Below are 57,671 nucleotides of genomic sequence, written 5' to 3' on the forward strand. Positions count from 1 at the left end.
GGTCTCACTTGAGGCTAGGCAATATCAATATTCAATTGCCGAGAACAACGTCGAAGACCTCTTCGCTTCCCTTCAACACCGCGCCTTTTCTGGCCAACTCTGAGGCAGCATGACGATCGGCACCTACAAGCTCACGCTGCCGCCCGAAATGCTCCGGCGCGGATTCTGGCTCTATGCCTGGCGCGTTGTCGGACCGTCCGGCGAAGAGTTCGTCTATGTCGGTCGCACAGGCGACAATTCGAGCCCGAACGCCTCGCCTGCCTATATCCGCATGGGACAGCATCTGGGCTCCGCCAAGACCCAGAACGCCCTTCGCAAACATCTGACGAACAAGGGCATCCCGCCCGAGCAGTGTCGCTCGTTCGAGCTCATCTCGCACGGCCCGATCTATCCCGAGGTTGAAAAACCCGGCGAATTCAATCATGAGGATAAGGTGCTGCGGAAACTACTGATGGTTGAGCACTTGCCGTTGCGCGATATCGTTGGCGCGATGGAAAAGCAGCTGGCCAGAGATCTCAAGGACGTTGGCTACGCCGTGCTCAACACTGTCAAATGGCGCCACGACGTCGCTCCGGAACTGTGGAAGCCGATCCGAGCGGCGTTCGCGGAACACTTCCCCAGATTGCAGGGCTGATGAATGTCCAACTTCGCCTTTCTCGCTGCCGAATTTCCCGAGATCTTCGACAACGCGAAGCGGGCGGAGGGCTATGTTTCCGGCGATCCGCGCACGGCAGCCTTCTATGCCCGGCGCACGGTCGAGCTCGCCGTGCAATGGGCCTACAAACACGATAGCGGGCTGCACTTTCCCTATGAAGACAAGATCTCGGCGCTGATCCACGAGCCGAGCTTTCAGGAGCGTGCGGGCCAGGCGGTCTTCACCAAGGCCAAGCTGATCATCCGCATCGGCAATCGCGCCGTGCACGAGACGCGCGACACCTCGGCTCAGGACGCCACCGATGCCGTGCGCGAACTCTTCCATCTCTGCTTCTGGCTGGCGCGCACCTATGGCAAGGCCCCGCCAGCGGACGGTCTCGCCTTCGACGCTGCGCAACTGATCCGCAAAGACGATCTGGTCAGGAAGGCCTTTGCCGAGCTGACGCGCCTGAAGGCGGAGTCTGAGGCGAAGGACAAGGCATTTGCCGAGCTGCTACGCGCCAAGGGCGATCTCGACGCAGAGCTGAAGGCGGCCCGCGCCGAGCGCGACCGGATCCGCCGCGAGAATCAGGCGCGGCCGGATACGCATGACTATTCCGAAGCCGAGACCCGAGACCGCTATATTGACCTGTTGCTCAAGGAAGCTGGCTGGAAGCTCGACCAGCCGCGCGACCGCGAATTCCCGGTCGACGGCATGCCCAACGCCGAGGGCAAGGGCTTTGTCGACTATGTGCTCTGGGGCGACGACAACAAGCCGCTGGCGCTGGTCGAGGCCAAGCGGACAAAGCGCGACCCACGCGCCGGCCAGCAGCAAGCCAAGCTCTATGCCGACTGCCTGGAAAAGCAGTTCGGCCAGCGGCCGCTCATCTTCTGCACCAATGGCTACGACCACTGGATCTGGGACGACGCAGCCTATCCTCAACGCAAGATCTCCGGCTTCTACAAGAAGAGCGAGCTGCAGCTGCTGATCCAGCGCCGAGTAAGCCGAAAGGCGATCGGGGGCCTTCCGGTCGACAAGAAGATCGTGGAACGCGACTACCAGCATCGCTCCATTCGGCGCGTGACCGAGGCCTTCGAGAAGAACAAGAGCCGCAAGACCCTACTCGTCATGGCCACGGGATCGGGCAAGACGCGCGTCTCGATTGCGCTGGTAGATCTGTTGATGCGCGCCGGCTGGGTCAAGCGCGTGCTTTTCCTTGCCGACCGCGTGGCGCTGGTCAACCAGGCTGCCCGAGCCTTCAAGGCCCAGCTGCCGGACGTGTCGCCGGTGAACCTCGTGACGGAAAAGTCGGGCGAAGGACGCGTGTTCCTGTCGACCTATCCGACGATGATGAACCTGATCGACGAGCGGCAAGGCGGCAGCGCGCGCTTTGGCGCCGGCCACTTCGACCTGATCATCATCGACGAGGCGCACCGGTCGGTCTACCAGCGCTATGGTGCCATCTTCGACTATTTCGACAGCCTGCTCGTCGGCCTCACCGCAACGCCGAAAGACGAGATCGACCGCAACACCTACGAGCTTTTCGACCTTGAGGACGGCGTCCCGACTGACGCCTATTCTCTCGATAAGGCGATTGCGGATGAGTGGCTGGTGCCGCCGCATTCCGTCTCCGTTCCGCTCAAATTCCAGCGCGAGGGCATTCGTTACGACGAGCTCTCCGACGCGGAAAAGGAAGAGTGGGACATGCTGGAGTGGGACGAGGAGGACGGCGACCCGCCCGACAGCGTCGATGCCGAAGCGATCAACAAATGGCTGTTCAATGCCGACACCGTCGACAAGGTGTTGGCCCATGTGATGACGGAAGGGTTGAAGGTCGCGGGCGGCGACCGCCTCGGCAAGACCATCATCTTCGCCAAGAACCAGGCACACGCCGAGTTCATCGAGAAGCGGTTCAACATCGCTTATCCGCAGCTCGCCGGCCATTTCGCCCGCATCATCACCTTCAAGACTGCCTATGCGCAGAGCCTGATTGACGACTTCTCGAAGAAGGACGGCAACCCGCACATCGCCATTTCCGTTGACATGCTCGACACCGGCATCGACGTGCCGGAGATCGTCAACCTCGTCCTCTTCAAGCTTATCCGTTCGAAGACGAAGTTCTGGCAGATCATCGGTCGCGGCACGCGCCTTTGCCCGGATCTCTTCGGCCCGGGCGAGGACAAGGAATTCTTCCGCGTTTTCGACTACTGCCAGAACCTAGAATTCTTCCGCCAGAATCTGCCCCCTGACGAAGGGCAGAACGCAAAATCCCTCACCGAACGCCTCTTTGCCGCGCGGTTCGATCTGGTGCAGGCCCTGGACGGGAAGGAGGCTTTGGAGAAGCCGCCAGGCGTCGCGGAAGCGGGTTCTGGCTTCGATGCGGGCCCCGACGTGCCGCCGGACGAAACAACGATCCGTGACGGCGCGCTCGCCTTCCTGAAGACCTATGTCGCCACGATGAACCTCGACAACTTCATCATTCGCGGCAAGCGTGCGCTGGTTGAGAAGTATCGGACGCCGGAAGCCTGGGGTTTGCTGAGCGAGGACGTGCGTAGGGAGCTCATCGACGAACTCGCTCCCTTGCCGAACGAGATGAAGAGCGAGCCGGAAGAGGCCAAGCGCTTCGACCTGTTGATGTTCAATCTGGAGATAGCGCTGCTGAAGGGATCGAAGCGTTTCGACAAGCTGAAGAAGCAGCTGGTGGATATCGCCTCGGCGCTGGACGAGCAGACGGCCATCCCCGCAATCGCCTCCCAGCATGCGCTGATCCTCGACGTGCTGTCCGATGTTTGGTGGGAAGGGATCACAGTGCCGCTGCTGGAGCTGGTCCGGCTCCGGCTGCGCAATCTGGTTCATCACATCGAGAAGCGGAAGAAGGCGATCGTCTACACGAACTTCGCCGACGAACTTGGCGAAGGCAAGGAGCTGGAATTGCCCCAGGTGGGAGAGATTGACTTTGCTCGCTTCAAGCGAAAGGCACGTCATTTCCTGCGCGCGCACGAGGACCATATCTCGATTGCAAAGCTGCGCCACGGCAGAGCGCTGACAGCGACCGATATGGACGAGTTGCAGGCCATGCTTCTCGCTGCAGGAATCGGCGACGCCAAGCACTTCGAGAAAGCGACCGAAGTCGCTCACGGCTTTGGAATCTTCGTTCGTTCGCTGGTAGGCTTGAATCGGGCTGCCGTGGCCGAGGCGTTTTCCAGCCTTCTGTCCGACACGACCGCGACATCGGATCAGATTGAATTCATTGACATGGTGATTGAGCACCTGACCGAGAAGGGCGTCATGGATCCCGGCCTCCTATACGAGAGCCCCTTTGTCGACGTTGCGCCAAGCGGTCCAGAGACGGTATTTCCGCTCGCCGACGTGAAGCAGCTGGTATCGGCTATCCGCACTCTCAACGACAGCGCACTGGTGAGCCACACTCCAGCGCCGAGCTTCGCCCAGGCGGGAAAGTAATCGTTCGGTCGCACACACCGCCCGCGACATCTGCACCAGCGCCAGAGCGCCACGTATCGATTACCGCTTCAGGGGAGCTCACTGGCAGACGCGGATGCCGCTGGAGCTAAAGAACAGAGCTCGGAATGCCGGGCCAGCCCTGAGTCGCCGCAGACGATTTCTGACGGCCAGGCAGGATCGGACGGTCGGCTTGGAGGGTGTGGGGTGAGCCCGCCAATGCCTGAGCGAATTCTTATGAACAGCCGCTGTTGGTAAGGTGCCCCGCAACGCCCAGCTTCCAATGAACAGGCCGAGTATGTAGCATCAGAGCAATCTCGCGCGCCCAAACCCCGGTCAATCGGCTTATGGATGTCCGAGAGGCTATTCCAAGTGACTTGCGGGGGCGCAGTGGGCACGTTTCTTTGGCGCGGAGCGTTCCGCTCAATCATTTTTTGGATCATCGTCGCGGCAACGGTGGCGGCGATCGACATCCTAACCCCATTGGATGTTCGTCTGATCGCTGGTCGCATCGGAGCCGCCTTGGCACCCGTGCTGCAGGGCGAGCATGTCCCATCCGAGGCTATGGAGAATCTAAGCAAGCCGGACTTCGCCTTTTCTCTAGCAGGGCTGCTAGTTTCATTTGGCGCGGGCCTATTCCTCGCTTTCGCGCTCCTTCACGCATTTGCAATACGATTTTCACTTCGGCGGGTGGGCCGAGCATTCGATGCCTATGGGGATCGCCCCTCCTTCGCAAGGGCGTATGAAACAAGCGTTTACCCGAGGTTGATCGCACATCCGTTGCTCGGCCATGCGTGGCGCGAGTTCGATGAAACGCTCCTCAAGGGTGACGTTGATAGTGGTGGCGTCATAGGCAACACCGTCCGCCCCCAAAGCTTCATCAACTACGGTCTTGTCCGGGAACGCCTAGCGGGTCTCAAGCTGATCACCAGCATCCCGGGTTACTTCGTCGGGGTCGGGCTGTTGCTGACCTTCACGGGAATTGTCTTGGCGCTGTCAAAGGCAGGCAATGCAACGACAGCGTCCCTGGTCAATAACGACACGCCTGCCATGATGAAGGCAATGTCGGATCTCCTCGAGGTCGCTTCGTTCAAGTTCGTTACGTCGATCGCCGGCCTCGGCATGTCGATTCTGCTGGCCCTTCTCTTCAAGGTCCTCGTGGTCGGCATCGAATCGAGCTTCGTTCGATTCTGCGATCGCGTCGAGAAGCAGCTTCGATATACCGCGCCTCAGTCGATCGCTGTTGAGATGAACGAGACCGCCAAGGAACAAGCCACCCAGCTCAAGGAAATCAACAGCGACCGCTTCTTTTCCCGCATGGGCGAGCAGTTGTCTCCCCAGATCGGCACGGCCTTCGCCGGAGCAATCGAGCCGATGACGCAGAGCATCAGCGATGCGATGCTAACCATGGCAAACCGCAGCGAGAGTGGCGTTGGCGAACTGCTCGATCGGTTCTCGTCATCCGTTCAGGGAAGTGCGGGAACCGAACTAAAGCAATTGGGCGAGACGCTGGCTCGCATGCAGTCCACTCTGGAAACGACTCAGAAGGGTTTGCACGGAACTGGCGAAGAATTCGCCATCCGCATGACAGAAGCCGCCAACGCGCTTCGCGAGACCTTCGATCGCGCCAATAGCAAGCTGGACTCAGATCTCAGCACGGCCGCCTCCGGAGCGTCGGCAAAGGTCGAGGACGCGATGGGCCGGGTCATGCAGCGCCTAGAAGGCCAAGTCGGTTCGCTCATGACCAGCATGGCAGACTTTGGCGCATCCAACGCAGCCAACCTGGACGAGACACGCAGTAAGGTCGCCGATGCACAGAACGCGGCGGTTGCAAGCATCTCGGCCGCATCAACAGAAGCCGCCAAGGCGCTAGAAACCGGCATTGCCGAGGCGCTCTCAAGAGTAGCCACGGAGGTGGAGCGATTTGCTGTCGCGATGCGCTCCGGCGAGGCAGCCCTATCCGGGCAGGCGCAAGCAATCAGTAATGCAGCCGAGCAGACCCGTCAGGTCGCCACCTCGTTTGGCCAGACGGCGACCGATGTTCGTGCAGCCAGCGGCCCGCTTCTGCAATCTAGCGATCGTATCGCGCGCGCGTCGGAGCAGATGGGAGTGTCCATCGATCGCGCCACCACCAGTCTGGAAAGTGGGAGCGCCGCAACAACTGCTCTCGCCGGTTCCCTGGCGAGCCAGTCGCAAGAACTGATGGCGATCTGGGAGAATTACCGATCCCAATTTGACAAGGTCGATGAAGCGTTGGGAAGCGCCGTCCGGGAGCTGGGCAGCGCGACCGAGGCACAAGCGGCCACACTGGGCCGATATGCGAAAGATATGAATGCCGACTTGGCCAAGGTGATGGATAGCCTTCGCCCGCTCCTTGATGGCCTTGAACAGAATACCGATGCCATAGCCGACAGCGTGGAAACGCTCGCTAAAACCATGACACGCGTCGCAGCGGAGTGATGCGATGGCGTTTATCGATGACAGCCCAGGACAAGATCACCATAGCGAAGAAGACGAGAACTATTTCGTCTCGATGACCGATATGATGGTCGGCATCCTGTTTATCTTCATCATCATGCTGATGGTGTTCGCGCTGAATTTCAAACAGAAGACCGACGTCTCTGTCGAACAAATCGAACGTCTCGAACAGGCTCGCCGGCAGGCCGAATTGGTGGCGGAACGTCTTGGCTCTCTCAAGGAACAAGTGCGCGCCGAACTGCAGCAGATCAACAAATCGGATCAGGTCCGATCTGCCTTACTTCAGCAGATCCGCGCGCGTCTCGCAGCCCAGGGCCTCGACGTTCAGATTGATCTTGCCAACGGCGTTCTGCGACTGACGGAGGACGCGGTTCGCTTCCCGGCAAGTAGCGCTGCGCTGACCGGTCCCGCGTCGGCAAATGTGCGCAAGATTGCCCTGGTGCTCCGGGAAGTGCTTCCCGCATACGCGTCATGCGTTCCGACCCAGAATGTCACCTGCGCAACAGATCCCGACGCAACTTCGGTCGAGACGGTATTTATCGAAGGGCACACTGATGTAACCGGCGCTGACGAAGCTAATTGGCAGCTTTCTACGGAGCGAGCCGTGAATACCTATCGCCAGATCACGGCCTCCGAGCCCGTGTTGCGCACGCTCACCAATCGCGCCCAACGCGAGATCATCTCAGTATCCGGCTACGCGTCGACCCGACCCGTAATCGACGAAACGAACACGGTTGCCTATGCCAGCAATCGCCGGATCGATCTGCGCTTTGTGATGGAGGTCGATGGCGGGAAACGGCTGCAAGAAGTTCTGGAGTTGACCGACGAGATGGAAGGACAGCTGCAGAATCTGCGCTCTGCTATCGATACCGCCGATGTCAAATAGCCTTCACAATGCTTGCAAGGGCCTTGTCCAATGGCTTGCCATATCGCCAAGCCCGACATCAGCCGTCACTCCACTGGCGCAGTTGGCCAGTCGTCTGGAGCAGAGCGGCAATAGCATTGAGCGACGTCCTGCGAACGACTATGACCAGATTGCCACCCATCTTCGGAGCGAACTTGCCACGGGCGCGTCGCTGACCAATCGGCAACTGAAACATGCCGCTTGGTGCCTATGGTCAACGACACCTGCCCTGACCGAGAATCCAGAACAGGTCTCTGCGCTCCTTCGTCAATTCAGCAATGCGGATAGTGACCGACCGTTCCGAACACTGGCGACCTCCTTCATGGCATCCTTTGCCAGCGATATGCCGAGCCGCCTTGAGACTGCCGACACGCTATCAACTCTCTCGCAGAAATGGGGAGGTCCGTGGGGCACACTGCATCAGAGATTCCGTCTTTTTGATCTTGAAGTCGGCCCGCAGCGCTTAGCCGATGCCGTGATCGCACAAGACAAGCCCGCACCCGAGATTCTCAAAGATGCCGGCCTCAGCGCGATCAACGCTCAGTCCGGTTATGCAAAGGCGGTTACACGAGCGCTGCTCGACCGGCTGTCGACAGAGCGGGATATCGACCATATGACGCGCCTGGCGCGTATTCAACGATACGCAATGACCAGCGAAGGCAAGTCGATCTATGATGACTTGCGGCCAAACCTCATCGAGGCCCTGCTGCGGCCGTTCCTGCAACAGAACATCAACAAGGCCATTCGCGACGCCTTTCTCAAAGTCGTTCTGACGCTTCTCGGCGATCCGCGTCTCAAACCGGGCAACTGGGCCTTCGTGCCGAACCCGTTGCGCGAAATCGTCCAGCGCTGGCTTACCGAGCTATCGCTTCGTCAGTTCTTCGACATTGTGGACCTTACTGCGAACGACCGAATGTGGCGGGATCGCCGAGCGTTCTGGGAAAGCGCATTCGAAAAGAACCTAGTCGACGGCGCCTGGGTCGCGTTCGGCCCCGAAGGAAGGCAACTGGCGCGAGAGGCTTTCGGAACAACCGCAGAATTTGCAACGCTCGCATCTGGACGACGCCAGATCGAATCTGGGCATGCGGTCCTTCTTCTGCGTATTGGCAACGGCGTGGTTGCCGATTGGAGCCACAACGGCAAGTGCAATATTTGGTCCGATGCATCAGACCCGAAAGCACCGAAACTATTCGAGCGTTCTTATGAAGCAGACCGTATTAGCATCCACAAAGGTCCGGGAAATTTCGAAACAGAATCGCTCCTGAGCCTTATGCACGTAGGCAAGTGGCAGGATAGAGTCGCCAAGCGGCTTCATGAAATGACTGGCATCAGGATCACACGATCAGACTACGGGAGACCTTGATGGCCCAAACCTTCGTCACGCAACCTACGTTGTCTGGTGCAACAATCAAGCTTTCGGAACGATCAATGTTTCGTAGCAGGCCGCTGCCTTTCGCTGAATGGCGCTCGACTGACGAAACGTCACTTTCTGCCATCCGCTATTTGAGGCGGCTCGTTGACGAGGGGCATGCACGGCCCGGAGACGCAGGACTGGCGGTAGATTCCGCGAGCATCGTCGCGATGCCGGCTTCGGTCGCTGATCATCTTGCTGTTCCTCCCTTGGCGTCATTGACCTTGATGCTAACCATCGAAGGCCGGGTCGAGAGCCCAGACGGCTTGATCCGTTTCGTCTGGCAAGATCGCAACATGCGTCGCACGACGCCAGACATCATCGGTCCGTTCGCCAACATCGGCGGCGAGACGGGGCGCCTGGCGGCGCCAATCTTCGCGCTCCTCGAGGCGGTCCAGCAATACAACGCAAGTCACGGCCAACCAGGAGAGGCAAGAATTGGCCCCTGGCTAGGCGTCCAGCATGTCCTTGAGACCGTCACCGGCCAGACGGTCACAACCGACAAGACATTGCAGAACCTTCGTATCTTTCAAGCCGGCGCCTTTGCGCTCGACGTGCGTGAGTCGGCAGGCGGCCCGCAGATCACGCCAGTGCTGATGGCGCGCGCAATGCGCCAGTCCCTCGCCGACGAAGCCGACTCGCCCGAATCCAACAATGGCGAACTGTCAGAGCCCTCAGATCGACGCCCCGACAACGAAGCCGATGCCTTGCTCGTGCCCGAGATGCAGCGCGCCTTCCTGGCCGAATTCAATCGCCAGCGCGGCAAGACGCGGCCAGCCATCCCTCTTGGCCGCAATGCGTTCGTTCTGATCGAGCCAGAATTGCAGGTCGCCCTGGATGTCGTGAAGGCGGCGCAAAACGCCCCTCCGGCCGAGCGGCGCAGCTTCATTGCCAATCCGCGCGCATTCCTGGATCGGGAGTTGGGGGAAGCGGCCGACCCAACAAGTTCGGTGTTCGTCGAGACGCAGCAATATTCCTCGCGTGTGATCGGCTTGGGTCGATGGGAGAAGCCGAGTCTAAGCTGGCTGACAAAGCACAGCACAGGATGGCTACCGGAGAGATTTGCGCTTGCGATCGGCGACCGCCAGTTCGATCTGACGCCTGACGATGTGGAGACGCTCAAGACGCGTGTCGAAGAGGCTACCTATCGATTCGCAGAAACCGTTGAATTCAAGGACCAGCCTATTCCCGTTGCGGAGGCTATCGACGCGCTTGAAAGCCTTCAAGGGTTCCACGAACCAAGTAAGCCCGCTGTGGAAGCTCTTCCCAATCCATCCGATTTGGCGGACTCGGATACGCCCAAGTCGAAGGACACAGACGTCCTTCTGATTGACGATCACATTGAAGGCTCCGGATTTTCTGCCACGATCACACCACGCAAAGTCCCCCTTTTCGAAAACCTTCCAACCGATCTGTTGCAGTCCAATCGGCCAAAACCACATCAGGAAGAAGGATTTGCCTGGCTAGTCCGCTCATGGGCTTCCGGGATGCCGGGCGTGCTTCTGGCCGACGACATGGGGCTCGGCAAGACCTTCCAGGCGCTCTGTTTCCTGGCCTGGTTCAGATCCAACCAGAAGGCTGCGGGCAGGCGCGGGCGTCCCTTTGAAGGCCCAGTCATCGTCGTTGCACCCACGGCCCTGCTGCTGAACTGGGAGGCAGAGGCCAACTTGCATCTCCTGGATGGGTGCCTCGGCGAGTGCCTCAAGGCATTCGGCCCCGGCCTCTCCCGCTTGAAGACCAAGGGTGGAGCAGATTGGACGCCGGAGGACGCGCTGGACATCGAGATCCTACGGGACGCCGACTGGATCCTGACAACCTACGAGACGTTGGCGACCTATCATCGCGTGTTCGCTCGCGTGCCCTATTCTATAGGGGTCTTCGACGAAATGCAGAAGGTGAAAGCACCCGACACACTTAATACCACCGCGATCAAGACGCTGAACGTCGACTTCGTGATTGGCATGACGGGCACGCCGATAGAAAATCGCCTCGAAGATCTGTGGTGCATATTGGATCGGGTCGGCCCCGGATATCTTGGGGGCCTGCGCGAGTTCTCCAAGACGTATGTTACGGAATCGGCAGAGCCTCTGAAGGCCTTGAAAGCCAAGCTGGACCAGCCGACCGCGTCCCATCCGCCTATCATGCTGCGACGGATGAAACAGGATATTCTCGAGGGGTTGCCGTCTAAGACCTTCAAGACCTATCCGGTCTCAATGCCACCAGAGCAATCCGCTGCCTATGCGCGTGCGGTCGCCTCGGCGAAGGATGGCGATCGCTCCATGGGCGCGATGCTCAAGGCCATTCATGCATTGCGCGGCATCTCCCTTCACCCGCACGGAAACGTCGGTGTCGACGTATATGATGCCCAGTCCAGAAAGCGATGGATCGGTCAGTCAGCGCGGGTTGGGATGACACTCGACATCCTCACTGAAATCCAGCGCTCGGGAGAAAAGTCGCTGGTATTTATCGAGGATCGTGCCGTCCAAGCTGCTTTTGCGTCGGTCGTAGCTGCCGAGCTCGGGCTGGACCGGGAACCCGACATCATCAATGGAGCCCTGGCCGGCGACAAACGTCAGGCTGTGGTTGAAAAATTTCAATCTCTACCGAAAGGCTTTGCGGTCCTGATTCTGTCGCCAAAAGCCGCTGGCGTCGGCCTGACGATCACAGCCGCCAATCACGTCATTCACCTGAGCCGGTGGTGGAACCCGGCGGTTGAGGATCAATGCAACGACCGCGTATATCGAATTGGGCAGTTCAGGCCGGTCACGATCCATGTCCCGATTGCTGTTCATCCGGCACTAGGGGATGCGTCCTTCGACAAAAAGCTCGACGCACTTCTCGATCGCAAGCGAACGCTCTCGCGGGACATGCTCGCCCCCCCGGTGGCGGATGGAGATGTAGCCGAGCTGTTCTCTGGTGCAATTGATTGAACGCTCCGAAGACGTCGGTCCTCCTAGCCCGCAACGATTGAGCTTCTCAAGCCACCACGGACAGCGCGCGAAACCCCATAGTCATTGCCAAGTCGGGGAAGCTCGCTGGCAAGCACCAGCTCTATTGCAGCTACGGAACGGCATCTGGGCCGCAGAGCCTGCACTGAACCACCGTAAGCGATGTCAGGCCGTTTCATATTCCGAGACACGGCTGAACTGCTTCAAGCCGACAACTGCCGATTGCTTCGTTGTGAGACAGCCTCTTAGAGTGACCTTCCTGATGGACCAGAGCGTTAGCTCCCAATGCGAATCGGCCCAAGATCTCGGCGATGCAGTTAAATTCTCAGTTTCTTCTCCGCTTACTGTCTCTTCAGATGGGGAGCAGCGCCCAAAGCTTCAGTTTAGATGCTACCGGGATCGCCGTAGACGGCCGCTTGAGCGAAGCCACTAAGTATCTCAATCTCCACAAACCTGCTGAGCTAAGGAAAGGCCTTCTGGCATCGACCGTTGTTATTTCGACGGATGGTTCGACGACAATCAAGCTGAAGGGAGCCCCAAAGGTTGAGGCCGCCCTGTTTAATCGAGCTGCAGCGACCGCCTGGCGTCGCCATCACCTTGATCAACTAGATCGAGAATGGCCGCAGATCGAGCGCCTTGTTGGAGAAGTCCGTGGCTGGCAGGCTCCGGCTATGTATCCCTCCGCTTGTCGCTTGGCCTCTGTGCTGGGGCGCGCGACCGCGCTTGAAGAGCGGCTTTCACGCACACTCTTGTCTTCGGTCATCGACGAAAACAGGGCAGCACAGATCGCGGCACTCCGTAGCTTTGTCGAGCAACCAGTGGCCTTTAGAAATTCGGCGATCTCTGCTTTCGTGCCAGCGGAACTGGAGCGCTGGAAAGAGTTCTTTGACACGATCGAGAGCAAGCCGCTGACGCCCGAGCAACGGCTGTCGATCGTCGTGGACGAGGATGCAACACTGGTCCTAGCCGGTGCAGGGTCGGGCAAAACCAGTGTAATCACGGCCAAGGCCGCCTATCTTCTGACGGCAGGAATTCGTCCTGCAGAAGAGATCCTCCTGCTGGCCTTTGCCAAAGCCGCAGCGGCAGAAATGTCCGAGCGTATCGAGGCCCGCTGCGGCATCCCGATCGAAGCCCGAACATTTCATGCGCTGGCCTATGAAATTATCGGAGCTGTCGAGGGCGCAAAGCCTGCCCTGGCGGGGCATGCGACGGATGACGTGGCTTTTCTTGACCTGATCCGGCAAATACTGCGCTATCTGGTTAAGCGGCTCTCCGAAGTCTCCCGGGCGATAATTCGATGGTTCACTGAGTTCTTGGTTGAGCCGAAGGACGAATGGGATTTCGCTACTAAGCATGCCTGGTATCAGCAGGTCGAGAAGCTAGACCTTCGCACCCTGCAAGGAGAGCAGGTCAAAAGCTATGAAGAGCTGACGATCGCGAATTGGCTGTTTCAGAACGGCATCGCTTATGAGTATGAACCCAGCTATGAGCATAAAGTTGAGACGGGTGGCCGCAGGATCTACACGCCGGATTTCCGGCTGATCGAAAGTGGCGTCTATCTTGAGCATTTCGGCGTGCGGCGCGATCGCGGTGCCGATGGGGTAGAGCGCCTCGTCACGGCGCCGTTCGTTGACCGAGATGAATACATCGCCGGCATGACGTGGAAGCGCCAGGTCCATGCCGAGAACCAGACCATTCTGATCGAGACCTACAGCTATGAGCGCCAAGAGGGGCGCCTACTCGAGGCCCTCGCAGAGAAGCTGGCGCCCTATGTGACCCTCAACCCGCGCCCGGGAGAGGAAATCTACGATCGCGTCGCCAGCCTTGGGCAGATCGATAGTTTCTCGCGTCTGCTGGGCACTTTTCTACGGCAGTTCAAGGGTGGCGGATACGATCTCGAAAGCTGCTCGCAAAAAGCCCAGAAGCTCAAACTCGGGGTCCGCGCTGAGGCCTTCCTGCACGTCTTCGATCCGGTCTATCGCGAATATCAAAGCCATATGAGGGACCGGATTGATTTTGAAGATATGATCCTACGAGCAGCGAGATACGCGGAGCAGGGCCAGTTCAAGAGTCCGTATCGGCACATACTCGTCGACGAGTTCCAGGATATCTCACAGAGCCGCGCGAAACTGATCAAGGCGCTTAAGTCTCAGCATGAGGATGCCCGGATATTTGCCGTTGGGGACGACTGGCAGTCGATCTATCGCTTCGCTGGATCGGACATTCACATAATGCGCAATTTCGGCGAGGAGTTCGGCGGCTGCTTTGGTCCAGAAACTGGTGTCCACCGAACCGTAGATTTGGGACGAACCTTCCGATCAGTCGACAAAATTGCTTTGGCGGCGCGGGCTTTTATCCTGAAGAATCCCGCTCAGATTACAAAGACTGTCGTGCCTGCCGGCACCGCAATGGAACCGGCTATTCGAGTGGTATGGACCCGGAAGGACACTGGAGACGCAAAGCTCCATGAGGCTTTAGTTGAACTTTCCGCACTTCCGGCGCCCAGAGATCGTCAGACCAGCGTTTTATTGCTTGGCCGCTATCGTCACGTTGACCCCGGCCTTCTTGCACTGAAGCAGCGGTTCCCTCAGTTGCGCCTGGATTTCAAAACGATCCATGCCTCCAAAGGGTTGGAGGCCGATCACGTCATCCTTCTGCGAACCGATGCAGGTCGCACCGGCTTTCCCTCCGAGATTGCCGATGATCCATTGCTGAGCCTAGTGTCGCCAGAGGCGGAGCCGTTTGAAAACGCTGAGGAGCGACGGGTTATGTATGTCGCGATGACCCGAGCGCGGTCGACGCTGACGATAATGGCCTCTGAAGCTCGGCCATCGGCCTTCGTTCAGGAACTCCTGGAGAACCCCGAATACGGGCTTTCCCCGGCAATATCGACCGAGGGACGACCCGAAATATGCCCGGAATGTAACGGGCGACTACTATCAGCGCGATCGCAGGCCGGGAAGGCGTTTTATCGATGCGAGCACGTCTCTCACTGCGGGAACATGCTTCCGACCTGTCCCCAATGCCAGGCCGGCCTCCCGGTCCGATCTGATGGCAAAAACCATTGCAGCTCGTGTTCGGGGGATCAGCCAGCCTGTCCCGCTTGCGAAAGTGGTTGGTTGGTGAAGAGAAACGGCCGCTATGGGGATTTCTACAGTTGTGTGCGTTTTCCAAAATGCGAGGGGAAGGCGCGGGAGATCCAGTAGATCGTCGCGCTATGAACCAACGTCCGGCACCACATGCCGATTGCCGAGTCAGGGAAGCTCAGTGGCGAGCACCAGCGCCATCGCAGCTATCGGACAGCACCCGGAACGCCGAACCAGCCATAACTCACCGTAGGCGATTTGATCCCTGCTCCGGACGCGGCGGCCATCGATCGAGAGGTGCGTGTCGTGGGGCTGCGCGCGATATAGATCAAAAATCGGCGGCCGCATCGAAGCCACCTGTGCGATTGACCGCAACGCTGGCGGCCTGCTCTACCAGTGATTGCGCATCTACGGGGCAGCTGAACGCCGCCGACACCTGCGCATAGGCTGATCCAGGTGATCAGTAGATCGAACGAGCGCGCTGCGGGGTAGTGAGACGTGTCCCAATCATACCTGTTCCATATCGGCGGCGACGGATCGCTCAGCGAAATGACGCCCCAGCCCTATGACAACGAGGACCACATCCAGCGGCTTCTCGCAGAGCATCCCGCCATCCTGGGCGGCCAATACCGGGACCAGGAGCCCCGTCGCTGGGCTTTGATCCAGAGAGAGGTGCCTGTCCCCGATGGCGCAGTCTCCGATCGGCGCTGGTCGCTCGATCATCTGTATGTCGATCAAGACGCCATACCGACGCTCGTCGAGGTGAAGCGCAGTCGCGATACGCGCAGCCGCCGCGAAGTGGTCGGCCAGATGTTCGACTATGCCGCTAACGGCCCGTCCTACTGGTCAATCGGCGAACTTCGGGACGCGTTCGCCAGAACGCATGCAAGCCTATCAGAGGATTCCGGCGAGGCACTCCGGATGGTGCTCGGCGAGGAGACTGATGCCGAGAGCTTCTGGTCACTGCTTGAAGAAAACCTCCGCTCGGGTCGAATCCGGATGATATTCCTCGTGGATGAAATGCCGCCGGAGCTTCTTCGGATCGTCGAGTTCCTCGCCAGGCAGCTGCGGACCGCTGAGGTCTATGCGGTTGAGGTGCGGCAGCACGTCGGCAAGAGCGGGCAGGTTCTCGCCACGAGCATTCTCGGCCAGCTCCAGAATGATGATCAGAAGGTCACCGCCGGCCGAAGTCTGGTCGCCCCCTCTCTAGACGAATGGTTCTCGACCTATCGGCAGCGGCATGGCGTGGCTTCAGAGGCCATAGCGGACACAATTCGAGCGTGGGCTGAAGCTCAGGGGCTGGAACTCTTCATCACGGCCGCGCAGACTCCATCAATCGGCTGGTCTGTCCTGGAAGGTGAAGCACGGCGCTATCCCCTCCTGCTGACCGGCAATGGCAAGGTTGCGACCTCGCTGGCGTATTTGGCCTCATCGCCTAAATACGCAGAGGAGGCCGATCGCCAGCATCTGGTAGACGCGCTCAGGGCGACCGGTCTCGAGTTTTCTCTTAGCTCGCTGAATGGCGACATCCGCATTCCGATCTCGGCGCTCGATGATCAAGGCAGACGCGAGCGCTACCTCAAGGAACTCCAGCGGGTCATCGAACGAATTCGAGCCTGATGCACGTCGCTCTGGCGGTCGGTGCTGCATCGGACAGCGATTGCCGACGCAGGGGTGCTCGCTAGCGAGCACCAGCGCCATCGGAGCCTGTCGCCACACCGGACGAGCGAGTTCCCGCTCGACTAAAGGATGGAATCGCCGACTCAGCAGAACTCACTGGCTGGCGTCGATGAATAGATACCAACGGAACAGCGTCCAGAACCGCGCTTGGTCGGCGACACCTCTGCGCGACCTGCCGTAGTTGGTGCGCACTATCGAGATCAATGACGCCCCCCCCCCCCCCGAGTCGCCGCTTACTTTGAACCAAATTCTTTCATCAGTTCATCAGGAAGCCCTATGCGATACACCTCCCAGCCTCCAGGGCTAAATCGCATCAGGACATTGAGGACGCCCTTATCTTTGTCACCAATCGACAGACGAAACCTAGTTGGCGAAGTGAAGAACGCATAGGTGATCGAATCGGTGTTCAGGCTGAGGTCCTTCTGAGGGAAGTGATCGTTCGCGAGCGTCTGATCTTCAACTTTGATATTAATCGTGGGCGCTGCGATCTTGCGCCTCTCGGCTCTGCGCTTCTCGTCGTCACGAATAAGTTGAACTAGGTTTTGCGAATTGACGTAGGTATCTATGGCGCGGTCGATTACGACAGGACCGGCGAGAGCCATTAGTCCTGCTGCGAATTGATCCTCCTTGGCATTCTTGACCGCCCCCGCGACCATGGCAGCTCCCAGCTGCTCCTTAAGACCCGCGCGAACTGTGAGCCAATCGATCTTTTCGTCGAGCGCCAGGGCATCGCCGGTGGTCGCGGAATGGTAGATCGACCATATCGCGAAATATGGCGACGCCACGTAGAGCAGCGCCGCAGCCACGGCACCGACAACAATCATCTTCTTCATAGAGAGCCCCCGCCCTGTAGCTTCAACATCCGGCTCCCAGCGAGCCCCGTATTCGTTCCAGAATTTTAGTTTCCAAATACTGTCAGTTTGGCACGCTCCATACCAACAGGCCAAAATGCCTCCGTCGTTGCTCTCTAGACTAGTTGGAATGTCGATTGCCGAGTCAGGGGAGCTCGCCGGCGAGCACCAGCGCCATTGCAGCTACCGGAACAGCATCTGGAGCACCGAGCCAGCCCTAAGTCACGGTAAGCGATCTCCGATCGTCGTGCTCGACGGAATAAACATCAGCTCTACCAATTGCTCCCGGATTCTTACGCATTCCGCACCGGGACGACGCCGACTGCGAATCATGTTATCCGCTGAAGGAGACTGAAAAATCACAACATAGGTTGCAGAAATTCAATGGCCGAGCCCGAAGGCTTCGTGAGATATGTCTTCGCCTACACGAATAGGCGTCCCAAATCGCCCGATGAGGTTTTTTCGCTGCCTGTCGTGCGCGCTCAACTGCTGGCAATCTCAAGATATCAACAGACTTCGTCGAGAGATCCAATTGGTAGCATTCAATTCGACTACGCCACCACACGAAAAAAGGCTTTCGACTTGCTTCCCAACTTCCGGAAGGCAGTCGGAATGGCTCAGCAATCGAACGGTGCGCTTGTTCTAGGCGGTATCGGCGAGCTATTGCGCCGGACTAATCCCGAGCTCATAGCTGACATCGCTTCAAGGCTCGATGGATTGTCAGTTCCGGTGATTGACGCCATGACGCTGAAGACCTGGAATGAGCTTTCGAACGCTGACCGGAGCCTGATCTACTTAGAGGCAAAATCAGCTGCGCTGCTTCGAACGGGCTCAATTCGTGCTGGCATCTCAGCGAGCACCAAGGAACGGCAATCGCCACCAACGCAGAATCAAAAACGCGCCGTGCGCGCAGTTGAGCTATACGCAGAAAAGAGAGCATCGGATCTCTCCGTCTTTGTTGAGTCGCTCCGCAGCACACTCTCTTCCAACGGCACAATGACACCCTCAGTTCTCGCCAAAGCGCTGAACGATGCCGGTGTTCCTTCCGCACGTGGCAAAACCTGGTCCTTCAATGCGGCGAAGAATCTGTTGAGGCGCCTCGACACATAGCATTCGTCTGAAGGACATATTTGCGAATGTAAGGATCCGATTTTCTTTCAAGCTTCCAGAGACGCTTTCTCCCCCGAGATTCATCAGCGTTATTGCTGACAACCTACAGGAGAGAAAAGCTTCCATCGAAGCTGGCGAAGAGCCTTACGAATGTCAGTTCGAAACAGGTGGTGTCCATTGACCTGCATGCGGCTCCGTTCTCGGCCCTCAAGGGCCACACGGTCGTCGAGACAAGCTCGACGCCTCACTGGTTTGCTTCGTGCCGACTACAAACCAGCGAGAGGAAGATGCGGCTTCGCAGAGCTTCCTTCTTTTTGCGCGTTCGCAGTCGACTGACTGCTGGTGCAACCCCCTCAAGGCGTCCTGCTCATCACAGGGGAGCGCTTGAAACGATATCCCGTTCGGGTGCGGACCCTCTTAGTCGACGTCTCGTTTTCGCCGGACCGTTTATCTCAATGCCGCTATGTGCTCCCGCAGGGGAGCGATGACGAGCATAGTATAGCAGACGACCCTGCAGGGGTCGGGTTCTATTCCCGAGGTCAACGGGATAGTCAGGAACCTGAGTGGCCCCTCCGGCCTGCATGCGCCCATGCGCATGTTGTCCAGGTGAGCGAGATCGTGATACTCGCCGGTTGAGCAGGGGAGCGCCAGGGCGCGCAATCACGCAATAAACGACGTCAGATCGCTCCCGTGGAAAGGATCGCGCCGGTGAGCTTCCCTGTGCTTCGACTCGTTCTGTCGGGGAAGTCGCCGCAAGTGGCCGAGCGCATGCTGCGCCAATGGTCCAGATAGTGAAAAATCACAACATACGTTGTCGGAATTCAATGCTGGAATGGAAGCGCTCTATCAGAGACCTATATGACCCGCTTTCGTCCGATGCTCCTTTCCGGTGACATTGAAGCGACCCATCCACTACGAGCTTCCGGAAGCCTTCATCCCAAATCTGCGTTCCCTGCCTTCCGGTGTCTCTTACTTACGTTCTTTCTTAAACATTTATTAAGAAAGTAAGTAAGAGACACCGAACGGACGGGAATGAACAAGGGAACTGAGATCCGGACGCGAAGCTACGTCTGTGTTCTCTGGCTCTGTTCCGGTCATAGGTGAAGCCACCCCGTTCCCTGAAGCCAAAATAAGGACGAGCCGGCTTGCGGTGAAGCCGGACATTCGCCCTTAGCAGGTTCGGTGCCATGTCTGCAGCCACAGAAATGCGACTGATGTGGAGCAGGAGCAACTTGGAAACGCAGTTGGACGGCAGGGCTATGGCAGCCTTGAAGCGCCGATGGATCTTGAAGGAGGTTTCAGGTGACCGTGGATGAGTTTGGATTTCCGCGACGCGGCCACCTACCTCCTTCCTCGATATTTCCCACTATCTCTCGCTATCCGTCTCTCTGCGTATTCCTCTCAGTGATAGGTTCATCTCCCCTGTCGGCTAACCCTTCCGGAACTGCTCGTCTCCGGTCTTTCTGGGAATAGCTATTGGCTCTGGCTGGGTCTGCGTTTGTGAGGGATGCATTCTAAGAGTCGCTGAGTGCGTTCTTCTTGTGAGACGTGCGTCGCTGCCCTGAGTGCTGCGGTTCGCGCTAGCAAGCTTCCCTGGCGATCCCTGAGCATTCCTCATAGAGGTGCTAAGGTTGACAGTTTTCGAAAAAACGCGAAATCGGCTCCGAAGTGTCAACAAAAGGTAAACTTGTTGTTACGTTTCAGGCAATTCTGGGCTGTTTAGTTGTCATCCGAGACTGATCCGGATGGTGATTTGGCCCTCGTGAGCCGCATTTCCGGCCGCTAAGTTTACATTATGTTGTCGCCACATCGGTTGAATGTAAACTTTCCATACTCGTTATAGGTGCGAGGTGTGCGACCTCGACATAGGAGGTTAGGACCGCCGGAGCTCGCGGCGCCCCGACGCATCCCCATCGAGTCCCTTGCAGCCTTCTAGGACTTCGCCTCCCTACCCCAGTCGCGCCACGAGGTTGTCGGCAGAGAGGTGCGAGTAACGGCGAAGCATCCGGAGCTCCTTATGACCGCTGATGGTCGAGACTTCGATGACGTTCAAACCGAGCTCGAACAACCTGCTGACGCCCTCGTGGCGAAGGTCATGGAAACGGAGTGCCTCGATCCCGGCCCTGACCAGCAGACGCCGCCATGCCTGCTCCAGCGATCCCGGCGACATCGGAAAGATGCGCGGCTCATCCGGACTGGCGCTGCCCTTCCATCTGACCAGCGCGTCGAACGCACGCTGGGACAGTGGAACCTCACGACTCTCACCGTTCTTGGTCACGTCCAGCGTGATGACGCGGCGATTGTGTGAGAGATCGCTCCAGGCGAGTCCCAGAAGCTCACCACGACGCATACCTGTCTCGATGGAAAGGATCAGCAGCGTCTTGAGATAGGGCGTCTTACCCCCATCGCAGGCGAGCAGCAGGCGCTGCTCTTCGTCGTTCTGCAGACGACGCTTGCGCTCGTTCTTGACGCTCGGTCGACGCACTAGCTTGGCGACGTTGCGACCGAGCGGATATCCCCAGTCCCGGATCGCGACCTCAATGACGTGTGAGAGGATCGCCATCTCCCGGAGGGTCGTCGCGGGACTGACCGAGGCAAGGCGCTCATCCCGGAACGACGAGATGTCAGACGGAGAGAGACCTACCAGCGTCCGATAGGCGATCTCATGGCGCTCCATGACGCCAATGCGCTGGATCTCCTGCGGCGCACCACGCTTGGTCGGAGAGACCTCTTCGCGGTAGCGCTTCAGCAGATCCCCGAGTGTGGTGGACTCGAGGATCTTCGTGTCTGGCGCTGTGCCGTGCTTGTCGACCTCGGCTTCCAGAGCTCGAGCCCAGGCTTCGGCCTCGGTCTTCGTGTCGAAGCTCTTGGCGCGGGGCTTGGTCCCACGCCTGCGCACCTGCGCCTGCCATCTGCCTCTGAGTTTCCGGATCGTCGCCACGCTGTGCTCCTGGTCATTGAGCACATTGCGTAGGACGCCCCTGGCTAGAGACCAAGGAGGTCGGCAGCGAAAATCGGCAACTCAACGCCCCAGATGGACTTGCAACCTCGGTTTGCACATTGTCCAATTGGCAACGCCTAAGCGGGGGGCCGATATGGAAATTGAGAAGCAGATTGAGCGGCTTGTATTAGAAGACAGCGACTTTCAGCAGCTTGAGGCTGAATTCAACTGCTTCTGCCCGTTCGAGGCGATGGGAATGGTAAGGGCGGAGATACGACACGGAAATCTGCTGGCCTATTTGCTGGATCCATTTCGTCCTCACGGGTTCGAGACCCGAATATTGAGATGTTTTTTGATGGCTGTTGCCCGTCACGCTACGATCCCAGCTCACACCGAGGCGCTGAGGCCGCTGGATGTCCATCTGCTGGACCTTCAAGATGCCGAGGTGCGGAGAGAATGGCGCAACATCGATCTGCTCATCATTCTCTCATCAGCAAAACTTGTTATTCCAATCGAGCTGAAGATCGACGCTTCGCAAGGCAATGAGCAACTGAAGCGCTATCGAAAAATCATCGAGGAAGCCTGGCCAAAAGACGAGGGCTGGAGACACATATCTGTCTTCCTGTCGAAACGGGATGAAGAGCCCGAGGACGGCGATCACTGGTCACCGCTAGCTCTGTCTGCTGTGGCGGCGGAACTAGAGGGATTGAACAAGAGCAGCGTCGGCGTCTCCACAGCTGCACCGCTCCTTGAATCATATCTCAGAATGCTCAGGAGGCATCACTTGGAAGACGACAGGTTGGACAATCTGGCTCGTAAGCTATGGTCTCGACACGGGGAAGCTCTGGCATTTTTAGCGGACAACCGACCGGATGCCGTGGGCAACTTATTCGCATCCCTGCGTGATCGGCGGCAGGACATTGCCGAGCGTATCAGCGGGCCTAATCGCGGCATGGCGCCCGACTTCGATCAGACTAACGTTCTTCGTTTTGGGTTCAAACCATGGGACGAACTGCCAGGATTTAGAAGCGCTCAGTGGACCGAAACCAAACGACTGATCCTGCTCGAACTCAAACGAGAAGGCACAAAACTGGTAGCCTATCTATATCTCGGACCGGGCCAGTCGAATGATCGAGAGAGATACTGGAGTGCAGTAGAGGGTGCACGCCTTCACAGGCCCACTTCGCGCCCTGGGAGGGAGTGGATGTGCTTGGCAAAAAGCGAAATTTTCAAAAGCAAAGAAAACGATGAAATCGATGTTGAGGTCTCCATCGAGTTAGTCATATCTGCCCTCAGCGCTTTCTCCGCCAACGTCTTTCAGCATTTCGATCCCATACTATCTCGCATGGACCGCACCACATCGGCGAGTGCGGAATCCGAGCTAACTAGCTGAGCCAACAAGACAACCCTCTTCAGAAAATGCTTCGGGAACCAACATGGATACCGGAGCCTCAGCACGTCTCAGTCGCCGATACCCTTTAGAACGGCGCCAGCGCTGAACTGGAGCGACTCCACTTTGTCGACATCGAGCGGGTAGCAGATCGTCGTGATCGACATGCCAGCTTCCATCGAATCTCGCTGCTCGGCACGCATCGCCTCACAGCGCTCGTTAGTCATCACGAACGGCATCATGACAACCTTGGGGGGCTTCTCGCCGAAAACAAATACGCTGAGCAGCAGGGCATACATTCTAGCACTCTCCGGTTGCGCACCGACTGCCGGTGCGCCTCCGATCGTGCTAGGACGGGGTTGGAGGGGTGCCAAGGACTGGTCCTCGCGGTCCACCTGCAGAACGAGAGCCATGAACTCCGACAAGCCGACCCTGACCCAGGTTCAGATCATCCAGTCCCTCGCTGAAGCCTTGTCGTGGTTCGAGAAGGAGATCAGCTGGGGTGTGAGTCCTGGCGAACTCAACCATCTGACCGGACGGATCGGCGAACTCTACGCCGCCATGATCACGCGCGGACAAATGGCGCTGGATACCAACCAACACGGATACGATGTCGTCTCGGCCGTCAACGAACGGATCTCGGTCAAGACCATCACGACCTCGACCCACGTCAGCTTCAATCAGAACACGTTCCACTACGTCGACCGGATCATGGTGCTGCGGGTGAATGTCGATGACGAGAAGGGTGTCTCGGTTGAGGAGTTGCTCGACACCTCAGTCCAGGACGCCAAGCCGCTCTTGCGCACACAGGGCGGTAAGCTCGTCTATCCGATCTCACGCGGCAAGCAGGAGCAGAGACCCGTCGAGGACCTGGAGATCACCGCTCAGGCATCCGTCGCCGATCTCGAAATCGTTCAATATGAAAGCGGTGCGATCCGGATCTATCGCCAGGGCAAGACCGTGCCGGAGGCAGTGAAGACATTGCTGAAACCGATCGCGACGGAGATTGGGGTGGATCTGTTCAACTCCAAGGGCGGACTGAAGAACACGCAGCAGCTCGGTGCGGACGTCATTCGCACGCTCAACGCACGAAGCAGCCTCTAACAGCTGGTTTTCTCGGCCGAGTGCCTAGGTCGTGGCCCTACTCGAAATCCGTCGAGCCGGACAAACTTCAACAGCCGCTCGGCCCGTCGGTGATCGACTAAAATCCCAGCGATTTCATGAAGTTAATGGCGGAGAGGGGGAGATTCGAACTCCCGATACCCTTGCGAGTATGCCGCATTTCGAGTGCGGTGCAATCGACCACTCTGCCACCTCTCCGCGGTGGCGCTGTCTAGCGCGATTGGCCTGATACATGGGTCCTCGGACGATGACAAGCCCCTTCGCTACCTTTCCAACGCCTTGTGGATCATTGCCCTCTCGGCACCCGGCCCCCGCCCAGCTTTGACACCGACCCCGGCAATCGCGGCCGGACAGAGGCACGTGGGCCGCCGGATGGAAACTCGGCGCCGGGACTTGGCCAGACGGCAAAGGCCCGGGAAAGGTGGCAGAAGCAGCTTGCGTGTAGTAGAAGCGGGTCGCAGGTAGCGAGGGACAGTCGGTCCGTGGGCTTGGCTTGGGCTTGGGCCTGGCTCGGAGAGCTAAAAGCAGGTGGCTGGCGGACGGCAGATGAGGGGGGGGCCGCAAACGGGAGAGCAAACGGACTGTCTGTGTGCCGCTGTGGGCAACCAAGCTGCCGCGGCAGACGGGGCCGGCATGGAATTGGGCTCGGGAGGGAAGACTCAGCCCCCCGACACCGCAAATCTGCCCAGCCCATCACCCGTGCCAGGGGCCCAGCCCCTATCCCGCGAAGTGGCCGGCTTCATCTCAAAACGGCAGCAGAACACCGGCGCACCCATCGACGAGGGCACACGCGTCCGGCGGGGCGGCCGTCGGTCGCGGAGGGAGTCGAACGCTCGTTGCCAAGCCCACCAGCATGGACGACTGAACTTGCAGCAGCCCGCGTCGCAACACCGCGAGGCATCAATTGGCCTGGCACGCTCCCCTGCCCCACCCCTCCCCCCCAGAACCCCCGTAGCCGTCGCAGGGGCGCGAGGCCTTGGCGGGGCTGGCTTTTGGGAGTCCGGGGCGGGCGGTTTCGCTTGACAGACGGGGGCTCGTCCCTATAAGTGCGCCCGGAATGGCGGCGTGGCTTTCGGCTGCGCCATTTCCATTTCAATGAACCCTGACTGAAGAAGCGGACCCTTCGAGGTCACGCTGAACAACTGGATAGAACAATGTTCGCAGTCATCAAAACGGGTGGCAAGCAGTACTCGGTTGCCGCCAATGACGAACTGGAAGTCGAGCTGCTCGAAGGAGCGCCCGGCGATATGGTTACCTTCGGCGAGATTCTCCTCGTCGGCGGCGAAGCCGGCGTCACCATCGGTGCCCCCTTCGTCGAAGGCGCCTCGGTCTCGGCCGAGATCATCGACCAGATGCGCACGCGCAAGATCCTGGTCTTCAAGAAGCGCCGCCGTCAGAATTCGAAGCGCAGCCGCGGCCATCGCCAGCACCTGACCATTGTCCGGATCACCGAGATCCTGACCAATGGCGCCCAGGCGTCCGGCAAGAAGGCCCCCAAGGCCAAGGTTGCCAAGGCTGCAGCACCCGCGACCGACACGGCTCCGGCCGCTCTCGTCAGCGGCGGGCTCGACAGCTCCAACCTCTCGCTGATCTCGGGCATCGGCCCGACCATCGAGAAGAAGCTGCGCGCCGCCGGCATCACGTCCTGGGAGCAGATTGCTGCCTGGACCGATGCCGACATCGCCAAGTATGATGAAGAGCTCGCCCTGCGTGGCCGGGTTGTTCGCGAAGAGTGGGTCCAGCAGGCCTCTGAGCTTCTCGCCGGCAAGCCGCCGCGCGCCAAGATCGACCAGGCAGAGCTGAAGTCTGGCGAAGATCGCTGAGCCGCGCTTTCTAGCGCGCCCCTAACAACGGATCGGGAGTTCGATCATGGCACACAAAAAGGCAGGCGGTTCCTCGCGCAACGGTCGCGATTCCGCGGGTCGACGCCTCGGCGTCAAGAAGTTCGGCGGCGAAGCCGTCATCTCGGGCAACATCATCCTGCGCCAGCGCGGGACGCAGTGGCATCCGGGCACCGGTGTTGGCCTCGGCAAGGATCACACGATCTTCGCTACCGAGGAGGGATTCGTATCCTTCCGTCGTAAAGCCAATGGCCGCACCTACGTCTCCGTCGTCGCTCCGGCGGCGCTGGAGGCTGCAGAATAACCGGCTTTCATTTGGGAACGCCGGCGTCGCATCGACCCGGCCGACCGTGACGGTCAGAAGACAGGGGAGATGGGACACCATCTCCCCTTTTCTTTTGGCCCGACCGGGAGGCACCAATGCGGGACCAGGATTCGGAAGACACGCTCGACGACGAAGAACGGACCGTCCTGACCGCGCGGCTCGCTCTGCGTCGGCCCAGGACGGAAGATGCGGCGGTTCTCGCCGCGGCGATCGACAACCCGCGCGTGGCGATGAACCTCGTCAGCGTGCCGCATCCCTTTCGCCGCGCCGATGCGGAGGCCTGGATCCAGCAGGGCCGCAATTCGGCCTTCGGCCACGCGCATATTGCGGTCTCGCAGGGCGATGGCAGCCTGCTCGGCGCCAGCTTCCACCGGCCGAGCGCGACGCGTCCCGACGGTCATGATCTGTCCTTCTGGGTGGCGGAGCGGTTCTGGGGCCAGGGTTTCGGCACCGAGATCGCGCACGCGACGATCGATCATGCCTTTGGCGCAGGCGGGGTCGAGCGGCTCTGGTGCGCAGTGCGGGTGACGAACGGCCCGGCCCGCCGCGTGGCGGAAAAGTGCGGCTTCCAGTTCCGCGATACCGGCATGGTGCGCTCGCTGTCGGCGCGCGGTTCCGTTCCGGTCGAGCATTTCGTGCTCGAACGCCGGGTCTGGCAGAGCCTGAAGGCCTGGGGTCGCCCGACCCATGGCGACGGCGCCGCGACCTTCCTGTGGCCCCGCCCCTTGCAGGAGGAGGGCGAGCGATGATGACGATACGAGCGATGCTGCCCGAGAAGACGATCCAGACCGCCAACCTGCTGCTGCGCCCGCTGCGGCCCGGCGATGCCGCGGCCATTGTCGCCGGCCTCGACGATTTCGAGGTCACGCGATGGCTGGCGCGGGTTCCCTATCCCTATACCGACGACGAGGCCGAGCGCTTCCTTGCCTGGGAACGGTCGCAGCGCCCGGTCAGCGCCGAGCAGGTCTACGCCATCGATCGCGATGGCATGATCGGACTGATCTCGCTGCGCGACGCCGGCCCGGAGCCGGTGCTCGGCTATTGGCTGGCGCAGGCCCATTGGGGCAAGCGTTATATGAGTGAGGCCGTGGCGGCCCTGGTCGACGACACCTTCGCCGATCCCGACGTCACGACGATCCAGTCCGGCGTGTTCGAGGGCAATGAGCGCTCGCTCGCCATCCAGAAGCGGCTCGGTTTCGAGATCGTCGGTCGCTCGATCCAGCATAACCTTGCGCTTGGCCGCGATCTTGCGCATATCGACACAGCCCTGACGCGCGCGCGTCACTACGAGTTGAAAAAATGAAATTTCTCGACGAAGCCAAGGTCTACATCCGCTCCGGCGACGGCGGCGCAGGCTGCGTGTCGTTTCGTCGGGAAAAGTTCATCGAGTTCGGCGGCCCGGATGGCGGCGACGGCGGCCGGGGCGGCGACGTCTGGGCCGAGTGCGTCGATGGTCTCAACACGCTGATCGACTATCGCTACCAGCAGCATTTCAAGGCCAAGGTCGGCGTGCATGGCATGGGCCGCAACCTTGCCGGCGGCAAGGGCGACGACGTCACCCTGAAGCTGCCCGTCGGCACGCAGATCTATGACGAGGATGGCGAAACGCTGATCGCCGACATGACACATGTCGGCCAGCGCGTGCAACTGGCCCGGGGCGGCAATGGCGGCTTCGGCAATGCCCATTTCAAGACCTCGACCAACCAGGCGCCCCGTCGCGCCAATCCCGGCCTCGAGGGCCTGGAGCGCTGGATCTGGCTGCGGCTGAAGCTGATCGCCGATGCCGGCCTCGTCGGCCTGCCCAATGCCGGAAAGTCGACCTTCCTGGCCGCCGTCACAGCCGCCAAGCCGAAGATCGCCGATTATCCCTTCACCACGCTGCATCCCAATCTCGGCGTCGTGCGCAGCGACGGCCGCGAATTCGTCATGGCCGATATTCCCGGCCTGATCGAAGGCGCGCATGAGGGTGTCGGCCTGGGCGTCCGTTTCCTCGGCCATGTCGAGCGCTGCCGCGTGCTGCTCCATCTCGTCGACGGCACGCAGGAAGATCCGGCCGAAGCCTATCGCATCGTCCGCGCCGAGCTCGACGCCTATGGCGACGTGCTGGCTGAGAAGCTCGAAGTGGTGGCGCTGTCCAAGGCCGACGCCATTCCCGAGGAAGAGCTCGAGAAGCGCAAGAAACAGTTGGCCAAGGCCTGCGGACATACGCCGCTAGTTCTCTCCGCCGCCACCCGTGTCGGCATGGAAGGGGCGCTGCGCGCCATCGGCCGCATCATCGACGAAGGCAAGCTGGAAGACCCGAACATGCATCCGAGCGCCAAGGGCGAACCCTGGCGACCGTGAAGCTCATGAGACTATGCCGGCGGACTTCTGCCCGCCGGCCTCCCTCCTGAGCCTTGCAACGGGGCGTCGCCCCATCGGATCGAAGAGCACAGACACCATGAGCCTGATCGTGGAACAGACCGCCGACATCGCGGTGAAGCTCAAGCCGGAGAATTTCCGCCGCATCGTCATCAAGATCGGTTCGGCGCTGCTGGTCGATCGCGCCACCGGCCGTTTGCGCGAGGACTGGCTGGCCGCTCTCGTCGACGACGTGGCGCAGCTCGCCGCCGGCGGCCGCGAGATCCTGCTCGTCTCATCCGGCGCCATCGCGCTGGGGCGCGGCGTTCTCGGCCTGCCCAAGGGTGCGCTGAAGCTGGAGGAAAGCCAGGCCGCCGCCGCCGTCGGCCAGATCGCGCTGGCGCGGGCCTATTCCGAAATGCTCGGCCGCCATGGCCGCACCGCGGGCCAGATCCTGCTGACGCTGGGCGATACCGAGGAGCGGCGGCGCTATCTGAACGCGCGCTCGACCATCGGCACGCTGCTGAGGCTCGGCGCCATTCCCGTCATCAACGAGAACGACACGGTCGCCACCAGCGAGATCCGCTATGGCGACAATGACCGCCTCGCCGCCCGCGTCGCCTCGATGATGGGGGCGGACCTGCTGGTGCTGCTCTCCGATATTGACGGGCTCTATACCGCCCCGCCGCAATCCGACCCCAACGCCACCTTCATTCCTGTGGTCGAGCGCATCACCGCCGAGATCGAGGCGATGGCCGGCGGCGCCGGCTCGGAATTCTCGCGCGGCGGCATGAAGACCAAGGTCGAGGCGGCCAAGATCGCCACCGTGGCCGGCGCCGCCATGCTGATCGCGCTCGGCAAGCCGCAGAACCCGCTGAAGAGGGTTTCGGATGGCGCCAAGGCGACCTGGTTCCTGCCGGAACTGAACCCCGTCACCGCGCGAAAGAAGTGGATCTCGGGCCATCTGGAGACGCGCGGCGTGCTGGTGATCGACGATGGCGCGGTCAAGGCGCTGCGCTCGGGCAAGAGCCTGCTGCCGGCCGGCGTCCGGCGCATCGAGGGCCGGTTCCAGCGCGGCGATGCGATCATCGTGCAGGGGCCGAATGGCGAGGAGATCGCGCGCGGCCTGGTCGCCTATGACGCGGCCGACGCCGAACGCATCGCCGGCCGCAATACCAAGGAAATCGAAACGATTCTCGGCTTTGCCGGCCGGGCTGCCATGGTCCATCGCGACGACATGGCGCTTCGCGGCGAATAGGAAGATCATCATGACCACCTCCCTCCTCCGCGAGACGACGAACGGCAACCAGGCCGAGACGGTCGAAGCCGTGATGCTCGATATAGGCCGCCGCGCCCGCGCCGCCGCCCGGCGCATGGCGCTGGCCTCGACCGACGCCAAGAACGCGGCGCTGAAGGCGATGGCCGCGGCGATCCGCACCCGCGCCGACATCATCCTCGAGGCCAATGGCCGCGATGTCGCCGGCATGAAGACGGAAGGCGCCGCGGCATCCTTCCTCGACCGGCTGACGCTGACCCCTTCCCGCATCGAGGGCATCGCCGCGGCGATCGACGAGATCGCCACCCTGCCCGATCCCGTCGGCACGGTGATTTCCGCCTGGGACCGGCCGAACGGCCTGCATCTCGAGCGCGTCCGCACGCCGCTCGGCGTCATCGGCGTCATCTATGAGAGCCGTCCCAATGTGACCGCCGACGCCGGTGCGCTCTGCCTCAAGGCCGGCAATGTCGTGATCCTGCGCGGCGGCTCAGACTCGTTCCATTCCTCCGCCGCCATCCATGCGGCGCTCGTCGAGGGCCTGGTCGCGGCCGGCCTGCCCGCCGACGCCATCCAGATCGTGCCGACCCGCGACCGCGCCGCCGTCGGCGCCATGCTCTCCGGCCTCGACGGCGCGATCGACGTGATCGTGCCGCGCGGCGGCAAGAGCCTGGTAGCGCGCGTGCAGGAAGAGGCGCGCGTGCCCGTCTTCGCCCATCTCGAGGCGATCGTGCATGTCTATGTCCACGCCAAGGCCGATCTCGACATGGCGAAGACGCTGTTGGTCAACGGCAAGATGCGCCGCACCGGCGTCTGCGGCGCGACCGAGACGATGCTGATCGACCGCGCCATCCTGGACACCCATCTGGTGCCGATCCTCGACGCCCTGGTCGCGGCCGGCTGCGCCATCCGGGGCGATGCAGAAGTCTGCGCGCGCTTCCCGGCCGCGACGCCTGCGACCGAGCAGGACTGGTCGACCGAATATCTCGACGCGATCATATCGGTGAAGGTCGTCGACGGCGTCGACGAGGCGATCGACCATGTCGAGACCTACAGCTCGCACCACACCGACGGCATCATTACGCAGGATGAGGCGGTCGCGGCCCGTTTCCTGGCCGAGGTCGATTCCGCCATCGTCGTGCACAATGCCTCGACCCAGTTCGCGGACGGCGGCGAGTTCGGCTTTGGCGGCGAGATCGGCATCGCCACCGGCCGGATGCATGCGCGCGGGCCTGTCGGGCTCGAGCAGCTGACTTCGTTCAAGTACCGCGTCAACGGCACCGGGCAGACGCGGCCGTGAGCCTCGGCGAGGCCGAGATCCAGACCGTGATGGTGGACCCGGCGCTGCGTTCGGCCCTGAAGCTGCCTTTCGCGGCGCCCGGCCAGCGCATCGGCCTGTTCGGCGGCTCGTTCGATCCGCCGCACCAGGGCCACCTGACCGTCAGCCTGATGGCGCTGCGCCGGCTGAAGCTCGACGCCGTCTGGTGGCTGGTGACTCCGGGCAATCCGCTCAAGGACCATGCCCCGGAACAGCTCGGCCGCCGCGTCGCGGCGGCGCGCGCCATGGCGCGCCACCCGAAGATCCATGTCACCGCCATCGAGGCGACGCTGAAGACCCGCTTCACCGCCGACACGCTGGCGATCCTGTCGCGGCGCCTGCCCGGCGTCGAGCTGGTCTGGCTGATGGGCGGCGACAATCTGCGCCAGTTCCATCGCTGGCGCGACTGGCGCCGGATCGCCCGGCTGATGCCGATCGCCGTCTATGACCGGCCGGGCAGCACCTTCACCGCCACCGCCGCGCCGGCCGCCTTCGCGCTCCGCCGGCGCCGTCTCCGCGAAATCGACGCGGCCCGGCTGCCGACGCGCCGGACTCCGGCCTGGATCTACCTGCACGGGCCCCGAATCGCGCTTTCTTCGACGGAACTGCGCGCCAAACGCAATAAGAGTGCCGCCGCGTCTTGAAAGCGCCACAGCGTCGTGCCTATGTGCTTTTTTGCACGATTTCCATCGCGTGGAGCGCATCCGCTCCTGGCCAGATCGAAGGCCCAGCGCGCCAATGGCGAAAGGACTGACCACTGACGACGGCAATGCAGCCTGAGGACGCCATCCAGCGCGCGCCTCACCGAGTGGCCGTTAGCCGGCAGATTGCGGCGGACGAAGCTCTCAAAGCGATCCTCACCACCCTCGAAGATTCGAAGGCTGAGGATATTGTTTCCATCGATATCGCCGGCAAATCCGCCTTGGCCGACTTCATGGTCGTTGCCACGGGCAGGTCGCAGCGACATGTCAGCTCGATCGCGGAGCATATCAGCCGCGACCTGACTTTGGCCGGCGGACGCGTCGCACGCGTCGAAGGCGTGCCCCATTGCGATTGGGTGCTGCTGGATGCGGGCGATGTCATCGTCCACATCTTCCGGCCCGAAGTCCGTTCCTTCTACAATCTCGAAAAGATGTGGTCGGCGGACGAGTCGCTTTCGGCGCCGACCCCTGCCCGGGAACAGCCCGGCAGCTAAGGCCGTTCGATGCGCATCCTGATCGCCGCCGTGGGTCGGCTGAAAGCCGGCCCCGACCGCGCGCTCATCGAGCGCTACATCGACAGGGCCTCGCAGGCCGGGCGCAGTCTCGGCCTGACCCTTTCTGTCCGCGAATTTGTCGAGAGCCGCGCCCAGCGGCCCGACGAGCGCATGGCCCAGGAAGCGGCGACGCTGCTTTCCGCCCTCCCCGACGGCGCCATTCTGGTCGCGCTCGACGAGCGCGGCGAGACGCCGTCCAGCCCCGCCTTCGCCAAGCGCGTCGGCGACTGGCGCGACCAGGGCATCCGCGACCTCGTCTTCGCCATTGGCGGTCCCGACGGCCATGGCGACGCCATCCGCAAGCGCGCCGACCTCAAGCTCGCCTTCGGCGCCATGACCTGGCCGCACCAGATCGTCCGCCTGCTGCTGGCCGAGCAGGTCTACCGCTCGATGACGATCCTTTCCGGCCACCCCTATCACCGCGAATAGGCCGCCCTATATCGTCTGGGGCCCGTCGCGCTTCGGCCGCAATCCGCCGTTACGCTCGGGTAGTTGGAGGGTTGACGAGGTGTTAACACTTCGCTGCCAAATCTCGTCGCTGTTAACTCAGCTTTAGCCGTCGGGCGCCTGCACTTGGTTCGCATTCGGGTCTCTTTGCTGCCTCGACAGATGGGTCCCGTCATCAGTCGGGCTGCCCTTGTCGCGGCGCTGGCCGCCGGCACCGCCCTGCCCTCGCACGCCGTCGATTCGCCCCAGCCCACGGCCCAGGCCCAGCCGGCACCGCAGGGCGGCATCAGCGAGACCGAGCAGCAGCGCGCCGCCCGCCGCGCCGAACTCGACGCCATTACTCACGATATCGAGGTCACCGCCGAGCGCCAGGCGGCGCTGCGCTCCGAAATGGACCAGCTCGACCAGGACCGCATGACGCTGAACAAGTCCCTGATCGAAACCGGCGAACGGGCCCGTGGCCTCGAGCGCCAGATCGACGAGGCCGAACAGCGCATGGGCGGCCTGCTCGACGAGGAGAAGACCGTCCACGCCTCGCTGAGCGCCCGCCGCGGCGTGCTCGCCAACGTGCTGGGCGCTCTGCAGCGCATGGGCCGCAAGCCGCCGCCGGCGATTGTCGTCCGCCCCGAGGACGCGCTCGCCTCGGTCCGCAGCGCCATGCTGCTCGGCTCCGTCGTGCCGGAACTGCGCGTCGAGGCCGAGGCGCTGGCGACCGACCTGCAGCACCTCGTGGCGCTCAAATCGGAACAGTCACGCGAACGTGACCGGATGCGCGCCGACGCCAGCGCGCTCGCCGAAGAGCGCACCCGCATCGAATATCTGGTCGATGACAAGCGCAAGGCGCGCGCCCGCTCGGAGCAGCAGCTCGCCGAGGAGCAGGCGAAGTCGGAACAGCTCGCCAAGAGCGCGACCAGTCTCAAGGGGCTGATCGCCGATCTCGAAGGCCAGATTTCCGCCGCCGCGGCGGCCGCCGAGGCCGCGAAGCAGTCGGAAGCGGCCAATCAGGCCGCCATGGACGATGGTCGCGCCTCGCGCCGGCCGGAAAACCTCGGCGCCGCCGACCGCATCGCGCCGGCCGTCGCCTTTGCCTCGACCAAGGGCCTGCTGCCCAAGCCGGTCAATGGCGTGCAGCTGAAGACGTTCGGCGACCCGGATGGGCTGGGCGGTACCAGCCAGGGCCTGTCGCTCGCTACCCGCGCCTCGGCACGGGTTTCCTCGCCGTCGGACGGCTGGGTGGTCTATGCAGGACCGTTCAGATCCTACGGACAACTCTTGATCATCAACGCCGGCGGCGGATATCATATCCTGCTGGCAGGTATGGAACGGATCGACGTCGAATTGGGACAGTTCGTTCTCGCAGGGGAACCTGTGGCGCTGATGGGATCGCGGTTGCTGGCAAGCAGCAGCACCGTAGGCATTGGCGCAACGCAGCCCGTGCTCTATGTCGAATTTCGAAAAGACGGTAACTCGATCGACCCGGCCCCATGGTGGGCCCGATCCAACGACGAAAAGGTTGGCGGATGATACGCAACGCTTCGCTCCTCCTGGCCGGCACCATCATCGGCGCAACGGCCGCTGTGACGCTCACCCAGGTTCCGAGCCTGATTCCGGGCGTCGCGCATGCCGCCGTCTCGGATACCTACCGGCAGCTCAATCTGTTCGGCGACGTGTTCGAGCGGATCCGCTCGGACTATGTCGAGCAGCCGGATGACAGCTCGCTCATCGAGGCGGCGGTCAATGGCATGCTGACCTCGCTCGATCCCCATTCGAGCTACATGAACCCCAAAGACTTCAAGGACATGCAGGTCCAGACCCGCGGCGAGTTCGGCGGGCTTGGCATCGAAGTGACCATGGAGGACGGCGTGGTCAAGGTCGTGTCGCCGATCGACGACACGCCCGCCGCCAAGGCCGGCATCCTGGCCGGCGACCTGATCGTGGCGCTGGACGGCGAAGCCATCCAGAACATGAATCTGAACCAGGCCGTCGACAAGATGCGCGGCGCGGTCAACACGCCGATCACCGTGACCATCCAGCGCAAGGGCACCGAGAAGCCCTTCGACGTGAAGATTGTCCGCGACGTCATCCGCGTCCAGTCGGTCAAGTCCCGCGCTGAGGGCGACATCGGCTACCTGCGCATCTCCTCGTTCAACGAGCAGACCTTCGACGGCCTCAAGGCCGCGATCGACAAGCTCAAGGCGGATATCGGCAAGGACAAGATCAAGGGCTACATCCTCGATCTGCGCAACAATCCGGGCGGTCTGCTCGACCAGGCCGAATATGTCAGCGACGCCTTCCTCGAAAAGGGCGAGATCGTCTCGACGCGCGGCCGCCATGCCGACCAGAACATGCGCTACGACGCCCATCCGGGCGACCTGACGGACGGCAAGCCGGTGATCGTGCTGATCAATGGCGGTTCGGCCTCGGCTTCGGAAATCGTCGCTGGCGCCCTGCAGGACCAGAAGCGCGCCACGATCCTCGGCACGCGTTCCTTCGGCAAGGGCTCGGTGCAGACGATCATCCCGCTCGGCTCCAACGGCGCGATCCGCCTCACCACGGCGCGCTACTACACGCCGTCGGGCAAGTCGATCCAGGCCAAGGGCATCGATCCGGACATCCAGGTCGTGCAGGACCTGCCGCCGGAGCTCAAGGACAAGATCACCGACACCAAGGGCGAGGCATCGCTCAAGGGCCACCTCACCAATGAGGGCGGCGGCGACGAGGGCACGGGCTCGCAGGCCTATGTCCCGCCGGAGGCGAAGGACGACAAGCAGCTGCAGCAGGCGATCGGCCTGCTCGACGGCAAGCAGGCCAATGCGGCCTTCCCGCCAAACGCCGCGGCCGCTGTGCCGAACTAATCCAAGACGGCGCCCCTCGGGGCGCCGTTTTTCTTTGCGCGGCGCCACGGCCTCGAGACCTACGCCAAGGCCGCTCCAGCGCCCTGCAGACGCCTGGGACGGCCGGCACCGTGCCGGCGGCCCCCATACTCCCGGCGAAGCGCAGCAGGGCCCCAGGCGCCCGCTCCCCGCCTTCGCACGCTTGGAAGCAGCGGTTGAGCTGGCCTGTGCACAGGCGACCCTGTCACGCTCGATCCCTTCGAGCCATGCTATCGTCGCGCCAACGCAATCCCCGCCCCATCGCTTCGAGGGGCAAATTCCGAATGGTCCATCATGTCCGCCAAGAAACCCGTCGATCCCACCTCGCTGCCCTACCGTCCCTGCGTCGGCACCGTCGTCTTCAATAGGGATGGCCTGGTGTTCATCGGCGAACGCTCGCCCAATGCCGAGCTGACTCCCGGCGATCCCGTCTGGCAACTGCCGCAGGGCGGCATCGACAAGGGCGAGGATCCCCTACCCGCCGCCCGCCGCGAGTTGTTCGAGGAAACGAGCATCCGGACGGTTTCGCTGCTCGCCGAGGCCGAAGGCTGGTTCGACTACGACCTGCCGCCGGAGCTGGTCGGCATCGCGCTCAAGGGCAAGTATCGCGGCCAGCGGCAGAAGTGGTTTGCCTTCCGCTTCGATGGCGACGAAAGCGAGATCAACGTGCTGGAACCTGGCGACGGCAGCGCCGAGGCGGAGTTCATCTCCTGGCGCTGGGAGCCGCTCGAGCACCTGCCGTCGCTGATCGTGCCGTTCAAGCGCAAGGTCTACGAGCAGGTCGTCTCGGCGTTCCGGCATCTGGCGCCCTGAAACCGGCGGGCCGGACAGATATCTGTATGCTTAACAGATGATAAGGCGGACGTTCATTCTGGGTTCAGCATGGGGCGGCTACAACCGGGTCACCAACAAAGAGGATGACCCAGATGAAGAGAATTCTTCTCGCCACCATCGCCCTGTCGATGTTCGCCACGCCCGCCGCCTTTGCCCAGCAATACCGCGGCGACCGGGACCAGGGCCGCGGCCATGGCGGCTACGAGCAGCAGCATCGCCAGCCGCAGATGAAGAAGCACGACTACCGCAAGCGGTGGTCGAAGGGTCAGCGCGTGCCGTCCCAGGCGCGTGGCAACCGGGTCGACTACAAGCGTCATCATCTCAAGGCGCCGCCGCGCGGCTACCAGTGGGTCGAGAATGACGGCCAATACCTGATGATCGGCATTGCCAGCGGCCTGATCGCGGCGATCGCCAACGCCGGCCGGTAAGGCCATCGATCCCGGCGACGGCCTTCAGGCCGTCGCTACTTCCGGACAGTCCGAACAGCAAAAAGCCCGCCATCGACCGGAAGGTCCATGGCGGGCTTTTCTGTATCTCGATCTCGCGGCCGGAGCCGCGAAAGATCAGTGTCCGAGGGCTTCGCGGATATCCTGAAGCTGCTGCAGCTTGGTCTGCGCCACCGTGCGTTGGGCGTCGTCGCGGGCATCCGCGACGTCTTCCTCGGCATTGCGGATCTCGAGCGCGAACGCTTCGGGATCGAGGCTTTCCAGCGGAATCGCCTGCTCGGCGAGGATGGTCAGGCCGGCCCCGTTCACGTCGGCGAAGCCGCCGCGCACGAAGAACTTCTGAACACCGCCGCCAACCTGGGTGACGACAACGCAGCCCGGCTTGATGGTCGCCATGAAGGGAGCATGGTCCTTGAGGACCGTGAACTCGCCATCACTGCCCGGGACCACGACCGACACGACCGACTCCGAAAGCAGGAGCCGCTCGGGTGAGACGAGTTCGAACGGGAACGGTTCTGCCATGTTGGGCTCTTTCTCTCGTCAGACGATCAGGCTGCTGCCGCGAGCTTCTTCGCCTTGGCAATCGCTTCCTCGATCGTGCCGACCATGTAGAAGGCGGCCTCGGGGAGATGATCGTAGGCGCCTTCGCAGAGGCCCTTGAAGCCCTTGATCGTGTCTTCGATCTTGACCTGGACGCCCGGCGAACCCGTGAAGGCCTCGGCGACGTCGAAGGGCTGCGACAGGAAGCGCTCGATCTTGCGGGCGCGGGCGACGGTGAGCTTGTCCTCTTCGGAAAGCTCGTCCATGCCCAGAATCGCGATGATGTCCTGGAGCGACTTGTAGCGCTGCAGGATCTGCTGGACCTGACGGGCGACTGCGTAATGCTCTTCGCCGACGATCGCCGGGGTCAGCATGCGCGAGGTCGAGTCGAGCGGATCCACGGCCGGGTAGATGCCCTTTTCCGAGATGGCGCGCGACAGAACGGTCGTGGCGTCAAGGTGGGCGAAGGAGGTGGCCGGCGCCGGGTCGGTCAAGTCGTCGGCCGGCACGTAGATGGCCTGCACGGACGTGATCGAGCCCTTATGCGTGGTGGTGATGCGCTCCTGCAGCTGGCCCATGTCGGTCGCCAGCGTGGGCTGGTAGCCCACGGCCGACGGGATACGGCCGAGCAGAGCCGACACTTCCGAACCCGCCTGGGTGAAGCGGAAGATGTTGTCGACGAAGAACAGCACGTCCTGGCCCTGATCGCGGAAGTTCTCGGCGACGGTCAGGCCGGTCAGGGCGACGCGGGCGCGGGCGCCCGGGGGCTCGTTCATCTGGCCGAACACGAGCGCGCACTTCGACTTGACGGCCGGATCGGGATTGTGCGGATCGGCATTCACCTTGGCGTCGATGAACTCGTGGTAGAGGTCGTTGCCCTCGCGGGTACGCTCGCCCACGCCGGCGAACACGGAGTAACCGCCGTGCACCTTCGCGACGTTGTTGATCAGTTCCTGGATCAGAACGGTCTTGCCGACGCCGGCGCCGCCGAACAGGCCGACCTTGCCGCCCTTGGAATACGGTGCCAGCAGGTCGACGACCTTGATGCCGGTGACCAGGATCTCGGCCGAGGTGGCCTGCTCCGAATAGGACGGAGCGGGAGCATGGATCGGACGCAGGCCTTCGGCCTCGACCGGACCGGCTTCGTCGATCGGCTCGCCGATGACGTTCATGATGCGGCCGAGCGTACCGACGCCGACGGGAACCATGATCGGACCGCCGAGGTCCTTGACCCGCTGGCCGCGGACGAGGCCTTCCGACACGTCCATGGCGATGCACCGCACGGTGGATTCGCCGAGATGCTGGGCGACCTCCAGTACGAGGCGGTTGCCGTTATTGTCGGTTTCGAGCGCGTTCAGGATCGCGGGCAGATGGCCATCGAACTGCACGTCGACGACGGCGCCGATAACCTGGGTGACGCGGCCGGAGCCGGCCTGCTGATTGGTGTTCGCCATGGTGTTCAACCTTCCAAAAATCCGGTCAGAGCGCCTCGGCGCCCGAAATGATCTCGATCAGTTCCTTGGTGATCATCGCCTGGCGCGTCCGGTTGTAGCGGAGCGTGTACTTCTTGATCATCTCGCCTGCGTTGCGCGTGGCGCTATCCATCGCCGACATCTTGGCGCCCATCTCGGACGCCACGTTTTCGAGGAGAGCACCCAGAATCTGGACCGAAATGTTGCGCGGCAGCAGATCCTCGAGGATCCCTGCTTCGTTCGGCTCATATTCGTAGTTCGGCGCGACCGCGCCGGCATCGCCGGCCGGGAGCTGCGCCGGAATCACCTGCTGCGCCGTCGGGATCTGCTGAATCACCGAGCGGAACTTGGCGTAGAACAGCGTCGCGACGTCGAAATGGCCGTCTTCATAGAGCTGCAGCAGCTTGCGGCCGATCGCGTCGGCATTGACGAAGCCGATCTGCTTGACCGTGCGAAGCTCGATCAGCTCGATGATTTCCGTCTGGAACTGGCGGCGAAGGATGTCGTAGCCCTTCTTGCCAACGCAGAGGATCTTCACCGTCTTGCCGTCGCGCTGCAGGCGCAGCGCGTGATCGCGGGCGAGACGGGCGATCGACGAGTTGAACGCACCGCAGAGGCCGCGCTCGGCCGTGCAGACGACGAGAAGATGCGTCTGATCGGAACCGGTGCCGGCCAGGAGCTTCGGACCGTCGTCGGTGTTGACGCCAGCCGCCACGTTGGCGAGCACTGCGTTCATGCGCTCCGCATACGGACGCGCGGCTTCCGCGGCAGCCTGGGCACGACGCAGCTTCGCCGCGGCGACCATCTGCATCGCCTTGGTGATCTTCTGCGTCGCCTTCACCGAGGCGATGCGATTCTTTAGTTCCTTGAGGCTCGGCATGAGCGTCCCTGTCGGTCGGACTGAGATCCGGGTCGCACGAGGCGACCCGGTTCAGACCTGGATTCAGGCGAAAGACTTGGCGAAACTGTCCAGCGCGGCCTTGAGCTGCGCACGGAAGTCGTCATTCAGCTCGCGCTTGTCGCGGATGCCATCGAGAAGCGCCTTGTGCTCGCTGCGAAGCGAAGCCAGCAGGCCTGCCTCGAATGCGCCGACCTGGTTGACTTCGATGCGATCGAGATAGCCGTTCACGCCGGCATAGATCACCGCGACCTGCTCCTCGACCTTCAGCGGCGAGAACTGCTGCTGCTTCAGGAGCTCGGTCAGGCGGGCGCCGCGATTGAGCAGCTTCTGCGTCGTCGCGTCGAGATCGGAGCCGAACTGCGCGAAGGCAGCCATTTCACGATACTGCGACAGCTCGCCCTTGATCGGGCCGGCAACCTGCTTCATCGCCTTGATCTGGGCGGCGGAGCCGACGCGCGACACCGAGAGGCCGACGTTCACGGCCGGGCGGATGCCCTGGTAGAACAGGTCGGTCTCGAGGAAGATCTGGCCGTCGGTGATCGAGATCACGTTGGTCGGGATGTAGGCCGACACGTCGTTGGCCTGCGTCTCGATGATCGGCAGAGCGGTCAGCGAGCCATTGCCATTGTCGTCGTTCAGCTTTGCTGCGCGCTCGAGCAGGCGGGAATGCAGGTAGAAGACGTCGCCCGGATAGGCTTCGCGGCCCGGCGGACGGCGCAGCAGCAGCGACATCTGGCGGTACGCCACGGCCTGCTTCGACAGATCGTCATAAACGATCAGGGCGTGCATGCCGTTGTCGCGGAAAAACTCGCCCATGGCGCAACCGGCCATCGGGGCCAGGTACTGCATCGGAGCCGGGTCCGAAGCGGTTGCCGCGATGATGATCGAATATTCGAGCGCGCCGCGCTCCTCGAGCACCTTCACGAACTGCGCGACGGTCGAACGCTTCTGGCCGATGGCGACATAGACGCAATAGAGCTTCTTGCTCTCGTCGCCGCTGTCGTTGATCGACTTCTGGTTCAGGATGGCGTCGAGCGCCACGGCGGTCTTGCCGGTCTGGCGATCGCCGATGATCAGCTCGCGCTGGCCGCGGCCGATCGGGATCATGGCGTCGATCGCCTTGAGGCCGGTCTGCATCGGCTCATGCACCGACTTGCGCGGGATGATGCCCGGCGCCTTGACGTCGACGCGGCGACGCTCGGTGAACTCGATCGGGCCCTTGCCGTCGATCGGATTGCCGAGCGCGTCGACGACGCGGCCGAGCAGACCCTTGCCGACCGGCACGTCCACGATGGCGTTGGTACGCTTGACCGTGTCGCCTTCGGCGATGTCACGGTCGGAGCCGAAGATCACGATACCGACATTGTCGGTCTCGAGGTTCAGGGCCATGCCGCGGGTTCCACCGGGGAACTCGACCATCTCGCCGGCCTGGACATTGTCCAGACCGTAGACGCGGGCAATACCGTCACCGACCGACAGAACCTGTCCGACTTCGGAAACCTGAGCCTCGGAGCCGAAATTCTTGATCTGCTCCTTGAGGATTGCGGAGATTTCAGCGGCGCGGATGTCCATCAGCCGACCTCTTTCATAGCGATCTTGAGTGAATTGAGTTTGGTGCGAAGCGACGTATCGATCATGCGGCTACCGACCTTGACGACCAGGCCGCCGATCAATGCCGGATCGACATTCGAAGAAAGCGTGACGTCCTTGCCGATCTGCGCCTTGAGCGCTTCCTTCAGCGCTGCGGTCTGCGGATCGGAAAGCGGCTCGGCGCTGGTCACCTCGGCGGTGACCTCGCCGCGATGCTTGGCGAGAAGCTGGCGGAAGCCAGCGATCATGCCGGGAACGGCGAACAGGCGGCGATTGCTCGCCGCGACCTTGACGAAATTGCCGACCAGGCCGCCGATTTCGGCACGCGCCAGAACGGCCGAGACAGCGCGAAGCTGGTCGTCCGCGGCGAATACCGGGCTCTGGACGAGGCGGACGAGATCGTCGCTCTCGCTCAGCAGGGCCGTGAAACGGGACAGATCGGCGTCGACGGCGTCAACCGCGCCGCTCTCGAGGGCCAGATCAAACAGTGCCGTCGCGTAACGTCCGGCGACCCCTGATACGAGAGTTTTGTCTTCTGCCACCTGATCCTCGCTCTGTGACGCGCCCCCACTTCCGGGTTGGTCCGGATGCTGCACGCAACGCCTTGAACGTATTGAAGATTTTTTCGACGGATGGAAGCCGTCAAAAACGGCATTCCCCGAAGCCGCGCGTTCGTTAGCACAGCATCCGGCGACTCGCAACAAGGCCCGTCCCCGGAATCGACCAGAAAGGCCGGCAAGCGCCCTCCGCGCCGGTCAAAGGAAGCTCTGCGGATCGATATCGACCTGGACCCGGAGGCTGCCGCGCACGGGCGGTGCCTCGGCCAGCCACTGGCGCAGGAAGGCCTGCAGGTCGACGGACCGGGGCGCCTGCACGAGAAGGCGGAAGCGGTGGCGCCCCCGCAGCACCGCCAGCGGCGCCTCGGAGGGCCCGAGCACCATGACAGGGCCACTCTCCGGCGCGCTCCGGCGCAGCGCCATCGCATAGCCATAGGATGTGGCACGGTCGGCGGCTGAGATGATGATCCCGGCCAGCCGTCCGAAGGGCGGCAGCACGGCGATTCGCCGCGCCTCGATTTCGCGGGCGTAGAACGCCTCCCGGTCGCCGGATGCGATCGCCGCGATCACAGGATGCTCCGGCGCATAGGTCTGCAGCAGCGCGCGGCTCTCGCCGCCGGCGCGGCCGGCGCGTCCGGTCACCTGCGCCAGCAGCTGGAACGTCCGCTCCGCCGCCCTGGGGTCGCCATGGGCAAGCCCGAGATCGGCATCGACGACGCCGACCAGCGCCAGCAGCGGAAAATTGTGGCCCTTGGCGACCAGCTGGGTGCCGATGATGATGTCGGCGGCGCCCCGGCGGATCGCGTCGAACTCCTCGCGCATCTTCTTCACCCCACCGAGCAGGTCGCTCGACAGCACGATTCGCCGCGCATCGGGGAAGCGCGTGGCCACCTCCTCCGCCACCCGCTCGACGCCCGGTCCGCAGGCGACGAGGCTGTCCTCGGCGTCGCAGACCGGACACTGGTCCGGCCGGCGCTCGTGGTGGCCGCAATGGTGGCAGACGAGCTGGCCGCGAAAGCGGTGATCGACCAGCCAGGTCGAACAGTTGGGACACTGGAAGCGATGGCCGCAGCTGCGGCAGAGCGTCAGCGGGGCATAGCCGCGCCGGTTGAGGAACAGCAGCGCCTGGCCCTTGTTGGCGATCGTCTCCTCGATCGCCTGGATCAGCGACGGCGCCAGGAAATGGCCGCGCTCCGGCGGGTCGATGCGGAGGTCGATCGGCTTGATTTCCGGCAGTTTCGCGGCCGCATAGCGGGCCGAGAGCACGAGGCGCCGATAGCGGCCCTGATCGGCATTGACCCGGCTTTCGATCGATGGCGTCGCCGAGGCGAGCACGACCGGGAAGCCGCCTATGTGCCCGCGCACCACCGCCATGTCGCGGGCGTTGTAGATGACGCCCTCTTCCTGCTTGTAGGCGGTATCGTGCTCTTCATCGACCACGACGAGCCCGAGCTTCTGGAACGGCAGGAACAGCGCCGAGCGCGCGCCGACGACGGCCTGCACCGCGCCCGTGGCCACGCCGCGCCAGACCCGTTCGCGCATCCGGGGCGGCATTTCGGAATGCCACTCGGCCGGCCGATGGCCGAATCGCCGGGCGAAGCGGTCGAGGAAATCGACCGTCAGCGCAATTTCCGGCAGCAGCACCAGCGCCTGCTTGCCAAGGCGCAGCGTTTCGGCCAGCGCCTCGAAATAGACCTCCGTCTTGCCCGAGCCGGTGATGCCGTCGATCAGCGTGACCGAAAACGCCCCCTCGTCGACGCTGGCGCGCAGCAGCTTCGCCGCGTCGTCCTGGCCGGGATCGAAGGTCGGCCGGGCAAAATCGGGTTCCGGCGGCAGGGTCAGGGGCGGCGGCGGCAGCATCACCGCTTCGAGCACGCCCTGCTCCACCAAGCCATTGACGACGCTCGAGGAAACGGCGGCAAAGCCGGCAACCGCGGTCTTGGGCATCGGCTCGCCGCCGGCGAGCGCGTCGAGGACGCGCTGGCGCGCCGCCGTCATCCGGTCGGGCTCTCTGCCGGCCAGGCGCAGCGCGGCGACCGCGCGCTCCGGCTCCAGCGCATCGGGCGCGCGCAGCACCATCCGAAGCACCATGCCGCGCTGGCTCAGCGTGTAGTTCGCGACCCAGTCGACAAACCGGCGCAGCGTCTCGTCGAGCGGCGGCGAATCATAGTGATGCAGGATCGCGCGCAACCGGTTGTGGCCGACCGAGGGGTCGACGGGATCGTCCCAGACCGCGCCGATCATCTCGCGCGGGCCAAGCGGCACGCGCACGATATCGCCCGGCGACAGCTCCATACCGGCCGGCACTTTGTAGGTGTAGGGTCCATCCACCGCCAATGGCAGCAGGACGGACACGGTGCGGCCCAATTCCAATCCGAAATCCCCGGAGCGACGAAGCAGTCGACGTTGCCGCCTTCATGCCCCAGATAATAGCCTTCCCTCAATCAGGCGAGCACCATGATCCTCGAACATGCCCTTCTTACGGTGAAGCCAGGCCAAGCCAGCGCCTTCGAGGACGCCATGAGCAAGGCAGCGCCGCTGATCGCCGCCAGCCCCGGCTTCCTGGGCCTGGAGGTGCGGCCGTCGATCGAGGCGCCCGGCACCTACCTCCTGCTGGTGCGCTGGGAAAGCCTGACCGATCACGATCCCGGTTTCCGCAGCTCCGATCGCTACCAGCACTGGAAGGCGCTGCTGCACGACTTCTACGATCCGTTTCCGACCGTGACCCATTTCTCCGAGCCGCTGCTGCTTTAGGCGAGGCGGGAGGTGCCCCCCAAAAGGGCCCTCGCCCAACCCTCCCCCCAAAGAGAGGACCTCCAGACAAATGTGGTGCAAGTCCCGACTTCCAACATCCTGAGGAGGCTTGCGCAGCAAGCCGTCTCGAAGGACGCACCACCTGAGGGCAAATCTCGGTACCGACACCGCTCTGCGTGCTTCGAGACGGCCCTCCGGGCCTCCTCAGCATGTTGAGGATTGTATTGCGCGTCTCCCTATGAGAGGCGCCGTGTTCGCCGCAATGCGCCTCTTAACCCGGCATAAACCCCGTTCGCAGGTAATGGAGCCATGTCCACACCGCCCCTCGTCATCGCCGCCCGTGACACGCTCGAGCAGATCGAAGCGTGGGGCGAGCACCTGCGCGGCGAACGGCGCCTGTCGCCAAAAACGCTCGAAGCCTATTCGCGCGATCTCGACCAGTTTCTATCGTTCCTGACCAGCCATATCGGCAATCCGCCGACGCTCGCCGATTTCGCCGCCATCCGCACGGCCGACCTGCGCGGTTTCATGGCGACGCGGCGCTCGTCCGGTGCTGGAGCACGAACCCTGGCGCGCGGCCTGGCCGGCATCCGCTCGTTCATCGGCTTCCTGGAGCGCGAGGGACATGCCAATGGCGCCGCCTTCCGTGCGATGCGCGCGCCGCGTCAGCCCAAGACCCTGCCCCGGCCGCTCGCCGCCGCCTCGGCCTTGCGCGTCGTCGAGATGGATGAACAGCTCGACGAGGAGCCATGGGTGGCGGCCCGCAATGCCGCCGTGCTGGCGCTCTGCTACGGCTCGGGGCTGCGTATCTCGGAGGCGCTCGGCATTCGTCGCGCCGACGCACCGCTCGATCCCGCCGCGACGCTGCGCGTGACCGGCAAGGGCGGCAAAATCCGCCTGGTGCCGGTGCTGCCGGTGGTGGCCGAAGCGGTCGCGGAATATCTGCGCCTGGCGCCGTCTCAGTCGAAGCCCGATGGACCGCTGTTCCTCGGTGTCCGGGGCGGGCCGCTCAAGGCGCGCATCATCCAGCTTGCCATGGAAAAGCTTCGCGGCGCGCTCGGCCTCGCCGAAAGCGCCACGCCGCATGCGCTGCGGCACTCCTTCGCGACGCATCTGCTCGCCAATGGCGGCGACCTCCGTGCCATCCAGGAATTGCTGGGCCACGCCAGCCTGTCGACGACCCAGGTCTATACCGCAATCGACACGGAGCGCCTCCTCGCCGTGTTCGAGAAGGCGCATCCGCGCGCCGGCAACAACAGGCAGGCCTGAGCTGCGAGACGAAAGCAAGACCCTCACCCCGCCCTCTCCCGCAGACGGGAGAGGGCGTTCTGGCGGGCGAACTTAATCGACTGTGAGTCTCAACAAGCTCGACCGCCCCTCGCCCGCCTGCGGGAGAGGGATGGGGTGAGGGTCTTCTGGCGGCTACACCGCGACGAGTTCGAACACCGCCTGGTCGATCGTGAACGAGCCGTCGGGCTCGATCGCGAAATGCTGGCGCACCGGCTCCGACATCGCCGCCTGCAGGGCGCGAATCGCCGCGACTTGAACTTCCGGCGTCCGCATCCGCCCAACCCAGGCGTCGAAATTGAGCGGCAGGCGGCGGCGCGTCACGCCGACGACGGCAAAGCCCGCCCGCGCCGCGATCTCCGTCCATTCGGCCACGGAATAATTGCGCACATGCGAGGGATCGCGCAGCATTTCGAAGGTCTGCAGGAAGGTGTCGCTGACCGGCACTTCCGGCGCGATGACGTCCGAGATCACCGCCGTGCCGCCGGTCTTCACAACGCGCCGCGCCTCGCGGATGCCCTGGCGGACATTCTGCCAGTGATGGGCCGAATAGCGCGACAGCACCACATCGAATTCGCCGTCAGCGAAGGGCAGCTTTTCCGCCGCGCCCTGCTGCGTGGTCAGGTTGCCGAAGCCGCGCTTGGCCGCCTCGGCCGCGACCGCCTCCAGCATGCCGGCCGACAGGTCATAGGCCACCACCGAGGCGACGACCGGCGCGACGCCATAGGCCACATGGCCGCCGCCGCAGCCGAGGTCGATGGCGCGGGCGTCCGACGTGCGGGCGGCGATCTCGACCATCTGCTGGAGGTCGGCGCCCTGGGCGTGGACGATGCTGGAGACATAGGCCGAAGCCTGGGAACCGAACTGCTGCACGACCAGGCCGTCATGGCTCTGTCGCGGGGCGGCGGCGTCTTGGGTCGATTGGGTCATGGCTGGTTTTCCGCGCGGTCGATCTTGTCGGTGGTGATCATCGGCCGTCGCCGCAGGATTTGCCAGCCGGCGGAAACCCGTACCAGATCCTGTTTTATCCTGGTATAAGCGGTGACATGATCCCGGAAACCGATACCGTCCGACGCCGCGAGCTCGGCGAATTCATCCGCGCCCAGCGCGAGCGGCTGCAGCCGGCCATGTTCGGCCTCGATCCCGGCACGCGGCGACGCACGCCGGGGCTGCGCCGCGAGGAGCTGGCGCAGCTTTCCGGCGTCAGCTCGACATGGCTGAGCTGGATCGAACAGGGCCGGGAGATCTCGGTCTCGGCGACGGCGCTGGGGCGCTTGGCGCGGGTGATGCGGCTGACGCCGGCGGAGCGCGCCTATCTGTTCGATCTGGGCGGCCGGCGCGACCCGCAGGCGGGCGAAGACAACAGCGCCGATGCCCTGCCGCCGGGCCTCGCCGACACCCTGCTGGCGCTGCCAACGCCGGCCTATGTGCTCGACCGGTCCTGGACGGCGATCGCCTGGAACGCCGCGGCGGCGCATCTCTTTGTCGGCTGGCTCGACGGCAAGCCGCCCGCCGCCAGTGTTTCATGTGAAATGAACCTGCTGCGCTACCTGTTCACCTCCCCGGCAGCCCGCAGCCTGATCGAGGACTGGGACAGCCGGGCACGACGCATCGCGGCGGAATTCCGCGCCGATTACAGCCGGCATCTGGAAGCCCCGGAAATGCGAGCCCTCGTCGAGGAGCTGACGCGAGCGAGCCCGTTCTTCGCGGAAGCCTGGGAGGCGCGTGCGGTGGTCGACCGCGAGGGCGGCCTGCGCACCTTCACCCATCCGCAGGACGGCTTCCTGCGCTACGAGCAGATCACCTTCCTGCTGGCGCGCCATCCCGACATCAAGCTGGTGATGCTGGCGCCTTCAGGCGCGGGGTAGCGCCCGTCGACTTCCGCCCCTCGCCGGCATCTCCAACGCACGCGGTCATCCCGGCGAAGGCCGGGAGGTGGATTCACATTTGAAGTGCAACACTTGTTGTGAGAAGGCCTCGGCCGGGGTTTGGAAGCCGAGGCATTTGCGCGGCGTGTTGTTGTAGGCGGCCATCATGCCGATCAGCGTACGGCTGTCGAGAGTGGCGAGATCGGTCTTGCGCGGCAGGAAGCGGCGCATGCGGCCGATGGCGTTCTCGATGCCGCCCTTCTGCCACGGCGCGTGCGGATCACAGAAATAGGTGTCGATGCCGATGGCGCCGAGTTCATAGTGGCGGGCGAACTCGGTGCCATTGTCGAAGGTGACGGTCTTGCGGCAGGCCGGCGGCAGGGTCTGCAAGGCCGCGGTCAGCGCACCGGCGACCGGCTCGGCCCGCTTCGAGGGCAGCGGGCTGCCGATCAGCACCCGGCTCATGCGGTCGTGCAGAAACAAGAGGTTCTGGCCATAGCGAGCAAAGGCCATCAGGTCGGCCTCCCAATGGCCGGGCGTCTGGCGGTCCAGCACGTCGCGAGGCCGCTCGGCCAGCGGCACCCGATGGCGCATATGCAGGGCCGGACTGCCGCCCTTGCGGGCGCGCCAGCCGCGCCGCGACTTGGCCCGGGGCAGGTAGTTGCGCCAGGTGAAGTCGTTGTGCTGGCGGATCTGGGCATAGATGAAGCGATAGATGCTCTCATGGCTGAGGCGCATCGGGCCGTCGCGCCGGAGCCGGCCGGCGATCTGCTCGGGCGACCAGCCGGTCTTCAACTGGCCGAGCACCCGCTCGCGCAGGGCGGCATCGCGATCGAGCCGGCTACCGTTCCAGCGCCGCGCCTGCGTCTGGGCGTCGGCATAGAGCGGCTGATAGCCCACCTGGCTGCCGGTGTTGCGCTTCAGTTCCCTGGCAATGGACGATGGCGCGCGACCCAAAGCTGCAGCGATCTTCCGGATCGAGGCGCCTTCGTCTGATAGACGGGCAATCTCGATCCGCTCCTCAAGCCCGAGCTGGCTGTACTCTCGTCCCATCGCAACACCTTAAGCTGGTGTTGCACTTCGTTTGTGAACTTAGGGGATCCATACAGCCATGCGGACGGGAGGTTTGCTCGATACGTCTCCAGCTGGATGGATCCTCGCCTTCGCGAGGATGACGCCGGAGGCAGACGGGCTTGTCAGTTGTCTGGATGGCAAGCGTGGGGTCGCCATCCAGTTGAAGCGGCGCGGATCCCAAAAGATCAGGCGGCGACGACGCCGTAGCGGGTGGCGGCCTCGATGGTGAGGCCGGTGCCGACCGAACCGAAGGTGTCGCCGTCGACGACGCGCGCCTGGGGCACGGTGCCGAGGATCGCGGCGTGCACATGCGCCAGCCGCGTCGAACCGCCGGTCAGGAACACCGCGTCGATCGCGTCGGCGCCGAGGCCGGCATCGCGCAGGCAATCCTGAATCCGCGCCGCGATCTTGTCGGCGAGGCCGCGCGTCTTGTCGACCAACACGGCCCGATCGACCGTCATGGCGAGGCCGCGCTCGATCCAGTCGAGCAGCACCTGCACCTGCGGCTCGTCGGACAGCGCGATCTTGGCCGCCTCGACGTCGATGGCGAGGCGGTGGCCGCCATGCTCCTCGACGACATGGATCAGCCGCTCGATCAGTTCGGGGTGCTGCGCCTCGCGGCGCACCTCATGCAGTTGCTGTATGACGCCGCGCTCATAGAGGCGGTTGATCGAGGACCAGGTGGCGAGGTCGTGATAATAGCCGCCGGGAACCGGCAGGCCGGCCCGCTTCATCCCCGTGCCGAAGCCGAGCAGCGGCATAGCCGTGCCGATCGAGAGATAATGGTCGAAATTCGTGCCGCCGATGCGGATGCCGTCATTGGCCAGGATGTCGTCCATCCGGTCGGCCTTGTGCCGGCGCTCGGGACCGAGGCGTACGATGGAAAAATCCGAGGTGCCGCCGCCAATATCGGCTATCAGCGCCACTTCCTCGTGGTTGACCTGCCGCTCGTAGTCGAGCGCGGCGGCGATCGGCTCGTACTGAAAGGAGATGTGCTTGAAGCCGACTTCCTTGGCGATCGCCTCCAGCGCTTCCTCGGCCTTGCGGTCGCCGTCGGGGTCGCTGTCGACGAAGTGCACCGGCCGGCCATGCACGACCGCGTCGATCGGCGCGCCGGAGACTTCTTCGGCCCGGCTTTTCACGATGCCGACATATTGCGAAATCACGTCGCGGAACGAGACCCGGCCCCGGCCGATGGCGGTCGATTCATGGATCAGCGAACTGCCCAGCACGGATTTCAGGCTGCGCATCAGCCGGCCATTGGTGCCGTCGACATAGGCGCGAATGGCGGCGCGGCCAACGGCCGGCGGCGCACCATTGGGCGTGTAGAAGATCGCGCTGGGAATGGTGACGCTCGCCCCTTCGAGCGCGACCAGGGCCGGGCCGTCGGCGGTGGAAACCCCGAGCGTCGTGTTGGACGTGCCAAAGTCGAGGCCGCAGGCTACCATGATCGAGAACTCCGTGAAGGGCCGGTCTGGTTAAGGGGTCGAGACGACCGGATCAAGGCCCGCGAACGGAAATATCGCCGCATTGCAGCATAGTTCTTTCAGCATGAAACCAATGTTGATTTGGTCTCATCGAAGGCATGTCGGATGCACGCAACGTCTGGGAGGCGCCGATTCGCGGTGCCGGGGATAGGGGAATAGACGATGCGAACCGTAACCATTGACGAGGCGTTGAACGCCGCCGGAACCGGGGCGTTCCAGCGCCGCCTGTTCCTGATCTTCGGCCTCGTCTGGACGGCCGACGCCATGCAGGTGCTGTCGATCGGCTTCACCGCGCCCTCGATCGCCAAGACCTTCGGCCTGACCTTGCCCGTGGCGCTGCAGACCGGCACGATCTTCTTCGTCGGCATGCTGATCGGCGCGGCCCTGTTCGGCCGCCTCGCCGACCGCATCGGCCGCCGCAACCTGCTGATCGTCACCGTGCTGCTGGACGCCTTGTTCGGCCTCGCCTCGGCCTTCGCCACCGATTTCACCATGCTGCTGGTGTTCCGCTTCATCACCGGCCTCGCCGTCGGTGGCACGCTGCCGGTCGACTACGCGATGATGGCCGAATTCCTGCCGGCCAACCGGCGCGGCCGCTGGCTCGTGGGCCTCGAAGGCTTCTGGGCCGTCGGCACAGTGATCGTCGCGCTCGCCGCGTGGTATGCGGCGGCCCAGGGCATGGTCGATGGCTGGCGCTTCATCTTCATCATCACCGCGCTGCCGGCGCTGATCGGCCTCGCTCTGCGCTTCTGGGTGCCGGAATCGCCCTTCTACCTGCTGCGAACCGGCAAGCCGGCGGAAGCCAAGGCGGTGCTGGACCAGATCGCCACGACCAATGGCAAGCCGGTGCTGGGCGGCCAGCTGGTCGACAAGCAGGAGGCCCGCCTGCCGCTCTCCGCCCTGTTCTCCGGCCCCTATGCCCGCCGCTCCTACCTGATCCTCGCGGCGTGGCTGCTGGTGTCGATTTCGTATTACGGCATCTTCGTCTGGCTGCCGGGCAAGCTGGTCTCGGCCGGCGAGCACTACGGCTTCCTGCGCGGCTATGGCTTCCTCGTGCTGCTAGCATTGGCCCAGATCCCCGGCTATGCGCTGGCCGCCTATGGCGTCGAGCGCTGGGGCCGCAAGCCGACCCTGATCGCCTTCCTGCTGCTTTCCGCCGTTGGCTGCTTCCTCTACGCCATCCTCACCGATCCGACCGCCATCGGCGCCGCGATGATGCTGATGAGCTTCGCGCTGCTGGGCACCTGGGGCGCGCTCTACGCCTTTACGCCGGAGCTTTACCCCACCTCGCTGCGCGCCAGCGGAATGGGCCTGGCGGGCGCCATGGCGCGTCTGGGAGGCCTTCTCGCCCCCACGGTAGTCGGCGCCGTCGTCGCCTACTCGTTCAACGTCGCGCTCGGCCTGTTCTCCGTGATCCTGCTGCTCGGCGCCCTCGCCACGGCGGCGATCGATGTCGAGACCAGGCAGAAGCCGCTAACGTAGAGCGGCTGGGGGCGCAAACCCTCACCCCTACCCTCTCCCGCAAGCGGGCGAGGGGCCCCGCCTGTGTTTGTCGAGGCACCGAGCCATGGAAGAGCGCCGGCCGAAAAGCCCTCTGCCGCGTACGGGAGAGGGCGGCTGGGGGGCTTGCTTGGCCATTCCGTCATCTCGACAAAACGAAAAAGCCGGCGCCCTTCCGAGGAGGGGCGCCGGCTTTTTGTCGTCTGCCAAATCGCCGGACAATGCCGGCGACGGCGAAAAAGATCCTACATGTGGATCGGCTTGAACCAGGCGGCCAGCGCCGCTTCCTTGACCGATTCCGACATCGTCGGATGGGCGTGCGTCGAGCGGCCGAGATCCTCGGCCGAGCCCGCGAACTCCATCAGCACCACGGCTTCATGGATCATCTCGCCGGCGCCCTTGCCGACGATATGCGCGCCGAGCAGGCGATCGGTCGACGCATCCGCCAGGATCTTGACGAAACCGTCGGTCGCCAGCATCGCACGAGCGCGGCCATTGGCCGAGAACGGGAACTTGCCGACCTTGTAGGCGATGCCAGCGGCCTTGAGTTCTTCCTCGGTGGCGCCAACGGTCGCGACTTCCGGGCTCGTGTAGACGACGCTCGGGATCGCGCCGTAATTCACGTGGCCCGCCTGGCCGGCCAGGATCTCGGCAACCGCGACGCCTTCGTCCTCGGCCTTGTGGGCCAGCATCGGGCCGGCGATGACGTCACCGATCGCGTAGATGCCGGGGACGTTCGTCTGGTAGTGGCCATCGACCTTGACGCGCTTGCGCTCGTCCAGTTCGACGCCGGCGCCTTCGAGGCCCAGGCCTTCCGTGAACGGACGGCGGCCGATCGCGACCAGCACGACATCGGCTTCCAGCGTCTCGGCGGCGGCCTCGCCAGCCTTGGCCGGCTCGACGGTAACCTTCAGCGTCTTGCCGCTGGTGTCGACGGCGGTGACCTTGGTGCCAAGCTTGAACGCGAAGCCCTGCTTCTCCAGCAGACGCTGGAACTGCTTGGCCACTTCGCCGTCCATGCCGGGAAGCACGCGATCGAGATATTCGACGACGGTCACTTCCGCGCCGAGGCGACGCCAGACCGAGCCGAGCTCGAGGCCGATGACGCCGGCGCCGACGACCAGCAGCTTGCCCGGAACCTTGTCCAGTTCCAGCGCGCCGGTCGAGGTGACCACCCGCTGCTCATCGATCGCGACGCCGGGAAGCGGAGCGGAGTCGGAGCCCGTGGCGATGACGATCGCCTTGGTCTCCAGCGTCTCGGAGGTGCCGTCTTCCTTGGTCACCACGACCTTGCCGGGTGCTGCGATCGAGCCGGTCCCGATATGGCCGTCGATCTTGTTCTTCTTGAACAGGTAGGCGACGCCATCGACGTTCGACTTCACCGTCGCGCTCTTGTGCGCGAGCATGACGGGCAGGTCGAGCTTGGGCTTGGCGACCTTGATGCCGAGCGCGTCGAGATGGCCGACTTCGTCGAACATCTCGGAAGCGTGCAGCAGGGCCTTGGACGGAATGCAGCCAATGTTGAGGCAGGTACCGCCATAGGTCGCGCGCTTCTCGACGACGGCGACCTTCAGGCCGAGCTGTGCTGCCTTGATGGCGCAGACATAGCCACCCGGACCGGAACCGATGACGATGAGATCGTAGGACATGGGGTCTCCCGGACGATTTTGGCGTTAGCCAGCGGCGCTTTCAGCGCAAAAACAAATGGCCGGACGCAGGACGGGGTGCGCGAGGCGCCTATCCGCTGCTCCGGCCGGCTTGATGGAAAGGCGCGCCCGAAACGGCGCGCGGTCTTGATGGGTCTCCGCCCCCGCCACCAGAAGGCAGCCCGAAACGCGGGAGCGCGCCGGGACTGCCTGAGGTTGGGGGACGAAAGCCATATTCCGTCCGCTCGATCAGAGATCGAGAACCATGCGCTGCGGATCCTCGAGGTTCTCCTTGACGCGCACCAGGAACGTCACGGCTTCCTTGCCATCGACGATGCGGTGATCGTAGGAGAGCGCCAGATACATCATCGGGCGGATCTCGATCTTGCCACCGACGACCATCGGCCGCTCCTGGATCTTGTGCATGCCGAGAATGCCCGACTGCGGCGCGTTCAGGATCGGCGTCGACATCAGCGAACCGTAGATGCCGCCATTGGTGATCGTGAAGGTGCCGCCCTGCATCTCGTCGATCTTGAGCTGGCCGTCACGAGCGCGCTTGCCGAGGCCGGCGATCGTCTTCTCGATGCCGGCGAGCGACAGCTGGTCGGCGTCACGCAGGACCGGAACGACAAGGCCCTTATCGGTGCCGACGGCGATGCCGATATTGTAGTAGTTCTTGTAGATCAGGTCGGTGCCATCGATCTCGGCGTTCACAGCCGGGATTTCCTTCAGCGCCTGGATCACGGCCTTGGTGAAGAAGCTCATGAAGCCGAGCTTCACGCCATGCTTCTTCTCGAACAGATCCTTGTACTGGCCGCGAAGCGCCATCACCGCGCCCATGTCGACCTCGTTGAAGGTCGTCAGCATGGCGGCGGTGTTCTGCGCATCCTTGAGGCGGCGCGCGATGGTCTGGCGCAGCTTGGTCATGCGGACCCGCTCTTCGCGCGCGGCGTCATCGGCCGGAACCGGCGCGCGCACGGCGACCGGGGCGGCCGGTGCCGGAGCGGTGGCGCCGCCGGCGATGGCGCCGAGCAGGTCGCCCTTGGTGACACGGCCATCCTTGCCGGTACCGGCCACGGCCGAGGTATCGACGCCGCTTTCAGCGGCAAGCTTGGACACGGCCGGGCCATTCGAGCCGGCAGCGACGGTCTTGGCCGGGGCCGGAGCCGGGGCGGAAGCGGCGGGGGCAGCCGGAGCGGCCTTCGGCGCTTCCGTCTTGGCAGGCGCGGGGGCCGCGCCGGCACCGGCGGCGGCGATCGTGCCGAGCAGCGCGCCGACGCCGACCGTATCGCCATCCTTGGCGGCCACGGCCTCGATCACGCCGGCGACGGGCGAGGGAACCTCGATGGTGACCTTGTCGGTCTCGAGTTCGACCACCGGCTCGTCGACCGCAACGGCCTCGCCGACTTTCTTGAACCACCGCCCAATCGTCGCCTCAGTCACGGACTCGCCGAGGGTCGGGACGCGGATTTCGGTTGCCATGGCTTGGGTCTCTTACCGTTCGAACTTGGTGGACGTTCAGGATGATACGAAGTTTTCGGCGGCGCAGCGAGGCGCCGCCGTCTTGTCAGGGTCTTGTCAGGCGAGCGCGTCTTCCAGGAAGGCGTTCAGCTGGGCCAGATGCTTCGACATCAGGCCCGTCGCCGTCGCCGCGGAAGCCGCACGGCCGACATAGCGAGCGCGGCTCGACTTGCCGCCGACCTGGCCGAGCACCCATTCCAGATAGGGCTCGACATGGGCCCACGAACCCTGGTTCTTCGGTTCTTCCTGGCACCAGACGATCTCGGCGTTCTTGAAGCGGCCGAGTTCCTGGACGAGAGCCTTGAGCGGGAACGGATAGAGCTGCTCGACGCGCAGAAGATAGACGTCGTTGATGCCGCGCTTCTCGCGCTCCTCATAGAGGTCGTAATAGACCTTACCGGCGGTAAGGACGACGCGACGGATGCGCTCGTCCGGAACCAGCTGGATCGGCTCGTCCTTGAGGAATTCCGCATCGTCCCACAGCAAGCGGTGGAACGACGAGTCCGGACCCAACTGGTCTAGCGTCGACACGGCGCGCTTGTGGCGCAGCAGCGACTTCGGCGTCATCAGGATCAGCGGCTTGCGGATGTCGCGCTTCAGCTGCCGGCGCAGGATATGGTAGTAGTTCGCTGGCGTGGTGACGTTGGCGACCTGCATGTTGTCTTCCGCGCACATCTGCAGGAAGCGCTCGAGACGGGCGGAGGAATGCTCCGGACCCTGGCCTTCATAGCCATGCGGCAGCAGGCAGACGAGGCCCGACATGCGCAGCCACTTGCGCTCACCCGACGAGATGAACTGGTCGAACACCACCTGGGCGCCGTTGGCGAAGTCGCCGAACTGGGCCTCCCACAGCGTCAGCGCATTCGGCTCCGACAGCGAGTAGCCGTACTCGAAGCCGAGCACCGCTTCTTCCGAGAGCATCGAGTTGATGACCTCGTAGCGCGCCTGACCCTCGCGGAGATTGTTGAGCGGGATGAAGCGCTCCTCGGTCTCCTGGTCATAGAGCACGGAATGGCGCTGCGAGAACGTGCCGCGCTCGACGTCCTGGCCCGACAGGCGGATCGGATTGCCGTCATTGGCGAGCGTCGCGAAGGCGAGCGCCTCGGCGGTCGCCCAGTCGATGCCGACGCCGGTCTCGATCGCCTTCTTGCGGTTGTCGAGGAAGCGCTGGACGGTACGGTGGACATGGAAGTCCGCCGGCACGTCGGTCAGCTTCGCGCCAAGCGCCTTCAGCGTATGGATTTCGACGCCGGTCTTACCGCGGCGCGGCTCATCATCGGCGGCGGCGGCCTTCAGGCCCGCCCACGCGCCGTCGAGCCAATCGGCCTTGTTCGGCTTGTAGGACTGGCCCGCCTCGAACTCGACCTCGAGCCGCGAACGCCAGGCAGCCTTGGCGGCCTCGACTTCCTCGGAGGTGACCAGGCCCTCGGCGATCAGCTTCGACGAATAGATCTCGACGATGGCAGGATGGCTGCGGATGTTCTTGTACATCAGCGGCTGGGTGAAGCCCGGCTCGTCGCCTTCGTTATGGCCGAAGCGGCGATAGCAGAACATGTCGATGACGACAGGCTTGTGGAACTTCTGCCGGAACTCGATCGCGATCTTGGCGGCGAAGACGACCGCTTCCGGATCATCGCCATTCACGTGGAAGATCGGCGCCTCGATCATCTTGGCGACGTCGGACGGATAGGGCGACGAGCGCGAGAAGCGCGGATTCGTCGTGAAGCCGATCTGGTTGTTGACGATGAAGTGGATCGAGCCGCCGGTGCGGTGTCCCTTCAGGCCCGACAGGCCGAAGCACTCGGCCACGACGCCCTGGCCGGCAAAGGCCGCATCGCCATGGAGCAGCAGCGGCAGCGTGCCGGTGCGGACATAGTCCTTGTGCAGGTCCTGCTTGGCGCGTGCCTTGCCCAGCACGACGGGATCGACGATCTCGAGATGCGAAGGGTTAGCGGTCAGCGACAGGTGGACCTTGTTGCCGTCGAATTCGCGGTCGGAGGAAGCACCCAGATGGTACTTCACGTCGCCCGAGCCCTCGACGTCGTCGGGCGCGTAGGAGCCGCCCTTGAACTCGTGGAACAGCGCGCGGTGCGGCTTGGCCATCACCTGCGTCAGCACGTTCAAGCGGCCGCGATGGGCCATGCCCACGACGATCTCGTGCACGCCGAGCGTGCCGCCGCGCTTGATGATCTGCTCGAGCGCCGGGATCAGGCCCTCGGCGCCGTCAAGGCCGAAGCGCTTGGTGCCGGTGAACTTGACGTCGAGGAACTTCTCGAAGCCCTCGGCTTCGATCAGCTTGTTCAGGATCGCCTTCTTGCCTTCCGGCGTGAAGGTGATGGCCTTGTCCGGCCCCTCGATGCGCTCCTGGATCCAGGCCTTCTCGACCGGATCCGAGATGTGCATGAACTCGACGCCGAGCGTCGAGCAATAGGTGCGCTTCAGGATTTCCAGCATCTCGGGGATGGTGGCGAATTCGAGCCCGAGAACGTTGTCGATGAAAATCTTGCG

45 protein-coding genes and 1 tRNA gene (2 of these 46 running past the window's edge) are annotated in these 57,671 nt (G+C 63.2%); 30 read left to right on the top strand and 16 right to left on the bottom strand.

Features of this window, described 5'->3' with window-relative positions:
• From ACHMWQ_RS02120 to ACHMWQ_RS02160, 9 genes are all read left to right on the top strand, one after another.
• A protein-coding gene (locus ACHMWQ_RS02120) for a restriction endonuclease subunit S (RefSeq protein ID WP_396306230.1) crosses the window boundary here: on the top strand, nt 1–103 show its 3' end. Its footprint begins 1,001 nt before the window's first position; the window shows 103 of its 1,104 coding nt (coding positions 1,002–1,104); the start codon falls outside the window, past its left edge; its stop codon occupies nt 101–103.
• Between the two features lie 6 nt (nt 104–109).
• Complete coding sequence (locus tag ACHMWQ_RS02125) at nt 110–634, top strand: hypothetical protein (protein ID WP_396306231.1); 525 nt, start codon at nt 110–112, stop codon at nt 632–634.
• Between the two features lie 3 nt (nt 635–637).
• Nucleotides 638–4,096 carry a DEAD/DEAH box helicase family protein gene (locus ACHMWQ_RS02130; protein ID WP_396306232.1) on the top strand — a complete coding sequence of 1,153 codons (3,459 nt, stop codon included), beginning with the start codon at nt 638–640 and terminating at the stop codon, nt 4,094–4,096.
• A gap of 387 nt (nt 4,097–4,483) precedes the next feature.
• Nucleotides 4,484–6,553 (top strand): anti-phage ZorAB system protein ZorA, encoded by a 2,070-nt coding sequence (gene zorA / locus ACHMWQ_RS02135; RefSeq protein ID WP_396306233.1) that lies wholly within the window; start codon nt 4,484–4,486, stop codon nt 6,551–6,553.
• 4 nt (nt 6,554–6,557) lie between these two features.
• Complete coding sequence (locus tag ACHMWQ_RS02140; protein ID WP_396306234.1) at nt 6,558–7,457, top strand: flagellar motor protein MotB; 900 nt, start codon at nt 6,558–6,560, stop codon at nt 7,455–7,457.
• Entirely contained in the window at nt 7,447–8,838 is a 1,392-nt protein-coding gene (locus ACHMWQ_RS02145; protein ID WP_396306235.1) for an EH signature domain-containing protein, read from the top strand. The genes ACHMWQ_RS02140 and ACHMWQ_RS02145 overlap by 11 nt, the downstream gene beginning before the upstream one ends.
• The gene (locus tag ACHMWQ_RS02150; RefSeq protein WP_396306236.1) at nt 8,838–11,816 is read left to right on the top strand and encodes a DEAD/DEAH box helicase; all 2,979 of its coding nucleotides are present in this window, start codon (nt 8,838–8,840) and stop codon (nt 11,814–11,816) included. Before ACHMWQ_RS02145 ends, ACHMWQ_RS02150 begins: the two co-directional genes overlap by 1 nt.
• 434 nt (nt 11,817–12,250) lie before the next feature.
• A complete protein-coding gene (locus ACHMWQ_RS02155; RefSeq protein WP_396306237.1) occupies nt 12,251–15,040 on the top strand; it encodes a UvrD-helicase domain-containing protein in 2,790 nt (929 codons plus the stop codon).
• 378 nt (nt 15,041–15,418) lie between these two features.
• On the top strand, nt 15,419–16,540 hold the full coding sequence (locus ACHMWQ_RS02160; protein ID WP_396306238.1) for a hypothetical protein: 1,122 nt from the start codon (nt 15,419–15,421) through the stop codon (nt 16,538–16,540).
• A 293-nt stretch (nt 16,541–16,833) separates the two neighbouring features.
• Here ACHMWQ_RS02160 and ACHMWQ_RS02165 read toward each other — a convergent pair whose 3' ends face one another.
• Nucleotides 16,834–17,433, bottom strand: coding sequence for a DUF2939 domain-containing protein (locus ACHMWQ_RS02165; protein WP_396306239.1), 600 nt, complete (start codon nt 17,431–17,433; stop codon nt 16,834–16,836).
• Nucleotides 17,434–17,835: 402 nt separating this feature from the next.
• Here ACHMWQ_RS02165 and ACHMWQ_RS02170 point away from each other — a divergent pair, with 402 nt between their 5' ends.
• Nucleotides 17,836–18,561, top strand: a complete 726-nt coding sequence (locus ACHMWQ_RS02170; protein ID WP_396306240.1) for a hypothetical protein — start codon at nt 17,836–17,838, stop codon at nt 18,559–18,561.
• A gap of 1,948 nt (nt 18,562–20,509) precedes the next feature.
• On the opposite strand, the gene ACHMWQ_RS02175 is transcribed toward ACHMWQ_RS02170, so the two are convergent.
• Nucleotides 20,510–21,502: a site-specific integrase gene (locus ACHMWQ_RS02175; RefSeq protein ID WP_396306241.1), complete on the bottom strand. Its 993-nt coding sequence runs from the start codon at nt 21,500–21,502 to the stop codon at nt 20,510–20,512.
• 154 nt (nt 21,503–21,656) lie between these two features.
• Between ACHMWQ_RS02175 and ACHMWQ_RS02180 the strand changes: the two genes are divergently transcribed.
• The gene (locus ACHMWQ_RS02180; protein WP_396306242.1) at nt 21,657–22,895 is read left to right on the top strand and encodes a PD-(D/E)XK nuclease family protein; all 1,239 of its coding nucleotides are present in this window, start codon (nt 21,657–21,659) and stop codon (nt 22,893–22,895) included.
• 68 nt (nt 22,896–22,963) lie between these two features.
• On the opposite strand, the gene ACHMWQ_RS02185 is transcribed toward ACHMWQ_RS02180, so the two are convergent.
• The gene (locus tag ACHMWQ_RS02185; RefSeq protein WP_396306243.1) at nt 22,964–23,191 is read right to left on the bottom strand and encodes a hypothetical protein; all 228 of its coding nucleotides are present in this window, start codon (nt 23,189–23,191) and stop codon (nt 22,964–22,966) included.
• A gap of 112 nt (nt 23,192–23,303) precedes the next feature.
• Here ACHMWQ_RS02185 and ACHMWQ_RS02190 point away from each other — a divergent pair, with 112 nt between their 5' ends.
• Nucleotides 23,304–23,996, top strand: coding sequence for a DUF6998 domain-containing protein (locus ACHMWQ_RS02190; RefSeq protein WP_396306244.1), 693 nt, complete (start codon nt 23,304–23,306; stop codon nt 23,994–23,996).
• Between the two features lie 126 nt (nt 23,997–24,122).
• On the opposite strand, the gene ACHMWQ_RS02195 is transcribed toward ACHMWQ_RS02190, so the two are convergent.
• Nucleotides 24,123–24,212 (bottom strand) — tRNA-Ser (locus ACHMWQ_RS02195).
• A gap of 956 nt (nt 24,213–25,168) precedes the next feature.
• Here ACHMWQ_RS02195 and ACHMWQ_RS02200 point away from each other — a divergent pair.
• The 14 genes from ACHMWQ_RS02200 (at nt 25,169) to ACHMWQ_RS02265 (ending at nt 36,948) form a co-directional block, all read left to right on the top strand.
• Complete coding sequence (locus ACHMWQ_RS02200; RefSeq protein WP_396306245.1) at nt 25,169–25,837, top strand: 50S ribosomal protein L21; 669 nt, start codon at nt 25,169–25,171, stop codon at nt 25,835–25,837.
• Between the two features lie 46 nt (nt 25,838–25,883).
• Nucleotides 25,884–26,159, top strand: a complete 276-nt coding sequence (rpmA, locus tag ACHMWQ_RS02205; RefSeq protein WP_266331625.1) for a 50S ribosomal protein L27 — start codon at nt 25,884–25,886, stop codon at nt 26,157–26,159.
• Nucleotides 26,160–26,275: 116 nt separating this feature from the next.
• The gene (locus ACHMWQ_RS02210) at nt 26,276–26,929 is read left to right on the top strand and encodes a GNAT family N-acetyltransferase (RefSeq protein WP_396306246.1); all 654 of its coding nucleotides are present in this window, start codon (nt 26,276–26,278) and stop codon (nt 26,927–26,929) included.
• On the top strand, nt 26,926–27,483 hold the full coding sequence (locus tag ACHMWQ_RS02215) for a GNAT family N-acetyltransferase (protein WP_396306247.1): 558 nt from the start codon (nt 26,926–26,928) through the stop codon (nt 27,481–27,483). Before ACHMWQ_RS02210 ends, ACHMWQ_RS02215 begins: the two co-directional genes overlap by 4 nt.
• Nucleotides 27,480–28,523: a GTPase ObgE gene (gene obgE, locus ACHMWQ_RS02220; protein WP_354554061.1), complete on the top strand. Its 1,044-nt coding sequence runs from the start codon at nt 27,480–27,482 to the stop codon at nt 28,521–28,523. Before ACHMWQ_RS02215 ends, obgE begins: the two co-directional genes overlap by 4 nt.
• Before the next feature lie 97 nt (nt 28,524–28,620).
• Nucleotides 28,621–29,778 (top strand): glutamate 5-kinase, encoded by a 1,158-nt coding sequence (proB, locus tag ACHMWQ_RS02225; protein ID WP_354554063.1) that lies wholly within the window; start codon nt 28,621–28,623, stop codon nt 29,776–29,778.
• A gap of 10 nt (nt 29,779–29,788) precedes the next feature.
• On the top strand, nt 29,789–31,093 hold the full coding sequence (locus ACHMWQ_RS02230) for a glutamate-5-semialdehyde dehydrogenase (RefSeq protein ID WP_396306248.1): 1,305 nt from the start codon (nt 29,789–29,791) through the stop codon (nt 31,091–31,093).
• A 29-nt stretch (nt 31,094–31,122) separates the two neighbouring features.
• Nucleotides 31,123–31,755 (top strand): nicotinate-nucleotide adenylyltransferase, encoded by a 633-nt coding sequence (locus tag ACHMWQ_RS02235; protein ID WP_396306320.1) that lies wholly within the window; start codon nt 31,123–31,125, stop codon nt 31,753–31,755.
• Between the two features lie 125 nt (nt 31,756–31,880).
• Nucleotides 31,881–32,306 carry a ribosome silencing factor gene (gene rsfS / locus ACHMWQ_RS02240; protein ID WP_266331634.1) on the top strand — a complete coding sequence of 142 codons (426 nt, stop codon included), beginning with the start codon at nt 31,881–31,883 and terminating at the stop codon, nt 32,304–32,306.
• Between the two features lie 9 nt (nt 32,307–32,315).
• Nucleotides 32,316–32,795 (top strand): 23S rRNA (pseudouridine(1915)-N(3))-methyltransferase RlmH, encoded by a 480-nt coding sequence (gene rlmH / locus ACHMWQ_RS02245; protein ID WP_266331636.1) that lies wholly within the window; start codon nt 32,316–32,318, stop codon nt 32,793–32,795.
• 180 nt (nt 32,796–32,975) lie between these two features.
• On the top strand, nt 32,976–34,337 hold the full coding sequence (locus ACHMWQ_RS02250) for a murein hydrolase activator EnvC family protein (RefSeq protein ID WP_396306249.1): 1,362 nt from the start codon (nt 32,976–32,978) through the stop codon (nt 34,335–34,337).
• Nucleotides 34,334–35,668, top strand: coding sequence for a S41 family peptidase (locus ACHMWQ_RS02255; protein WP_266331638.1), 1,335 nt, complete (start codon nt 34,334–34,336; stop codon nt 35,666–35,668). The genes ACHMWQ_RS02250 and ACHMWQ_RS02255 overlap by 4 nt, the downstream gene beginning before the upstream one ends.
• 312 nt (nt 35,669–35,980) lie before the next feature.
• Nucleotides 35,981–36,499 (top strand): RNA pyrophosphohydrolase, encoded by a 519-nt coding sequence (locus ACHMWQ_RS02260; protein ID WP_396306250.1) that lies wholly within the window; start codon nt 35,981–35,983, stop codon nt 36,497–36,499.
• Nucleotides 36,500–36,612: 113 nt separating this feature from the next.
• Nucleotides 36,613–36,948, top strand: a complete 336-nt coding sequence (locus tag ACHMWQ_RS02265; RefSeq protein WP_396306251.1) for an RcnB family protein — start codon at nt 36,613–36,615, stop codon at nt 36,946–36,948.
• A gap of 135 nt (nt 36,949–37,083) precedes the next feature.
• Here the strand turns inward: ACHMWQ_RS02265 and ACHMWQ_RS02270 are convergent, their stop codons facing one another.
• The 6 genes from ACHMWQ_RS02270 to ACHMWQ_RS02295 all read right to left on the bottom strand — a co-directional run bounded on the left by ACHMWQ_RS02270 (nt 37,084) and on the right by ACHMWQ_RS02295 (nt 44,393).
• The gene (locus ACHMWQ_RS02270) at nt 37,084–37,488 is read right to left on the bottom strand and encodes a F0F1 ATP synthase subunit epsilon (RefSeq protein ID WP_396306252.1); all 405 of its coding nucleotides are present in this window, start codon (nt 37,486–37,488) and stop codon (nt 37,084–37,086) included.
• A 26-nt stretch (nt 37,489–37,514) separates the two neighbouring features.
• Complete coding sequence (gene atpD, locus ACHMWQ_RS02275; protein WP_266331641.1) at nt 37,515–38,960, bottom strand: F0F1 ATP synthase subunit beta; 1,446 nt, start codon at nt 38,958–38,960, stop codon at nt 37,515–37,517.
• Nucleotides 38,961–38,985: 25 nt separating this feature from the next.
• Nucleotides 38,986–39,858: a F0F1 ATP synthase subunit gamma gene (locus tag ACHMWQ_RS02280; RefSeq protein WP_396306253.1), complete on the bottom strand. Its 873-nt coding sequence runs from the start codon at nt 39,856–39,858 to the stop codon at nt 38,986–38,988.
• Nucleotides 39,859–39,921: 63 nt separating this feature from the next.
• Complete coding sequence (atpA, locus tag ACHMWQ_RS02285) at nt 39,922–41,451, bottom strand: F0F1 ATP synthase subunit alpha (RefSeq protein WP_354554077.1); 1,530 nt, start codon at nt 41,449–41,451, stop codon at nt 39,922–39,924.
• Nucleotides 41,451–42,011 carry a F0F1 ATP synthase subunit delta gene (locus tag ACHMWQ_RS02290; protein WP_354554227.1) on the bottom strand — a complete coding sequence of 187 codons (561 nt, stop codon included), beginning with the start codon at nt 42,009–42,011 and terminating at the stop codon, nt 41,451–41,453. Before ACHMWQ_RS02290 ends, atpA begins: the two co-directional genes overlap by 1 nt.
• Nucleotides 42,012–42,224: 213 nt before the next feature.
• Nucleotides 42,225–44,393 carry a primosomal protein N' gene (locus ACHMWQ_RS02295; RefSeq protein ID WP_354554229.1) on the bottom strand — a complete coding sequence of 723 codons (2,169 nt, stop codon included), beginning with the start codon at nt 44,391–44,393 and terminating at the stop codon, nt 42,225–42,227.
• A gap of 90 nt (nt 44,394–44,483) precedes the next feature.
• Here ACHMWQ_RS02295 and ACHMWQ_RS02300 point away from each other — a divergent pair, with 90 nt between their 5' ends.
• Both ACHMWQ_RS02300 and ACHMWQ_RS02305 read left to right on the top strand, forming a co-directional pair.
• Complete coding sequence (locus ACHMWQ_RS02300) at nt 44,484–44,780, top strand: antibiotic biosynthesis monooxygenase (protein WP_354554079.1); 297 nt, start codon at nt 44,484–44,486, stop codon at nt 44,778–44,780.
• Nucleotides 44,781–45,089: 309 nt separating this feature from the next.
• Nucleotides 45,090–46,049: a tyrosine recombinase XerC gene (locus ACHMWQ_RS02305; protein ID WP_396306254.1), complete on the top strand. Its 960-nt coding sequence runs from the start codon at nt 45,090–45,092 to the stop codon at nt 46,047–46,049.
• A 153-nt stretch (nt 46,050–46,202) separates the two neighbouring features.
• Here ACHMWQ_RS02305 and ACHMWQ_RS02310 read toward each other — a convergent pair whose 3' ends face one another.
• Nucleotides 46,203–46,997: a class I SAM-dependent methyltransferase gene (locus tag ACHMWQ_RS02310; protein WP_396306255.1), complete on the bottom strand. Its 795-nt coding sequence runs from the start codon at nt 46,995–46,997 to the stop codon at nt 46,203–46,205.
• Nucleotides 46,998–47,113: 116 nt separating this feature from the next.
• On the opposite strand from ACHMWQ_RS02310, the gene ACHMWQ_RS02315 reads away from it, so the two are divergent.
• A complete protein-coding gene (locus tag ACHMWQ_RS02315; RefSeq protein ID WP_396306256.1) occupies nt 47,114–47,935 on the top strand; it encodes a helix-turn-helix transcriptional regulator in 822 nt (273 codons plus the stop codon).
• A 45-nt stretch (nt 47,936–47,980) separates the two neighbouring features.
• Here ACHMWQ_RS02315 and ACHMWQ_RS02320 read toward each other — a convergent pair whose 3' ends face one another.
• Both ACHMWQ_RS02320 and ACHMWQ_RS02325 read right to left on the bottom strand, forming a co-directional pair.
• Nucleotides 47,981–48,988: an IS30 family transposase gene (locus ACHMWQ_RS02320; protein WP_396306257.1), complete on the bottom strand. Its 1,008-nt coding sequence runs from the start codon at nt 48,986–48,988 to the stop codon at nt 47,981–47,983.
• A 206-nt stretch (nt 48,989–49,194) separates the two neighbouring features.
• Entirely contained in the window at nt 49,195–50,457 is a 1,263-nt protein-coding gene (locus ACHMWQ_RS02325; protein ID WP_396306258.1) for an Hsp70 family protein, read from the bottom strand.
• Nucleotides 50,458–50,658: 201 nt separating this feature from the next.
• Between ACHMWQ_RS02325 and ACHMWQ_RS02330 the strand changes: the two genes are divergently transcribed.
• Nucleotides 50,659–51,978: an MFS transporter gene (locus ACHMWQ_RS02330; protein WP_396306259.1), complete on the top strand. Its 1,320-nt coding sequence runs from the start codon at nt 50,659–50,661 to the stop codon at nt 51,976–51,978.
• Between the two features lie 263 nt (nt 51,979–52,241).
• Here ACHMWQ_RS02330 and lpdA read toward each other — a convergent pair whose 3' ends face one another.
• The 3 genes from lpdA to ACHMWQ_RS02345 form a co-directional block, all read right to left on the bottom strand.
• Nucleotides 52,242–53,645, bottom strand: a complete 1,404-nt coding sequence (lpdA, locus tag ACHMWQ_RS02335) for a dihydrolipoyl dehydrogenase (RefSeq protein WP_354554090.1) — start codon at nt 53,643–53,645, stop codon at nt 52,242–52,244.
• A gap of 246 nt (nt 53,646–53,891) precedes the next feature.
• Nucleotides 53,892–55,124 carry a 2-oxoglutarate dehydrogenase complex dihydrolipoyllysine-residue succinyltransferase gene (gene odhB, locus ACHMWQ_RS02340; protein WP_396306260.1) on the bottom strand — a complete coding sequence of 411 codons (1,233 nt, stop codon included), beginning with the start codon at nt 55,122–55,124 and terminating at the stop codon, nt 53,892–53,894.
• 96 nt (nt 55,125–55,220) lie between these two features.
• Nucleotides 55,221–57,671, bottom strand: partial view of a 2-oxoglutarate dehydrogenase E1 component gene (locus ACHMWQ_RS02345; RefSeq protein ID WP_396306321.1) — the 3' portion only. 534 nt of this gene lie beyond the right edge of the window; only the last 2,451 of its 2,985 coding nucleotides appear in the window; the start codon falls outside the window, past its right edge; its stop codon occupies nt 55,221–55,223.

The organism is Kaistia sp. UC242_56 (assembly GCF_044452255.1).
GTDB lineage: Bacteria > Pseudomonadota > Alphaproteobacteria > Rhizobiales > Kaistiaceae > Kaistia > Kaistia defluvii_A.

Bases quoted from the DNA above. Each gene is read 5' to 3' on its own strand.
- rlmH (WP_266331636.1), top strand. From the start codon at position 32,316: ATGCGCATCCTGATCGCCGCCGTGGGTCGGCTGAAAGCCGGCCCCGAC.
- ACHMWQ_RS02170 (WP_396306240.1), top strand. From the start codon at position 17,836: ATGGCCGAGCCCGAAGGCTTCGTGAGATATGTCTTCGCCTACACGAAT.
- obgE (WP_354554061.1), top strand. From the start codon at position 27,480: ATGAAATTTCTCGACGAAGCCAAGGTCTACATCCGCTCCGGCGACGGC.
- ACHMWQ_RS02260 (WP_396306250.1), top strand. From the start codon at position 35,981: ATGTCCGCCAAGAAACCCGTCGATCCCACCTCGCTGCCCTACCGTCCC.
- ACHMWQ_RS02265 (WP_396306251.1), top strand. From the start codon at position 36,613: ATGAAGAGAATTCTTCTCGCCACCATCGCCCTGTCGATGTTCGCCACG.
- ACHMWQ_RS02300 (WP_354554079.1), top strand. From the start codon at position 44,484: ATGATCCTCGAACATGCCCTTCTTACGGTGAAGCCAGGCCAAGCCAGC.
- ACHMWQ_RS02165 (WP_396306239.1), bottom strand. From the start codon at position 17,433: ATGAAGAAGATGATTGTTGTCGGTGCCGTGGCTGCGGCGCTGCTCTAC.
- ACHMWQ_RS02315 (WP_396306256.1), top strand. From the start codon at position 47,114: ATGATCCCGGAAACCGATACCGTCCGACGCCGCGAGCTCGGCGAATTC.
- ACHMWQ_RS02280 (WP_396306253.1), bottom strand. From the start codon at position 39,858: ATGCCGAGCCTCAAGGAACTAAAGAATCGCATCGCCTCGGTGAAGGCG.
- ACHMWQ_RS02320 (WP_396306257.1), bottom strand. From the start codon at position 48,988: ATGGGACGAGAGTACAGCCAGCTCGGGCTTGAGGAGCGGATCGAGATT.
- odhB (WP_396306260.1), bottom strand. From the start codon at position 55,124: ATGGCAACCGAAATCCGCGTCCCGACCCTCGGCGAGTCCGTGACTGAG.
- ACHMWQ_RS02150 (WP_396306236.1), top strand. From the start codon at position 8,838: ATGGCCCAAACCTTCGTCACGCAACCTACGTTGTCTGGTGCAACAATC.
- ACHMWQ_RS02215 (WP_396306247.1), top strand. From the start codon at position 26,926: ATGATGACGATACGAGCGATGCTGCCCGAGAAGACGATCCAGACCGCC.
- rsfS (WP_266331634.1), top strand. From the start codon at position 31,881: ATGCAGCCTGAGGACGCCATCCAGCGCGCGCCTCACCGAGTGGCCGTT.
- ACHMWQ_RS02330 (WP_396306259.1), top strand. From the start codon at position 50,659: ATGCGAACCGTAACCATTGACGAGGCGTTGAACGCCGCCGGAACCGGG.
- proB (WP_354554063.1), top strand. From the start codon at position 28,621: ATGAGCCTGATCGTGGAACAGACCGCCGACATCGCGGTGAAGCTCAAG.
- lpdA (WP_354554090.1), bottom strand. From the start codon at position 53,645: ATGTCCTACGATCTCATCGTCATCGGTTCCGGTCCGGGTGGCTATGTC.
- ACHMWQ_RS02200 (WP_396306245.1), top strand. From the start codon at position 25,169: ATGTTCGCAGTCATCAAAACGGGTGGCAAGCAGTACTCGGTTGCCGCC.
- ACHMWQ_RS02130 (WP_396306232.1), top strand. From the start codon at position 638: ATGTCCAACTTCGCCTTTCTCGCTGCCGAATTTCCCGAGATCTTCGAC.
- ACHMWQ_RS02230 (WP_396306248.1), top strand. From the start codon at position 29,789: ATGACCACCTCCCTCCTCCGCGAGACGACGAACGGCAACCAGGCCGAG.
- ACHMWQ_RS02310 (WP_396306255.1), bottom strand. From the start codon at position 46,997: ATGACCCAATCGACCCAAGACGCCGCCGCCCCGCGACAGAGCCATGAC.
- ACHMWQ_RS02180 (WP_396306242.1), top strand. From the start codon at position 21,657: ATGGAAATTGAGAAGCAGATTGAGCGGCTTGTATTAGAAGACAGCGAC.
- ACHMWQ_RS02325 (WP_396306258.1), bottom strand. From the start codon at position 50,457: ATGGTAGCCTGCGGCCTCGACTTTGGCACGTCCAACACGACGCTCGGG.
- ACHMWQ_RS02140 (WP_396306234.1), top strand. From the start codon at position 6,558: ATGGCGTTTATCGATGACAGCCCAGGACAAGATCACCATAGCGAAGAA.
- ACHMWQ_RS02250 (WP_396306249.1), top strand. From the start codon at position 32,976: ATGGGTCCCGTCATCAGTCGGGCTGCCCTTGTCGCGGCGCTGGCCGCC.
- ACHMWQ_RS02145 (WP_396306235.1), top strand. From the start codon at position 7,447: ATGTCAAATAGCCTTCACAATGCTTGCAAGGGCCTTGTCCAATGGCTT.
- ACHMWQ_RS02190 (WP_396306244.1), top strand. From the start codon at position 23,304: ATGAACTCCGACAAGCCGACCCTGACCCAGGTTCAGATCATCCAGTCC.
- ACHMWQ_RS02305 (WP_396306254.1), top strand. From the start codon at position 45,090: ATGTCCACACCGCCCCTCGTCATCGCCGCCCGTGACACGCTCGAGCAG.
- atpA (WP_354554077.1), bottom strand. From the start codon at position 41,451: ATGGACATCCGCGCCGCTGAAATCTCCGCAATCCTCAAGGAGCAGATC.
- ACHMWQ_RS02255 (WP_266331638.1), top strand. From the start codon at position 34,334: ATGATACGCAACGCTTCGCTCCTCCTGGCCGGCACCATCATCGGCGCA.
- ACHMWQ_RS02210 (WP_396306246.1), top strand. From the start codon at position 26,276: ATGCGGGACCAGGATTCGGAAGACACGCTCGACGACGAAGAACGGACC.
- rpmA (WP_266331625.1), top strand. From the start codon at position 25,884: ATGGCACACAAAAAGGCAGGCGGTTCCTCGCGCAACGGTCGCGATTCC.
- ACHMWQ_RS02270 (WP_396306252.1), bottom strand. From the start codon at position 37,488: ATGGCAGAACCGTTCCCGTTCGAACTCGTCTCACCCGAGCGGCTCCTG.
- atpD (WP_266331641.1), bottom strand. From the start codon at position 38,960: ATGGCGAACACCAATCAGCAGGCCGGCTCCGGCCGCGTCACCCAGGTT.
- ACHMWQ_RS02185 (WP_396306243.1), bottom strand. From the start codon at position 23,191: ATGTATGCCCTGCTGCTCAGCGTATTTGTTTTCGGCGAGAAGCCCCCC.
- ACHMWQ_RS02235 (WP_396306320.1), top strand. From the start codon at position 31,123: ATGGTGGACCCGGCGCTGCGTTCGGCCCTGAAGCTGCCTTTCGCGGCG.
- ACHMWQ_RS02125 (WP_396306231.1), top strand. From the start codon at position 110: ATGACGATCGGCACCTACAAGCTCACGCTGCCGCCCGAAATGCTCCGG.